The organism is Pantoea sp. F_5, from assembly GCF_008631595.1.
GTDB lineage: Bacteria > Pseudomonadota > Gammaproteobacteria > Enterobacterales > Enterobacteriaceae > Pantoea > Pantoea gossypiicola.
In genome coordinates, this window is sequence record NZ_VWUO01000013.1 from 1 (window position 1) to 56,719 (window position 56,719).

Below are 56,719 nucleotides of genomic sequence, written 5' to 3' on the forward strand. Positions count from 1 at the left end.
GACCGCATTCATCGCTGAATTATCAGACGCCGTCAGAGTTTGCAGCACGGTGGCGGAATGGAAAATGTGAGGGTAAACAAACCGACGTTACTAACTGAAGGTTGTATCTAATACTGGGGGCAGGTCAGTAAAGTCTGTCTAAAAGAGAGATATACCAAAGAATTCAATCAAGAATATGCCGGTATTAGCAATGCGATAAAAGAGATAGGGCAAATGTCTGCTCTTCGCTCATAGCTGACCTTACTATGCTGCCAGAAGCTGACGCAGCTTAACATCGTGCTATGGTGATTTATTTTGAGAAGTTCAGCGAAAGTAATTCTTTCAAGTAAAAGGAGTGTCAAATGAATTTAGAAACTGCGCGCTTAAGGCTTGAACCCTACCATGACTCACACTACGAAGGCTTAAGGGTAATGGAAAGCGATTCTGGCGTGATGCGGTATATCAGCAAAGGGGTTGTTAAAACACCAGAAGAGACTTGGGAAAGCATCAGGCGTGTTCAGGCCAGATGGCAGAAATATGGATTTTCGTGGTGGGTTCTCAAAGAGAAGGCTTCCGGGGTCGTTGTTGGAGCAGCATGCCTTCAATATCTGGCAAACGTTGAAGGTGCACCCTTAGAGATTGGCTGGCGGCTCGTCCCAGAACAGAATGGCAAAGGCTATGCAACAGAAGCGGTTAAAGCGATTATTGATTTCGCGGCAGAGCAGATAGGCGCAACGTATTTAGTGGCTGTTGCCGACCCTGAAAATTCGCCCTCTCAGCGAGTGATGCAGCGATTAGGCATGACTTACAAAGCAATAGAACAGCATTATGATGTGCCCTGCGTAGTTTATGAACTTAGCATTCAGCGTGCTCAATCGTAATGGGGATGTGAACACGATGTCCGCTTTTTGCCAGAAGCAGACACAACAAAATTTTTTGTACACGTACGACTTTCAGGCGCTCAGATTGCTAAAAGCAAGTTGCAGCACTTTCACCTGACGTCAGGGTTTCTGCCCGTTCTGGAGCTATCAGTAATCTTATACTACACATAAGCGCAGAATGCAGAATGTTCAACGGACCGGATTAAGCACGGTCCGTTGTCCACTTTTAGGCTGTTCAGGGCCTATCGATCCGGCTCACTTTCATAAACGTTTCATCCGCTTTACCGTAGACACGCCCACTGACGCGGACCTTTTCACTGGCCTGATACACCTGACCGCGAAAGGCGCTGCGGGGAGCCATGAACCTGACGGTGTCGCTTGAGTCGCGGAAGAGATAGTGCCCTGGCTTCTGCTCATGAATGATATAACCCTCAAGCGTTACGTACCCCCCCTGCCTGAAGTCCCTGATTACTTTTGCTTTAGTCGCAAGCGTATCTTCTGTACCCTTTTTCGCGGCGTCTTCTCTGTGTGGGGGGGCGCTTTTTCTCCTGCCCGGTATCCGCCTGAAGATGCTCCGGCATTTCCGCAAAGGGCAGCAAGCAAAACTGCAAAAAATAGCTTTTTCTTCATTGTCAGCTCCTCTTGAAGTTACCTGTCAGTTGGGGAAGGAAGTGACCGTCAGTCAGCCATTGTTGCGGAAGCCGGGATAAAGGCTCATTCCCCCGTCGATAAACAGCGTCGCACCGTGCACGTAATCTGACAGGTCGCTTGCCAGCCAGACCACGGCGTTTGCCACATCTTCCGGCACGCCGATCCGGCCATAGGGAACAAGCTCAAGCAGTTTTTCTTCTGCTCCGCCCTTAATTGAGTCAGCGTTGATGGCCGTTTTGATGGCGCCGGGAGCCACCGCATTCACGCGAATACGCTCTTCTCCTATCTCCTGGGCAATACTCCGCATCAGAAGATCCACGCCACCCTTTGATGCTGAATAGTTGACATGTCCTGCCCAGGGAATAACCTGATGCACCGAGCTCATGTGAACTATCTTGCCGGCGGCGCGGCTCAGCTCAGGTTTAAACTGCTGCTGCCTGAACTGACGCAGGGCGGCGCGGGCGCAGAGTAACTGTCCGGTCAGGTTAACACTGATAACGCTGTTCCAGTCGGCAAGCGTCATATCACCGAACGACGCGTCTTTCTGCAGGCCAGAGTTCGCCACAAGAATATCCAGCCGGCCAAAGGTGCTTACCGCGGCCGCAATCAGTTTATCGACATCCGCTTCGACAGACACATCGCCAGCCACAGCGATAGCCTGGCCTCCGTGCGCCCGAATCTTTTCTGCCAGCGATTCAGCAGGCTCGCGGTGGCTGTGATAATTGATGGTGACGGCTGCACCAGCAGCAGCCAGCGCCTCAGCGCAGGCGTAGCCCAGCCCTGAGCTGGCGCCGGTTACTAGGGCTACCTGTCCTTCAAGTGAAATTCGCATTAAAACTCTCCTGATTAAATTTGCCTGGGTCATCGCTAAGCAGGAAGCAGGCGTCCTAAACTAAAATCATTAAGCGCAAGACGGGTTGTCCGTTTGCCATTTATGCGCAGCGCGCAGGGCCTTCAGGCTGCGCGCTGCCGGTAATAATCGCAGTAGGCCGAAACTGGACATTCACTGCAGTGAGGCTTACGGGGCTTACAGATATTCATGCCCACGGCAATCAGCCACTCGTGCGCGTGTTTTTTGTATTCTTCCGGCGTAATGTCATTGAGCTGTTCGGCTGATTTTTCGTGCGTTGATGCCCTGACAATACCGAGACGATTTATCACCCTGTGAATATGTGTATCCACTGCGATAACGGGCTTTTCATATTTATAATTCAGCATCAGGTTCGCGCATTTTTGACCAATGCCGGGTAGCCTGAGAAGTTCTTCCTTTGTATCAGGGATACGGTTGTCATAATCGTCAACAATAATGTCGCACATCTTTTTTAAAGTGCGTGCCTTACGGTTATAATGAGCAACCGGCTTTATCAGCTCAATCAGCCTTTCATCAGAAAGCTTCCTGATGTCATCGAAATTTTTTACTTCGGCGTAGAGCGCATTGCAGGCCTTTACAGTACGTGCAGTGGTCGTGACCGTAGACAAAGCACACGAGACCAGATGCTTGAAAGGCGTACTCGACAGCCCGTTCCTCATCCAGTCATGCTCTGTTTCTTCATAGGTTGGCTGAGTATCTTTTAAAATCTCATAAATCTTTATGACTTTGTTCATGCTGTCTTACTGTAATTAATGAGGGAGACGGGGCTGCGGATCTCCTGCGGCGGCAGGAGACCCTCATCTTTATGGCGTGATCACAATATTCGTGAAGCCGCCGCTCCGGTCTTCGGTGCCGTCGACAGCATCGTTAATCCGCTCCAGGGGGTAAGCCTTATTTTCATAAAAGGACAAGTCAAGCGCTCCCGCGCCGACCAGATCTGCCATTTCCTGCCCCTGTTCAGTTGAAAACCAGCAGGAACCTATGTGACTGATGTTGTTAGACATCATCCAGAATACATCCAGCGGAACCTCTTCACTTACCATGCCTACGTTGACCAGACACCCTCCTCTGTTAAGGGTTTTTATGGCCTCTTTCATCGGCTCTGGCGGCGCTCCGGGATTGAGTGCATCAATAGCAATATCAACACCGCGCCCCTCAGTGACTCTCTGACTCCATTCATCAGCAGACTCCTCTCCGGATTTCAGAATCTCGATGCGTCCAGGCTCAGCCAGCTGCTTTACACGCTCAAAGAGTGATTCATTACGTGCAGTACCGAGTATCTGTCTGACTCCGAGCGCCAGCGCCAGCGCCACCGCACCAAGCCCCAGCGTGCCGGTAATACCGTTGATTAACACCGTTTTCCCCGGCCCGGCCTTGCCGCGCTTCAGTGCACGATATGCGGTGCCGAGATAGCCCAGGCGGGCTGCAGTGCTGAAGTCGAGGTTATCAGGCAGGCGCACAAGGCTGTCCTGCGGTGCAGGCATGTACTCAGCATATCCTCCATACCTGTAATCCTTAAAAAGTGCGGCGCTTTCAGGCTTAATCCCGAAATAGCCATTCAGGATCATCCTTTCGCAGTCGAGATGGTGACCATTTCGGCACGCACTGCACGACCCACAGGCGCGCAGTGGATTGACGTAGACCCTGTCGCCCGGCTGAAAGTCGGTTACGCGATCACCAGTGCTGACCACTTCACCTGACACGTCCAGTCCAAAGATAGCGGGCATTTCAGGCAACGGTAAGTCCGGTGCCAGCTCGTCCCATTTTTCCAGTACATTCTGGAGATTAGGTACCATGCCGCACGCCTTAACCCGAACCAGAACTTCAGTAGGGCGAACAGATGGCCGGTCAATTTCATCTATAACCAGAGGTTTTCCCTTTCCGTGCATTCTGGCTGCACGCATGATGTCTGAACTCATATACTTTCCTCTGCGTGAAAAAAAAAGAAAAAACTGAATAAGGGATCGTAGCCTAAAAATTAACTTAAAAAAAATTCCGCCTAATACTTGACGGAATAGGTGACACCTGCGCAAATTAAATAAATGATAATAAACATAAAGTTAAAATATCAGCTCATTTATTATGCGCGACTTATGAAATAATTTGTTTCACTTGAAAATAATTTTATCTATGACAGGATAAAATGATTATTGCGCACAGTAAGACCCGGGATTCAATTTATTTTTTTTAGATAGAACAAATGTAAGGGAAGCTATATTATGCGGCGGCACACACCTGGAGTTAATGATGAATAGCTTTACGCGTGACTTAGTCATCTGGATTGAAAACAACCTTGAAAGAAAAGTATTACTGGAGGATGTTTCCGTAAAGGCCGGATACAGCAAATGGTTTCTGCAGCGGTTGTTCAGGGCTGAAACCGGCCTTGCGCTGGCCTCATACATTCGCTACCGAAAACTTTCCCGGGCGGCAATTTTACTGAAAATGACCAGTCTGCCCGTGACGGAAATAACTTACAGGCTGGGATTCAGTACGCAACAGGCATTTACCCGTACTTTCAAACAACATTTCGGTCAGGCCCCTGGTCGTTACAGAGAAGCGGCTCTGTGGAGTTTTGAAGGGCTCCTGCCTGAATTAACCGGCGAAAAGCCTGATTTGCCGCACCCGCAGCTCGTCATGACCCGTCTGAAGTCATTGCAGGGGATCAATCTGGGTTATACCTGCACCGGCTCTGAGCTGGAGAACATAGACTTCCATACTGAACAGCGCCGAAATTTACTGCATAAAGCCAGAGAAAAAATGGAAGGACATTTTCCGGCTTATGTCGCTGAAACTTATGGACCCGCGCCTGGTAATTCAGAAAGGATTAAATTTAGCCTGACCTTTGATTCAGGTCTTCAACAGAGCGATCCCACTCAGGAAGGCTCTGCTGCATTTCTGCGTTTTCCGTTCCACGGCACGCCTGACCAACTGACAGCAATGAAGGTAAATATTTACAGGCACATTATGCCATTCAGGCGTGAATCTCGCAGAGCGGGGCATGATTTTTTCATACGCGAAAACAAGGCAGTACCAGCTGATTGTGCTCCTGTCCTGGAGGGCTTCTATTACATACCTGTATAAGTCATCTCCAACGACCAGATTCTTTAACATTCTATACTTTTCAACATTTTGTCCGCTTTTCGCTCATAGCGGACATTACGCTGGATAGCGTCCGCTTTTTGCCAGAAACAGAAGTTATGCTTGCCTGCTTAAAAAGGCGCAACTTGAGTTTCGTCCTGAGAACCGTAGTTTGTTAAGAAAAATGATTCTCATTAACATGTAACGTGATGTGATGTTTAATAGCGCTTTTCTTTTTCAAAGGATGTGAAATGAGTGTTCGATTTTCAACATTGCGGCGTATTCCCGGTGGAGTCTGGATTATTGGTTTTGTCAGTCTTTTGATGGATGTTTCATCTGAAATGATCCACAGCCTACTTCCGCTTTTCATGGCAACTGCTTTAGGCACTCCGGTAGTCATCATTGGCCTTATTGAAGGACTGGCTGAAGCAACAGCTTTGTGTGTCAAAGTTTTTTCGGGCGTTATCAGCGATTACATTGGCAAACTTAAAGGGTTGCAATTCTTGGATATGGTCTGGGTGCGCTCAGCAAGCCGCTGTTTGCACTGGCCTCCACATCTGGAATGATATTCAGTGCGCGCATGATTGATCGTGTAGGATAAAGAATAAGGGGTGCACCCCGGGACGCTCTTGTTGCCGACGTTACACCACCCGAAATCAGAGGGGCGGTTTATGGCCTGCGCCAGACGCTGGACACTATGGGAGGATTTCTCGGACCGCTGCTAGCAGTGGGGCTAATGCTATTATGGAGTAATGATTTTCGCGCTGTTTACTGGGTGGCGGTCGTGCCGGCAATTCTGGCCGTTGCCCTGTTATTCTTTGGATTACATGAACCTCGCACACATGTAGTAAAAGCAACAACAAACCCAGTAAAAAAAGAAAATCTGAAAAGGCTGGGCGTACATTGTTGGTGGGTAATAGGGCTGGGCGGGGTCTTTACCCTCGCCAGGTTTAGTGAGGCCTTCCTGGTTCTGAGAGCACAGGAGGTCAATATCCCTCTTGCTCTCATTCCTCTCGTAATGGTCGCCATGAATATTGTCTTTTCTTTTACAGCTTACCCGTTTGGACGCTTATCCGACAGGAGCAGTCACAGGCGATTGCTGCAAATGGGCCTCGTTGTGCTCATTATGGCAGATTTAGTGCTTGCTCTGAGTGATACCTGGGTAGGGATCATAATTGGCGTAGCATTATGGGGTGTACATATGGGAATGACTCAGGGCCTGCTTAACACCATGATCGCTCGTACTGCACCAGCAGACCTTCGCGGAACAGCGTTTGGATTTTTCAGTTTGTTAAGTGGCATGGGATTGCTTATAGCAAGTCTGGGGGCAGGACTTTTATGGGATATATGGGGTTCTGCCTCTACATTTTTTGCAGGCGCGGTGATCTGTGTCATTACGTTACTTCTGAATCAGTTTGTACCTGAAAAGCAGAGTAATTAATCTGTTTCTGCGACGTTCTGAACATACCGGTTAAACCTAATTACCCTGCTAAAAATGACTCTGTGTTACTGAAGAGGGTTTACTCTCTGTCCGTTTCTCGCTCTTTGCAGACACTATGTCCATCAGAAATTGCCTGTATCAGGAGTTAAGATACAGGCGCACTGTTATGATCATTAAAACATCCGCCATAATTATTCGAGGATAAGCAGAATGCTTCTGGAAAAGCTCAGATTGCTTGAGTGCAGCCTTCATAGTGACAGACGAAGCGATCGGGCGTGGCTTGAGTTGATTCTTCATCCTGAGTTCCGGGAAATCAGCCGGTCAGGAGTGACTGTCAGCCGATCAGAGACCATTACGGCGCTGCTAAGTGAGAAGGCCGCACCCTTTATTCTCAGCAGTGATTTCCGGCTCACGGAGATGGGCTGCGGTTGTGCCCTGCTTCACTATCGGACGTTTTACGCTGATGGCAGTCATGCTGCATTACGTTCCTCTTACTGGATTTGTTCAGATGAAGGCCAGTGGATGCTGTTTTTTCACCAGGGAACGCCAGCGGCAGGCACAAAGGTTCAGGGATGAGTTGTATACTCAGGGCTGAGGAGGTGTTTTGATGCGGACGGTTATAGTTGTGCCATACGATGATAAATGGCCTGAGATGTTTGAAACGGAAAGTTTACTGATAAAGTCACTGCTCGGTGGAGTGGCTAAAAATATCCATCACATTGGCAGCACATCCGTCCCTGGTCTCTCAGCAAAGCCCATTATCGACATCTTGCTGGAAGTCTCCGACATCAATGAACTGGATAGATACAATCGTGCAATGGCCCACGCCGGTTATGTTGCCCGCGGTGAGAACAGGATGTCAGGACGCAGATATTTCATCAAGGGTGGCGATCAGCGTAGTCATCAGGTGCATGCCTTTGCTAGTGGCGATATGCAGGTACTAAGACATCTTGTCTTCCGCGATTATTTACGAAAAAACACAACCATCGCAGGGTTATATGCTGAGCTGAAGCATTCAGCAGCACGACTCAGCAGGAACGATGCTCATCGCTACAGCGCGCTCAAAGCGAACTTTATAGCGCATCATTTACGTCTGGCCCATGCTGAGTCAGAACAATAAGGAATGAGTTCATTGCGGGATGTCCTGTCCTCTTTTAGCCTTCAGCAGACCTCGCCCAGCTAATATGTTCGCTTTACGCCAGAATCGCAGTACGCCAGCCGCGCAGTGAATTGAGATTTTTCGCCGGGAATGCTTGAATTCACAGTTGATTTAGTCACCGCTAAAATCGTGAAATTTTATCAATGGGGTGACTACTGTTCATCTGTGTCGTTATCTGCTTCAGGAGAATAACCCCGATAAACGCATGCCAGCTTATGTCCGTCAGGATCGCGCAGATAGGCAACATAAAAGTCGGGGCCATATGTGGTTCGTGTGCCTGGATCTCCTTCATTCTCTCCACCCGCAAGAAGGCCAGCTGCATGAAAGCGTCTGACAAGCTCGGCGTTATCTGCACTGAATGCGAACATCGTTCCGTTTCCAGCCGTCGCGGTATATCCGTCAAAGGGAGGGCAAATACAAAAGCTGAACCCCTCATCCGGATTATCATCATCTCCCCACATTGCCCAGCCCTCTGTCCAGGCTGGCTGTCGCGAATAGCCGAGGACGTTAAAAATAGCGTCATAAAAGTCCACGGATCGCTGAAGGTCATTTGTACCAGTCGTGATATACGTCAGCATTTGATTACAACCTCTCGCTGTTTGTCTCAACAGATATTATACCGTTCACAGCAGCAATAAATATTTACCTGATGCACCAGTTTCCGCTTCAAATCATCGCACCGGCTATCAAAAGCACCTTATTAAGGGCGGCAGCGGGCATGCCCTCCTTTAATCAATAAGTGACTTTGCTGACGGTAACGTCCTCTGCTGTAGAACCACAACTGATGTCCACTTCCTGATCAAATCAAACGTAACCGCTGGCATCATGCTCCAGGCAGAAAAGCCCGCGGTGTAAACACAGCTATTCAGCCACATTTTTCCCTTACTCAAACCTGGCAATATCCGCACTGTGGCGTCTTCTTAACATTCTGATACCTCTGTCCTATGGGAAAAATCACAGGAAATTTAAAAAACCGCCGGATTCTGCCGATAACCTCAGATATCGAAACTCTGTCCGCAGGAAACAATATTTATGTCACCATCCGACACTCATAGTAAGCAGCAGGAAATTGGCGAAATCACGGCGCGTGCTGGCTACATCCTGCGGCAGCTTCGCGACAGTCTGCAACAGCTTGGGCTTGATAAAACCATTGCCGATGTGGCGGGAAGTATCCCGAACGCCCGTGAAAGGCTGGGTTATGTGGTCACTATGACCCGTGAAGCCGCAGAGGGCGTCATCAATAGCGTGGAGATCACGCAGCCTCTGCAAACCGAACTGGGCGAAAAAGCGGAGAAGCTCACTCAACGCTGGGATGCCACTTCCGGGAATCCGTCGGACAAAGAACAGGATCAGGCATTAGCTGCTGATACTGTTGCTTTGCTTAATGAGGTGCCCCGTATCACAGGTCTGACACAACAGCAGTTGCACGCGATTATGATGTCACAGGGCTTCCAGGATCTCACCGGACAGATAGTCCAGGCGATGATGGCCGTGCTGAATCAGGCTGAGCAGCAACTGATACAGGTCATCCGTGATAACACCGGCTCACATGGCACGACCGAGCGCGCAGCGCCGTCTAAACCCGCTTCCTCATCAGAAACCCCTGCCAGTCAGGATGATGTAGACGACCTGCTGGCCAGTCTGGGAATGTAAGCAGATATAAAAAAGTAAGGCTGAGAATGGATGATTGAGAAGAGGAAGGTCGGCGGCAAGTCAATCTTACGGAAAGCCATAACCCTCTTCATACTCAACACCCGCTTTCTGTCATAAAACCGGCAACAGTTTACATCCGGAATGACATTATGCCTGAGCGGCTTTATAACGTTTTTCCAGCTTGTTCAGAAATTCAAAGAGTACCTGATTCATTTCGCTGTAATCATGCGCCCGAAGTTTTTCCGGCGTGTCAACGAAGCGGTATTCTGCAGCACGGCTCAGATCTTTGTCAGAATGCGCGATCAGCAGCTCAACAACATCCGGCGTCATTTCCATATGGCACTGGAACCCAAACACACGGTCTGAATATGAAACGATCTGGCGCGGACAGCCTTCGCTGAAAGCAATAATTTTTGCTTCCGGAGTAAGACCCGGCATGTCGTTATGCCAGTGGCCGACGTCGAGCGACTTCGCAAAGTGAGAGAACAACGCATCCCTTCTACCCTCTTCAGTCAGGGTAATCGGGAATTTGCCAATCTCTTTTTCCGGGCTATGGGCGAACGGCGCACCGAGCGCTTCACCGATCAACTGTGATCCCAGACAGATACCGATCACAGCCTTACCGGCTTTAACAGCGGAGGCAATCAGCGCCTGCTCACCTTTTGAATCGAAGTGCGGGCACGCTTCAGATGTTGTGGCTGGATCTTGTGGACCGCCCATAACGATTAGTAAATCGATGCCCTGGGCGTCGGCTGGCAACGCATCACCTGCGTATAAGTGTGAGTAAGTCACATCATGACCCCGTTTTCTCGCCCATGTTTCATATGCCCCTGGCGCTTCGAAACGTTCATGTACGATAAAGTGTACCCGCATTAAGATAGGCTCCTGTTATACCTGTGATAATCTGGCGATAAACATTCTCCATCCAGTGAGCTCGTACACCGGATGGTTCCGATTTACGTATCATAGTGGCAGGGTCTGAATCTGAAATGCCAGGTAGTATAGATAAAGCGCCAGGACATGAAGACGTTCCTGGCTGGTCTGGCACGGCTATAAGCTATCAACGTGGAGAAACCGATCCTCCCCATCATCATCTTGAGGTACAGTTGCTCTATGCCACCAGGGGAGTCATGCTGGTTGAAACGGAAAACAACCGATGGGTTATCCGCCCTCAGCGTGCATTGTGGCTGCCGCCTCTGCAGATCCATAGTTACAATTTGCTGTCTCATACCGATCTGCGGGCTGTCTATTTTAGTTGCAGCCTTATCGCAGAATGCACCAATTTTACGAAGAGTGACCAGGTACACGTCATTACGGCGACGCCACTGGTGAAAGAACTGATAGCAGGTTTGTTCAATGAGAACTACAACAGACCGAGTCAGCGCAAGATGGCCCTGTTGCTTCTGGATTACTCAGCGAAACTCAACCATTAACTACAGCACTTCCAATGCCAAATAATGAGCGCTTATTCTCTGCTGTAAGGGAACTAGTGGTTAACCAACGCTGGGAAGCATCGATGAGTGACCTCGCTTTTATAGCGGCGATGTCAGAACGTACCTTTTCGCGATTGTTTATTAAAGATACGGGCTTTAGTTTCAGAACCTGGAAGCAAAGAGCCAGGATTTATGCTTCGCTGGATCAACTCGCGAATGGTATTCCAGTCAAACAGGTCGCTTACGAGCCTGGCTTTTCATGTCCTGCGTCCTATACCGCTGCTTTCCGTTCAATTCTGAGTTCAACACCGCGCGATTTTTTGCCTTGACCGATGAATTTCCCGCAGAACGGTTCAATAAGTATGTTGCGTCTATCAGTTCAACTCACAGGCAAAAGCGGACGTTGACTTTTATCTCCTTGAATCTTATTTCAGCGCTTCCGCCAGCGTGATAATCCACAACTCACTGTCTGACTCCGGTTTCTTCAGCGGCCTCAGACCGATGGTCGTGGCAACCGGCTTGTCATCCACCGTAAGCGTCCCCTGCTCCGTCACCCGATAATCCTTACGCTTCTTACCTTCAACCGGATTCTGCATCACCGCTTTCACGCCAAAGTCATTATCATTGGTGACCGCCAGCGTTTTATCGTCGATCATCGCCAGCCCTTCGGCTTTCTCCTGCTGCCAGCCGAGCTGACGTAAATCAACCACCCGCTTTTTAGCGGCAAACTTAATGCCGCGCTTCACCAGCGCTTTCTCGTCATCGAACTCCGGATATTCACCGGGCTTATCAAATGCTGAAAGCTCGGTAGCGGAGCTGAGATCCACCTTATAGACAAGGTTGCGCATCGCATCGTTTTTGTCGCTGCCCTGTTCGATCAGCAGGATATGCTGATTGTCGATCGCCACGATATCGCCAATTTTTGCGTCACTGTTTTTACTGTAATCCGCGCTGTCGATCGGGTATCCATACATTGCAGTTTTCCCGGTCGCCGGATCGAAACTCACCAGGCGGGTAAAGCGCGCCTGCTTTTTGCTTTTCCCGTCGATATCCAATGTGCTCTGGACCGCGGCGAGGATACGCCCATCGGGCATGCGGGTGATCCCCTCAAAGCCACGGTTTGGCTGACGCCATTTGAGTATGTTCGGCAGACCGCCCGCGATGGATTTCTCCCCTTCGGCTGCCTGCGGCCCGTGAATCGCCAGGATTTTACCGCGCTCATCTACGTTAATCAGGAACGGACCATACTCATCGCAAAGCCAGTATCCGCCCTTGCCATCTGGCGTAATGCCTTCCGTATCCAGACCACGGTTGTCACCCTGCAGCGCTTTCAGCGTATCGCTTAGCGCGACTTCATTGGTTGAGCCGATGACGCCATCCTGCAACGGCAATCCGTTAACGTTGCCCTTATCGTCATGCAATGGTCGGGCATCTGTGGCCTCGGCTTTGCCGTTCTGTACCCGAATATTCATTAGTAGTGGCGCGAAGCCTGGCGTAACGAATATTTTTGATTCTTTCTTACCCACATCAGGCGAGTCGGCATTAGGACCGCGATCGGTGACGGTAACAAAGGTCAGCGCATCCCTCTGCTTACCGGTAAACAGCAAACCAGAGCCGATACCCACCGGCAGACCCTGAGGAAATGCGCTGGCGAATGCACCGTTGTAGCTCACACGCGTCCCCTCTGGGAAACTGACGATGTAGCGTTCGACCTTCGGCTGTGCCGCTAACGTTGATAAAGAGAGCGTGCAACCGATAATCAGAGAAATCGCTTTTACTTTCATATTTTTATATCCATTAAGGAAAGCCACGAGCCTAAAGAATAAAAATGACAGAAAAATGAAATCACCGGGAAACATTGCAAGTTAACAGGTTGATTATTCCAACTTTAACAAAGCGGGATTAAGCCGTTTCTGGACAACGGCCAGTTGCTTCCCATGTCCGCTGTGTCCCTGTGGTTGGTATATCGCTACACGCTGAGCGTGGGAATTACTGATTTTACAGGTGAACAGAACCTGCTGATGGCACGGGTGCTTATATAGCTACGCGAAACCTAGAAAGACGCGCGGCAGAATAGTTAGGCGCGTAAGAAATTATTTTCGTTTGATGTCAACATTCTGGCAAATGACCGCTGCGACATCAGCATGGACCTGAAGCTAAGCGAGCGCGTGACAGTGATGGTTGAGAACGTAAGAGCACATATTGAGGCGGAGCCGGAGGAGGAGTTTTGGATGGTGAGACGTGGCTGAACTGCATGAAGTGGATGCCTGGCTGACTGCGCTTTTCTCACAGCTGGAACCGGCGGTACGTAAGACATGGATGCAGGAGTAAGCACACCACTTGCGTCGCGTTCAGCAGGGAACATCATCGCACAACAGTCCCTTGACGACACCGCATAAGAACCCCGCTGAGTCAGCGCCCGCAACAAAATTGGTTGCGTCCGTCGCGGAATGTTTACGAAGCTGAAAACTAAAAATATCTTAAAGCGCAGGCAGGTGCAGACGCCGCTGAGGTTGCCTTTGTTCCGGTGGTGCAGTGGCTGGCCCGCGTCAATCACTACGGCCTGCGGGACCGGGTAAGCCGTCGAGTTCCGATGGTGAAATATGCTGAACGTCCGCTGCCAGGGGTTAGTCAGAGAGTTGAAAGAAAACATACTTTCCATTCTACTTAACTCTCTCTTATTCCAGAAAGTTACGTTAGGTACTCGAAACTTTTTTTTGCTTCAGTATGATTAAACTTCGTTATTCTATTTGTTATGTATATGTCAATAATCATCCCTGTCCCAAGCGATATGAAGTATAGGCAGGAAAAAATAATGATAGGTGACATTACCATTATGGATATGGATGTTTTACGCGTGCTTTTCGCTAAAGATTCTTTTTCTTCGCTCAAAAGCATATATCTACAAATAAAATCCTTAGTTTGCCCATGGATGCCAGCTAATACTTTGAGTTCAGAAGGTGACAGGCAGGTCTCTGGAGTGATTTTCCAGATTTCTTCATTCGAAGGATTTTTTGCTTCACCGGGCTTTATCCAGAATTTATCATGTGTTGCTGAGTAGGTATAATCTATCCATAGGACTGGCCCCTTTAAAAGTAATGCGCTGAATGAAAATAGAAAAGATGTGAAGACGATTATAAACACCAAACCGAAAGTGGATTGAATGTAATTTGCCTTTTTTGTCCTTGCTTTAGTGTTTTTTCGATATTTACAGTAACTCATCCTGATCAGCGGAGCAGATATGTTTAAATCATCGGTTAAAAACTTTTCTTCTGGATAAATTTTATTTAGCCATCCCCATAAGGTTTTAATTGCCCCAGCAAGCCATTTGAATATCAGACTGCCAATTGCTGTGGCCAGGAAGGCATTTATTTTATCGATGTCCATTAATTATCGCCCTTTAAAGACTATGACAGGTAATTTGTATCAGATATCACACAATGAATACTAATTTTATATAAATATTTTTTACGGCATCATGCTTTTATGAATATTCAACTTACTAAAATCATGCGCCTTATAACCAACCTGATATGCACCGGCACCAGGTTCAAAGTGGATCCGGTGAACTAGCTGTGCCGGGTGAAAACGGGCGACCTTGAAACCAACTGGATTAACTGGCTCACCCTGCGTGCTGGCAGCACCCGCACATGGTGACAGCCTACCGTCGATAAACAGGTTATGCTGCTGAGCCTGGGCGGCAATCTTGAAACTACATTTGCGCTGCCCACCATTTATTCGATGCCTTCCCGCAGCCTGACTACCCGGAAAACGGCACCACCGCCGTGTTTAAGGAAGGCGGCTGGTTTCAGTACGAGCCAGAAATTGGCGAAGCTCTCACGGACATCGAACGCACCCGACAGAGCATGCGCGACATCCTGATCACCCCCAAAGCAACCGCATCGCCCGGCGTGATTAAAGTTCGCTGCTCTCGGTGCTGATTGACCTGCATCAGAACGACGTGATTCGCCTGCAGGTTTTCCCGGCTGCATGCACCGCAGATTATTGAGGTGCCGGCCTTTGAAACGCAAAAGCCCGACTTACAGACGACCCGGTAATGGATTAACAACCTGTCACACAGATGGTAAAGTTAAAATACGTTAACCATTTGACGAAAGGGATTTGCAGGTATGGATACAACAGAGCAGCTGGGTGGTACGTATTATTTCAATGGCTTGCCGAATCTGACGCCGCAGGAATTGCTGTTCTGGGTGCTGGTAGATGAGACACAAAAACAGCTGGGCGTGCAGGATATTGTGGCCATTACGGGACTAATTTTAGGCAACAATAATATCGATGTACCCGGGAAACCCAACACGGCAACTCCCGGTACTTCCGTTGCGTCTATCTTTTTCCGCAAACACCTTTCTTACAAATTCCGGCGCCGCATTCTGCCAACGCTGACCGCCAAATCTTTCAGTTTGCGTGGGCTGAAGATTTTCTGGGTTAACAACCTGGGAGCATTCGTTGGCAGGGCCGTACCTGTTGTCGGATGGGTGATTCTGGCAAACGATGTTGCACAAATCAGTTTCCGCACCGTCCACCGCTACAACATGATTGTGCGGCCTGAAGATAAAATTTGGTGAATATTATGACAGTAACCCCTGATGCGGTGCGCGAATTCATTTTGCGTGAACTGCCGCTGGTGACGACGTTCCTTTTCAAGAAAATTGAAATCGGCGAGGATGACATTTTGCAGGAGCAGTATGAAGCGGATGATATCGCTGAAATGGCGGAGAAGTTTTTTAAAGATTTTAACGTGCAGCCAGCAGGCTTCGATCTCGCTGCTTATTTCCCCTGGAAAAACTCCTCACTGTTCTCACGTACCCCCGTAAAACATAATAAAGAGCCACTGACTATAAGAATGTTTATTGAGTCAGCCCGTGCGGGACGCTGGCTTTTCTGATTGCTCACAGCAGGTGATACAGTTGCTCGTACTCTCAGCAGCGCATCTTAAACCTTGAAGATCTGGCGAAACCAGCCGTCTTCACCGTTGCAGTCAGCGGCCAGTGACTGAACGGTTGCGTTTTTTTTCCTGGCATTTCAGCAATGCGGTATCTCAGATAGTAAGCAGTAAAGCCTGCCTGCAGGGTTAGAATTCGTCGGGGCGAATGTCATTTCCAGGCTACCAAAACAGGGCCGCGGTGCTCCTGATCATAACAATGCGACAGATCGCGCAGCGTTCACTCCCCGCCTTTGATTTACGCTGTTATATCCCGGAAAAGATGTTTACATTTGTTCAGCAAAGTTATCTGCCGCTCATCAAAGCGCCATAACAGGGAAGAACCGTGGTTAACATCATCATCAAAGTCACACCGCAAACAGAGGCAGGGAAAGTATGTGGGAGATTACGGCCGATAAGATAACCGGGATGCCATCACGAACGGCAGCATATCTTTGCCGTCAGATTGCTGGTCTCATCAAAGCAGGAAGCATGAGCCCGGAAACATGCCAGCGCATCTTTGCTTTCTGTGGTATCAGGCCGTCAGATGCGCAGTGGCGTCAGTTTCTTATCCCGGTGCTTGGCTGTCTGGGATTGCTGGCACTGGTTGCTGGATCGGTGTTTTTTATTGCCTGGAACTGGGCCTGGCTGCCGAAAATGGCGAAATTTGCCCTGGCCGAACTGCTGATCGTCGCGCTGGCGGTAGTAGTCTGGTGGCGCTGGTACAGCACGCTGGCACGCAGCGCATTGCTGGCAGCAGGATTAAGTTTCGGTGCTCTCTTTGCGCTTTACGGACAGATTTATCAGACGGGTGCAGATAGCTGGGAGCTATTTCGGGCCTGGTTATGCGTTCTTCTGCCGCTGGCGCTGATTGCCCGGCAAAACAGCCTGTGGTTTTGCAGTTGGCTGGTCGCTAACCTGGCATTCCAGCTCTACTACACCACCACGTTACCGACGTCACTGCTGGAACTCGCCGTGTCTGACAGCCTCTTCCGGCTCCCGACGACAGTGCTGCACGGCTATCTGGCGCTGCTGGCAGCCTGCCTGATTATCAGGGAAGTTCTGACCTGGCGGGCAATAACGCATCACCCTGAGAGCTGGCTGGCAAGCCGCTGGTTCTCACGCGTCATGGCGGGATTTTTACTACTGCTGCTGACCGCCATCGTGGCCGGGAATATTTCTGACTGGCACGGTGGTAACCACTTTACGTTATTGACGGGCGGCTGGATGGTTACCCTGCTGGCAGGCTATTACCTGTACCGTTATCGCCATGTTGATCTCTGTATGCTGACAATAGGCATCGCCAGTCTGACAGTTGTGGGCTGCGCACTGATCATGCAGTTATTCCTGGTGGCCTATGTTACGGGTGACCTTTATCTGACCGGCGTCATGATGATTTTCTGGGTAGCGGCAAATGGCTCGATCCTGCTGAAGTGGCAGCGCAAACTGGCTGAAAAGGGACCGTTCGATCAGGCTCCGCCCAGACTGACCTTACTGACAGATGCCCTGCGTCAGCAGGGCCTGCTGAGCGACGCACAGATCAGGGAGATTCAGCAACGCGGTCACGCATTCGATCTGCCCTGGTATCTGAGGCTGGCGCTGAGCATCGGAGGCTGGGTCGCCGCGATCATCACTCTGTTACTGATGGCGCTGGTGCTCTATAGCACTGACCTGCTCGACGACCCGAATGCTGTCACCCTTATCGTGCCTTCACTCGTGCTCGCCGTGATTGCCCGCGGCCTGTTACGCAGCGATCGTGACGGTAAGTATCACCTCGGGCTGGCATGGGCCATTGCGGCGACGTGCGGGCTGATTTTAGGCGTTGTGTTACAAATCCAGAGCGATGACGTCAGCTTTATGATGCTGAGTTCACTGAGCGCGTTACCGATTCTTGCGGCGATGGCGGTGGCGATGCCTGACCGCACTTACCGGTTTATGGCCATCACTGCCCTGACTTTTTTTCTGGTGCTGGCGGGCTATTTACTTTCCCTGCACTACCTGTCGCCAACGGCAGGTTGCGTTGCTGTTTCCCTGCTGGTGGCAGCGGTGATGTTTTTGTGGCTGTGGATTGTCAGTCATCAACTGAGATTACTGGCAGGGCGGTATGCTGACGCCGTACATCCCCTGCTGTATGGCATCCCGGCGGGTCTGATGCTGCTGAGTTTCCCTGGGATAAACGCGGCGGTTCTGATGGATTTCTTCTGGTCTCCTGGGCAGTTTTCTATGCTTCAGTCTGCGACAGGCACCGGTATTGCGGCAGGTTTAGTGCTGAGTGCGCTCAGTCAGAAAAGGATCGGTCAGCCGCTGTTTTCGATAATCACACTGCCCGCCGCCCTTATCTGCGGAGCTGCCGCCCTTTATGCGCCGGGTATCGGGCTGGGCTTGTGGCTGATTCTGATGGCGCGTTATCTGGGAAGTCCGGGATTGATGGTGGTCAGTGCCGGGTTCATGGTGCTGTATGTCATTGGCTGGTATTACTTCCTTGAGGTGACTCTGCTGCAGAAAACACTGTTACTGCTGGCTGGCGGTCTGGTTTTGCTGGGGCTGGCGTGGGTCGTCGCAAAAGTGTTACCCGCAAAAATCGGAGGTGCGAGTGAGAATGCGTAAAAAGAGCCGATGGCTGGCAGGCGCAGTGATAGCGCTGGCGCTGGTGGCCGTCAATGTCAGCATCTGGCAAAAAGAACAATTACTGAAACAGGGCGCGATCATGATTTTATCCCTGGCACCGGTTGACCCGCGCTCCCTGATGCAGGGTGATTACATGGCGCTGAATTATGCCCTCACCCGACCGCTGGAGCAGACGCTGTATCAACAGGCAGTGGCCTGCAGCGCGGCGCGGTCATCTCCATGCCTGCCCACCAGCGGGGCTCTGATTGTGGATCTCGATGCGCAGCGTCATGCGATTCAGGCCCGGTTTGATCAGGGTGAGCCGCTGCAGGCAAATCAGTTACGGGTGAAATATCATCAACATTCCGGCTCGCTGACCGTCGGCACCAACGCTTATTTCTTTCAGGAAGGTCATGGCGAGCGTTTCGCGCAGGCACGATACGGGGCATTCCGCGTGGGAGATGATGGCACAGCACTCCTGACAGACCTGCTTGATGAACAGGGGAAGGTCATTCAGCCTTAGTTATGCAAGACGCTCGCTGAACAGTACAAAACAGACTGGCAGTGGCCTTAATAGCTCTACTGAAAGGATTTCTGTAGCGGATCACCACAATGCCTTTGCAGGTCTGCGGCCATCAGATTAATCAGGTAGCCTGAAACGTCAGACAGAAATATCTTTAACGACAAGCTGATTTAAATGGCAAAAGGTCTGATATGAAATCGATGAATCTGCACAACATTTACCGTTCTGCAAATGAAAAAACCGTTGCGATGTGGAGGGAAAATGCAGGCATTGGCGATATCAGGCAAGGGAATTACTACGATTCAGTAAAACTCGCTCTCGCAACAGGCATACAGCCATCTGTATCCTCTGATGTCTCACGTCTGCTGCGTGAACTGCAACAGCTTACCAGAGATGATCCGCTGGCCGATGTTCTGCCAGCAGACGGTTTTCATTTTACCTTTTTACCTCTGACCCTGCCGCTCTATCACGAAAACGCGCCGTTGCCCGATAAAGTGGATCAGCTGACGGCTATCTGGACCGGATTTGAGGCGAAGAAAATCGTTATCAGGGATCTCCGGCTCGTTGCGTTGCCCGGTCAGTTGTTGCTCGCAGGGATCCCTGAAAATCCTGCTGTAACCATGCGCCAGTCATTCTGCGAAAAAGTGCTCGATTCTGACTGGAAAAATGAGCTGATGATGCGTCATTTGGGCAGCCCATTACCGGCCCCCTTCTGGCACAGCACCCTGCTGCGCTACAACGCGGCATTTTTACCCGTAACCTTACGTCGCTATTTTCTGGAACGTCAGACAGTTGATTTTGGGGATGTCGCCGGAGAACTGACGCTGGCAAAGGTCAACTACAACTGGACAAAATGTTACCCGTTACGGGTTAACTGAAGCTATGCGATTCCCTGTCAGAAACGATTTATGGCCTGCAATTACATGAGAGTCGCATGCGTTCAGGTCCGTTTTTCTCTCAAACCCTCCGTTTGCAGACTTAATCAGGATCTTTTTGTTTACCTGGCTGTTCCCGTAAACTAGAGGACGCAGGTTTTAATTCATGCACCAGAAAAGAGGGTGATTAAGCCTGCCATGCAGAGCCAGTTTTAGCGTATCCATCATTGTCTGTGAATACGCCTCAATTCTGTTCTCGCAAAGATGGCCGACGGCTTAAGAAAATATCCGCTTCTCACCCCAGGAAATAACATGCTTTTGGCAGATGTATCTTTTACTGAAATCCTGACTCAATCGTCACTCCTGACATGAGTCGTCAACTGTTTGTTTCTCTGGATGGCCCCAAGGGAGCCGGTAAAACCACGCTGCTGGAGGCCATCACGCACGTGCTGAGGGCAGACAACATAAAAGTGATCCGACTCAGCGAGAAAAAGAGCGATCCTTTCAGGGCGGAATCCATGGCGCTGGTTAACCGGCTTGCCAGAGATCCCTCGGCAGAGCTGGAATGGGACATCTGTCAGCGCTTTGCTGTCAGCCGCGCCTGGATTTCGCAGAACGTATTGACTAAACAGCCGCAGGACAGCGTTATTCTGATGGATCGCTGGTATCCATCGGATGCCGCGTTTCGCCGGATGGTTCCTTTTACAGAGATTCTGCAGCTAAACCGTGAGCACAAGGTCCGCGCGCCAGATCTGCATGTCGGGGTGGTCACTGCACCGGAAATTTCCTGGGAAAGAGCCGCAGCCCGGTCGCGTGGACTGGGAAGTACGGTAATTTACCGACTGGAAGAACATATCGCCTGCACCCGCGCGTTTGAACAGGAAATTGCCAGCAACGGCTGGCTTTTATGTCGCAATGAAGGGAGCATTGAAGAGGCAACGATGCAGGTGGTGGCTGAAATTTACAGCGTGCTTATCGGACCCGAATAGCAGAAACATAAAACTCTGTGGGCGCGTTATCCTCTCTTATCCGCACATCCGCGCACATCGGTTGTGCAGAAGAAAACCTTTATTTTACTTGTCTGAAATCAAGATTAGTCAGATTACCGCTGGCACAGACATCCCGCTTTCCCCTATAAAATTGCTTTATTTTTCATATAAGGCACAGGGAATTGCGCTACGCGTCTATACCATTCAATCATAATCAATCGGGCTGGCCTGCGGGTGAGCACAGTTTTTCGCCACAGCCAGCGTTGCAGGGCGATATCACTGCAGACTGGGTCATCGTCGGGGCAGGATTTGCAGGCGTCGCCTTTGCGCGCCGTCTGGCGGAAATCAATCCGAAGCTGAAAATTATTATCGTCGAGGCTCATAGCACACAGCAAAGCGCATCGGCACGTAATTCCGGGTTCGTTATCGGTCTGCCGCATAATATTGGCAGTTCAACGGCCGAATTAAAAAAGGCAAACGCATACCGGAATTTGCTTCAGGAAGGCATTCGTCAGCTGGAGCAGGTTATTTCGCAGCATCATCTTCAGTGCGACTGGGAACGGGTCGGCAAATATCACTGTCAGGCTGAACCTGGTAATGACGCTATTTTAAAAGAGTATGCCAGTCATCTCGATCTGATGAATGAGCCGTGGCAGATGTCAGACAGCGAGGAGCTGTACCAGAAACTCGGTACACGCTTTTACAGCAAAGGGATTTATACACCGGGCTGCGTGTTGGTTAATCCGGCGCAGCTGATTGCCGGCCTGAACGCGTGTTTACCTGAGAATGTTCAGCGCTTCGATAACACACCCGTGCTGGGGATCCGTTACGGCAGCATGGCTGAAGTGCTTACACCATTTGGGGTGATCAAAACGCCAAAAGTGATGCTGGCTACCAATGCACTATCGCCGGAGCTGCGTCCGGGGCTTTCGCGTCAGGCTGCTATGGCTACCTTCGCCAGCATCACCGATCCGCTGACGGACGAACAACTGGCTACCCTGCCCCCCATGCAGAGCTGGGGACTCACGCCGGTTAACGCGATTGCCGGAGCGACCTTCCGTTTTACCTCAGATCGCCGTTTCCTGATTCGCCAGCATGTCATACCCGCGCTCAGGGGCCAGGTAAATGCAGCCCGGACTTATGAGGCGACCCAATTGCATGAGCACTTATTTAAGAAAGTCTTTCCGACGCTGAGCAATGTGAAGATCACTCACACCTGGTCGGGCACCATCAGCGTCACGCGTAACGGCGCGCCAGAATGGGGTATGCTGAACAAATTTCTCTGCACGGCGGGCGGTTGTAATGGTGCTGGCATCTCAAAGCAGACCGTGGCAGGCACGCTGCTGGCGGATTTCATGATGAAACAGGATAATCCGCATATTGCAGATATGCTGTCGCTGGGCAAAGCGAATGTCATGCCCCCCTCGCCAGCGCTGGATATCGGCATTGCACTGTCGCTAATGAAAGAGCGATATCTGGGCCGTAAGGAAATTTAATTATCAGAAAAAGTGACCATAAAAGACGTGCCGGAATTTATTACTGAAGTGGTGATTTAAGACATGCACATTGGCGGGACTTTATTAATCGCTTTTTGCACAAGAAGCGTAACAATGAACGCATGGTCACTCTTACTGCTCACTCCGGTGCGTACTGGACGTTCATTCCCGCAAACGTAGTTTATAACCCTCTATGTTTACTGATTGCATCAGTGAGTATTGTAAGTCACAGTTCCAGTTAAGAATTATTTCAAGAACATTAATTTTCCGACAATTGCAGTGTGCCAGATTCGAAAACCGCATTCTCTTCAAACAGACCGGCGTGATCAGCATCAAAAATTAACGACATGAACCGCACAACGTGCAGCAAAAAGTTCATTTTTAATTAACATTAGCAGGATGGAAAAATGAGCCCTGCCTGGATCTATCAGATCACTAAAAATACTAAGCAAATGTTTTAAGGCAGTTATTACCATCATCACTGTCATCACCTTTCTTAACTCAAGATTGCTGGCATATAAATTTTATTAACGCTTACTGATTATTCCAGAAAGAACTTTATTGGTTTATTTCCGCAAGGTTATGGCATACCTTTATGCCACGATTTTATGTCAGTCAGCCCGTATTGCCCCGCTCAGCGTTCATACTGCTATTCTCACTTTATATCGCTGTTTTTCTCAATTTCGCTTTTTACAAACAGGCCTGGTCACTTATCGCGCCGGACGGGATGCGCAATATTCTTTTTTTCCTTTCCATGCCGATTGCCGCATTGTGTGTGATAAAAGTGTAGTAACGCTGGCCTCCTTTTCTGGCTGGACAGCATAACCCTTGCGCTGTTTATCATTGTCGCTGCCATAGCCGCAATAAGCCCGCAGGAAAGTAAACGTGATAAGGCCCCCGGTTGGGGCTTTTATCTGGCTGGAGGCTCTCTGCAAAACGGTGCATCGCGCAGGTAAAAATAAATTATCTGCTCCGGTTATGTGTGTCTGAAAATAATCCGAGTTGCTATTCACAGGTCACGTGTCAGCGCGTCGAGATTATCAGCGAGCATATCCAGCAGGGCTCTGACATAAAGATTATTGTTTCCCTGATGCCACATCGCACTGAGCGGCAGCCCCTCAATATCTATGGCAGGCGAGAGAGTCAGATACTTGACCCCGTCAGCATTCATATTTTTATAGGATGACGGTACCAGAGCAATGCCCAGACCGGCGGCAACAAAGCTCAGGATGGTCTGTTTCTCTTCAGCATACTGTGCAATGACAGGTGTGCAACCACCCGCTTTGAACACATTCATCGTGAGATCATGGCTGTGAGGCCGGGTACGCCTTTCTGGCATGATCACCGGCTCATGACAAAAATCACGGATAGTGACCTCGGAATAATTAACAAGCCGGTGATGGGCAGGAACAGCGAGCACGCAGGTTTCATTCGCGATGAAACGCGTCGTCAGCATGGCATCAACCTGTTCAGGAGGGCGTATCAGGACCACATCGAGCCACCCTGATAAAAGCCGCGGAATAAGAGTGTGAGATTTATCTTCCGTAATATGGATATCCGCTTCAGGAAACTGCCTGACAAAGAGATTAATTAATTTCGGCAATAATCCTCTGGCAGCGCTGTCTATAGCGCCAATTCGCAGCGTTCTTTTCTGCGTTAATCTGTTTTTGAGGAACCGCAACCGCAGTCCATCAAAATCCGCAAGAACGGTTTTGGCCTCATTGAGGAAAGCCGCCCCTTCAGGCGTCAGCGAAACATTTCGGGTTGAACGGTTCAGCAGCCTTATTCCCAAGTCATCTTCAAGCAATCTGATGAAGCGACTCAGTGACGCAGGCATCATTTCAAGCTTACGGGCAGCCCGTCCAAAGTGAAGCTCATCACCCAGCACAACAAAGCAACGTAACTGATTTATATCCATTTTTTTACCCGAACCTGATTATGCAAATTATTTGTATAAAGCAGTGCCGATGATAAAGCTGCTCAAAACTTCATACTGGGATTATTACAAAACAATAACAACCCTACATGACTGTGGAGCATCGCGAAATGAATAATGACCTCGAAAAAAAGGTTATGCGCAAGGTTACACTTCGCATCATTCCTTTTATCATGCTGCTGTATTTCATCGCATTTCTGGACCGGGTTAACATCGGTTTTGCGGCCCTGACCATGAATGAGGATCTGGGATTTTCACCCACCGTATTCGGGCTGGGCGCTGGCATTTTCTTTCTCGGTTATTTTCTGTTTGAGGTTCCGTCAAACTTAATTCTGCATAAAGTCGGTGCCCGCATCTGGATTGCCCGCGTGATGATCACCTGGGGCCTGGTTTCTGGCTGTATGGCCTTTGTGCAGGGCACAACCAGTTTTTATGTACTGCGTTTTCTGCTCGGTGTGGCAGAAGCCGGTTTTTTTCCTGGCATCATCCTCTATCTCAGCTACTGGTTCCCGGCAGCAAAACGCGCCCAAGTCACGGCGATTTTTATGGCTGCAGCGCCCCTTTCTACAGCACTCGGATCGCCCATCTCGGCGGCACTGCTGGAGATGCATGGCTTTCTGGGTTATGCCGGCTGGCAGTGGATGTTCGTCATTGAAGCGATACCGGCATTACTGCTCGGCGTAGTTGTCCTGTTCTTTCTTACCGACCGCCCGGCCAAAGCGAAATGGCTGACCGACGAAGAACGTACCTGGCTGGAAAACACCATGCGCGCCGAGGAGCAGACCCGGGCAGCTAAGCAGAGCCACACCAGCGCCTGGCAGGGACTGGCAGATAAACGCGTCCTGGCGCTGGCGCTGGTCTACTTCGGTACATCGGCCGGGTTGTACACGCTTGGGATCTGGTCACCGCAGATTATCCGCAGCTTCGGCGCAACCTCAATGGAGACAGGCTTCCTGAACGCCTTCCCGGCTGTGATCGGTGTTATCGCCATGATCCTCTGGGCGCGGCACTCTGACCGCACCCGGGAACGCAGCTGGCACGTAATTGGTGCGTGCCTGCTGGCTGCCGTCGGACTGATTTATGCCGGTAATGTCAGCACGATTTTCACCGTCATCATCGCCCTGACCCTTGTCACCGCAGGCATCAGTGCCTCTAAGCCCCCACTGTGGAGTATGCCAACGCTCTTCCTCAGCGGGCCGGCGGCGGCGGCGGGCATCGCCACCATCAACTCGATTGGCAACCTCGGCGGATTTGTTGGCCCGATGATGATTGGCGTAATCCGTCAGCAGACGGGTAGCTATACCTGGGGTCTCTACTTTGTCGCCGGATTGCTGGGGCTCTCTGCTCTGGTTGTTCTGATTCTCACTGCCAGAACCAACAAGCCGCAAACAGCCGAAATTCCTCATCCTCATACTCATTAACTGGAGAAGTCACTATGCGTAATTACAAAATTGCTGCCATCCCTGCCGACGGTATCGGTCCGGAAGTTATTTCAGCGGGAATTGAAGTTCTGCAGGCGCTGACACGCCACAATCCGCAGCTGAAGTTTGAGATCGAGACGTTTGACTGGGGCTCAGACTATTACAAGCAGCATGGCGTGATGATGCCGGAAACCGGGCTGAATACGCTGAAGTCATTCGATGCTATTTATTTTGGCGCGGTCGGCGCACCGGATGTGCCTGACCACATTACGCTGTGGGGTCTGCGTCTGCCCATCTGCCAGGGTTTCGATCAGTACGCCAATGTCAGACCAACCAAAATTCTGCCGGGCGTAACCTCTCCGCTGCGAAACCGCGGTCCGGGCGACCTGGACTGGGTCATTGTGCGTGAAAACTCCGAAGGTGAATATTCCGGGAATGGCGGCCGCGCACATCGTGGTTTACCGGAAGAAGTGGGCACCGAGGTGGCGATCTTTACCCGCGTTGGCGTGACGCGGATTATGCGTTATGCCTTCAGACTGGCGCAGTCCCGTCCGCGCAAACTACTGACAGTAGTGACCAAATCAAATGCCCAGCGCCACGGGATGGTGATGTGGGATGAAATTGCCGCCGAAGTGGCGCTGGAGTTCCCGGATGTACAGTGGGACAAAATGCTGGTCGATGCCATGACACACCGCATGACGCTGCATCCGCAGACGCTGGATACCATCGTTGCCACTAACCTGCACGCCGATATCCTTTCAGACCTTGCCGGTGCGCTGGCCGGTAGTCTGGGCGTTGCACCGACCGCCAATATTGATCCTGAACGCCGCTTCCCTTCCATGTTTGAACCGATCCATGGCTCTGCCTTCGATATTACAGGCAAAGGCATCGCAAACCCGATAGCCACGTTCTGGACCGCAGTACAGATGCTGGAGCATCTGGGCGAACGTGACGCCGCTGCGCTGATTATGGACAGCATCGAATATGTTTGCGAGAAAGGCATTCTGACGCCGGATGTGGGTGGCACTGCCACGACCGCTGACGTTACCCGCGCGGTCGTGCAGTTTATCGAAGCCAGCGCTGACGTTACCGAGACGGCATAACCATGAGAAATGAACAGGCCGCGACAATCCTTCGCGATATTTTTCAGCACGCTGTTGACAGCGCCCGGGCCGGACCGGTTATCCCGCCGAACCTGCCGGAAAAACCGCGTGGCCGCTGTGTGGTGATCGGTGCCGGTAAAGCCTCAGCAGCGATGGCGGCAGCGGTCGATGCGGCCTGGCCGGATGTGGATCTGTCAGGCGTCGTCGTGACGCGTTACGGGCACGCGGTGCCTGCCGGACGCATCCGTATTATCGAGGCGGCCCACCCGGTGTCAGATGCCATGAGCGAGACGGCGGCGATGCTGATTATGGAGACGTTGCGCGGGTTAACGCCGGATGATCTGGTGCTGGCGCTGATTTCAGGTGGAGGATCAGCGCTAATGGCGCTGCCTGCACCGGGACTGACGCTGGCAGATAAGCAGAAAATTACCCGCGCACTGCTGCACAGTGGTGCGAGCATCAGGGAGATGAATCTGGTTCGTCGCCGTCTTTCCGCAGTGAAAGGCGGCAAGCTGGCACGCCTGGCGCAGCCAGCGCGTATCGTGTCATTGATCATCAGCGATGTGCCGGGCGATGACCCGACGGACGTGGCGTCCGGCCCCACCGTTGCCGATCACAGTACGCCACCCGATGCGCTCAGGATGCTCGAACGTTACGGTATTGCGGTCCCTGAAGCGGTTCGCAAAGTGCTGAACCAGCCCGCCAGTCCGGTGGAAAACGTAGTGAACAGTGAAGTCAGGCTGATCGCGACACCTGCGCTGGCGTTACAGGCGGCGGCGCAGGCCGCACACAGACACGGGCTGACGCCGCTGATTCTGGGGGACGCAATTGAGGGTGAAAGCCGTGAAGTGGCGGTAGTGATGGCCGGTATCGCCAGGTCGGTGAAGCAGCATGGTCAGCCGGTTCGCGGCCCTGCGCTGCTGCTGTCGGGCGGTGAAACCACCGTGACTGTCAGGCAGGGGCAGGCTGGAAAAGGGGGGCGTAACACCGAGTTTCTGCTCAGCCTTGCCTGTGCATTGCAGGGTCAGGAGGGTATCTGGGCCGTCGCTGGTGACAGTGACGGTATTGATGGCACAGAAGATGCTGCAGGTGCGCTGGTCTTCCCGGATACACTCACACGCGGCAAACTGAACGGCCTTAATGCGCTTAATGCTCTCGATGGCCATGATAGTTACAGCTATTTTCACGCGCTTGATGATCTGCTGATCACCGGCCCTACGTTAACAAACGTCAACGATATCCGGGCAATCCTGATTGCGTGAGCGTGTCGCTCCTCCGCGTGCCGGGGGAGCGACATTTTATGGGTTAACGCAGATGACTGCCCTGGCCATTCAGAAACGGGTTGGCTGACGGGCCGACTCATTGCAGCTATAAATCATAAAAACAGACTGACCGTCCGATGGACGTTTTGATCGTTGCCTGTCTACCCCTCTTCAAGGCCAAAACGTGCAATAACCGCCAGGCGGCAGATAAATCCCTGCTGATGAAGGTTAAAGCAGCGTAACTTTGCCCTGGAAAATCACCGGCCCGGACGGCCCGCTGAGTTTAGACCCCCCCACCGGTTCCAGACTTACCGCCAGTATGGTCTTATTATCCAGCTCTCCGGAAGGCAACTTAAAGGCATTCCTGTCGCGGTGATCGATCAGTCCCAGTGATTGTGGCGGAGCACTGTCCTTTATGAGCCATAGCTGTAAGTTTTTATTTTCTGGCAGCGTGACGTTCAGTGCTGAGACCTGAATTAATGACGCGCTCTTGTCCAGACTCACGACAAACTGTGCATCGGGCTGCGCGCCGCTGAGAACCGCAATCGGCTGCAGATCGTGCGTCACATCAGGCTTCGTCACCCAGCTCAATATGAGGATGCCGGTCATTACCGCGGCCAGGCTCCAGCCGAGCCAGAATCCGGGATGCCACTGTTTGCGTTTTTTGCCGGGGGTGCCAGGTTTCCGGTCGAGATCCTGCGCAATCTGCGGCCAGAGTGCAGAAAGCGGTGTGATCTCCTGAGTCGTCAGATCAATGCCACTGAACGCGCTCTGCCAGCGCACCACCTCTGCGGCAAAGGCTGCATCGTCATTAAAGCGTTTATCAAGCCGTTGCCGGGTGTCAGCGTCCGTTAGCCCAAGCACATATTCCGCGGCAGTGAGATCATCATTTTCCTGACCAGTCATAAGCCTATGCACTCCCGAAGATGGGTTAACGCGCGACGGATCCAGCTTTTTACCGTGCCTTCGGGCTGACTCATGGAGAGTGCGATCTCACTCTGTGACAGGCCACGATAATAGGCAAGCGAAAGGCTTTGTCGCTGTTCTGACGGTAACTGCGCCATACAGTGCTGAAGGCGGCGCGCCTCTGCAGGACTGTCGTCAGAGGGACGTGAACGCTGAAAACCCGCTTCTGCTTCGCTGATTTCCTCCATCGAACAGCATCTGTTCTCGTGTCTACGCAGAAAATCGATCGCCTTGTTTCTTGCAATGTGACTGAGCCAGATGAGCGGTTCACTGCGCTTAGGGTCGTAGTAGTTTGCCGACTGCCAGATTTGAATAAAGGTGTCGTGGAGGATCTCTTCTGCCCAGTCGCGCCGTCTGACCATACGCAGAATAATGCCGTAAAGCCGGGGTGAGAGGACGTGATAGAGCTGCGCCAGCGCAGATTTATCGCCGCAGGCAATCTGGTTCATTACGTCAGCCTGAATATGAGGCACAGTTTTTGTCATCGGCTTCCCTGTTAAAGGTGTAGCCACAGTATCAGTGGCTACACACAGTATAGGTAACGTGTTATGGCATTAGCACGGTATCGATAACGTCGATGACGCCGTTACTCTGATTCACATCATAAGTGGTAATGTTAGCGACATTGCCCTGAGCATCTTTAAGCTGAATGTTGTGCGGGCCGTTTGCCATTACCCACAGGGATGCGCCATTTACCGTTTTCAGCGCCGCTTTGCCTCCACCCGCTTTGATTTTTTTCTCCAGCGCTTTCATGTCCAGTTTTCCTGCGACCACGTGATAGGTCAGAACGCTGGTGAGCTTCTGTTTGTTCTCTGGCTTAAGCAGAGAGTCGACGGTACCCTGCGGCAATTTTGCAAAGGCGGCATTGGTCGGCGCAAAAACGGTAAATGGCCCCTTCCCTTCGAGCGTCGGAACCAGACCGGCGGCCTTAACAGCCGCGACCAGCGTGGTGTGATCTTTCGAGTTAACAGCATTCTCAACAATATTTTTTGACGGGTACATGGCAGCGCCACCGACCATGACCGTATCGCTGTCCATGGATGCCGCATAGGTGGCACCGCTGAAAACGAATGCAGAAAAAAGCAGAGTTGGCAGGAATGGTTTCATTTTCACTTCCCTCATTGAGTTTGCAGACAGGGCCGATGTGCCCTTATCTGTTAATACGAATGAGCGAAGAAAACGGATGCAAAAAATTTTAATGATTTTCTTCCGGCATCCGTTTTTGGCATCACCAGATTATTTTTGTTGTGCCGGAATGCGGGCAATCACCTTGATTTCAAAATCAAATCCCGCCAGCCAGGTGACCCCTACCGCTGTCCAGTTAGGGTAAGGGGGCTGCTGAAAAATGGACTGCTTCACCAGCATGATGGTTTCAAACTGGTTCTCCGGATCGGTGTGGAACGTGGTGACATCGACCAGGTCGTCAAAAGTGCAGCCTGCCGCAGCGAGCGTTGCCGCCAGATTTTCAAACGCCCGTTCAACCTGAGCAGCAAAATCGGGTTCGGGCGTGCCGTCAGCACGACTGCCCACCTGACCGGAGACAAACAGCAGATCGCCTGATCGGATGGCAGCAGAATAACCATGCTGCTCGTAAAGGGCATGACGGTTAGCGGGGAAAACAGGTTCGCGCGTAATCATAATGGTTCCTTTCATAGCGTCAGTCGGGAAAGCAGGATGCGGCGTACACAGGATTGATTTAATATACGCGGCGTATGTCAAACAATATACGATCCGTATGTGAAAGGAGAGCTTATGGCCGCTAAACGTCGCGCGGAAACAATGGAAGAGAATCGTGCAAAGCTGATTGCAGCAGCGCGCAGCGCATTTGCTGAAAAAGGCTTTGCGGCGGCATCTATGGATGAACTGACGGCCAGCGTGGGCCTGACCCGTGGTGCGCTTTACCATAACTTCGGCGATAAAAAAGGGCTGCTGGCGGCGGTGGTTGCGCAGGTAGATAGTGAGATGGCGCAGCGGGCTAAAGCAGCTGCATCCGGTGTGGAAGATGAGTGGGAGAGGCTGGTGGCAGAAGGCATCGCCTATATTCGGTTAGCCATGGAGGCTGAAGTGCAGCGTATTGTGCTGCGCGATGGCCCGGCATTTCTGGGTGATCCCGCGCAGTGGCCCAGCCAGAACAGCTGTCTGGCTGCCACGCGCGAAACGATTGTGAAGCTGACCGAAAGCGGAACCATCAAGCCGGTAGACGCCGATGCCGCCGCGCATCTGCTGAACAGCGCAGCGCTGAATGCCGCACTCTGGGTCGGCTCCAGTAGTGACCCGGAAAAGGCACTGCCAAAGATGATCGAGGTGTTCACCCAGCTGGCGGGTGGCCTGCGCCAGATCGATTGATCCTGAACATGGCTTCAAACGATAGTCATCAGTGCTGAAGCCAGCTTGCATTATCCCGGTTACTTTAGCCTGCATTGCGCTCAAAGTGGCTGTTCACAAAGGCACGACAGCGTGGCGAGATCGGATCGAGGAACACCTGTTCCGGTGAACCCGACTCCTCAATCATACCCTGATGCAGAAACACCGCTTTGTTCGACACGTCACGCGCAAAGCCCATTTCATGGGTCACGATAATCATAGTGCGCCCTTCTTCTGCCAGACTGCGGATCACCCGCAGCACTTCACCCACCAGCTCCGGATCCAGCGCAGAGGTCGGTTCATCAAACAGGATCGCTTTCGGCTGCTGCGCCAGCGCCCGGGCAATCGCCACGCGCTGCTGCTGTCCGCCTGACAGCTGCGACGGCCAGGCGTCGCGTTTTGCGTAAAGTCCCACTTTATGCAGCAGCGCTTCGGCTTCTTCAATTGCCTCTTTATGGCTCCGCTTCTGTACATGAACCGGCGCTTCAATGATGTTCTGCATCACCGTTTTATGCGGCCACAGATTAAAGCTCTGAAACACAAAACCAAGCTGCATCCGCATCAGCTTGATACGGCGGCGCTGCTCGCGGCTCAGCTTTTCGTCGGCGTTATCCAGCGTGACGTTTACCTCGCCGACCGCAATTTCGCCCGCCTGCGGCACTTCAAGAAACGGAATACAGCGTAACAGCGTACTTTTTCCTGAGCCGCTGGCACCAATCAGCGAAATCACATCACCATCCTGCGCGGTCAGGCTGATGTCGTGCAGCACTTCGTGTCCCGCATAACTCTTTCTGAGATGGCTCAGCATGATAGTAGGTGCGGTCATGATCGTGCTCCGAAATAGTAAGGTGATAAACGCCGTTCCAGCATTGATACACCTTTGCTGACCAGCATGGTCAGTATCAGGTAAATCACCGCCGCGCTCAGAAATACCTCCAGCGCCCGGAACGTGGAGGAAACAATTGAGTCGGCAATGCCAGTCATCTCCATCAGGCTGATGGTGCTGACCAGCGACGTCGCTTTAATCATTGAGATGATTTCATTGCTGTAGGCCGGCAGCGCCTGACGAATCGCAATCGGTAAAGTGATGCGGGTAAAGATCTTGTACGACGACATGCCCGAGACTTTAGCGGCCTCCAGCGACTGCTGACTGACGGCGCGCAGCCCGCCGCGCAGGATTTCTGAGGTGTAAGCCGCATCGTTGAGGATCAACGCCAGTAAGCCGCACCAGTAAGGATCGCGCAGCAGCGGCCAGAAAAGGCTGTCGCGCACTGCCGGTAAACTGCCGAGGCCGTAATAGACCATAAAAATCTGGATCAGCAATGGCGTACCGCGAAACAGCCAGACGTAGAAACGGCAGAACAGGCTGCCGACGCGCGACATACGCAGCAGATTAAGCAGCAACGCCAACACGCCGCCCCCCAGCAGCGAGAGCAGCGCCAGATTGATCGTCAGCGGCAATCCTTTCAGCAGCGCCAGCAGCGTCTGCTGTAAAAACATCATATCCACGTGGACTCCTTAGCCTTTTACGCGCTGTTGACCGCGCATCGCAAACTTTTCCACGTAGCGGAAAACCATATCGGAACAGGTGGTGATAATCAGGTAGATCACCGCACCCACGCTGTAGAAGAAAAAGGACATCTGAGTGGAGTTGGCTGCGGTCGAGACCTGATTCATGGTTTCTACCAGCCCGGTGACCGAGACCAGCGCCGACTCTTTGATCACCGATTGCCACTGGTTGCCCATACCCGGCAGCGCGGTGCGTAACGCCTGTGGCACGATAATGCGGCGAAACATCATCAGCCGTCCCATGCCGGTGACAGTCGCCGCTTCCAGCGTACCGCCCGGAATAGCGTAGAACGCACCGCGAAATACGCCGCTCTGATAGGCACCGGAGATCAGGCCAATGGCGATCGCGCCCGCCACAAAACCGTTCACATCGAACGGCCCCTGGAAGCCCAGCGCGGTGCCCACCGTTGAGACCACCTGACGTCCACCGAAGTAGAAGAGGTAGATCACCAGCAGCTCCGGCACGCCGCGAAACAGCGTGATGTAACCTGCCGCCAGCCGCTGCTGCCAGCGCGAACCGGCAATCTGCATCCAGCAGAGCACGCTGCCCAACAGGGCACCCAGCAGCCAGGCGCAGAGCGACACGCTGACCGTGACGGCGGCGGCATTAAGCAGCACGCCTCCCCAGCCCTCATCCCCAAAGCCCAGTATCTGCCAGTCAATATTCATCAGCATCAGCAGTTACGCTTTTGGCGCGACATCTTCGCCAAACCATTTCATCGACAGTTTGCTCAGCGTGCCGTCTTTGATCATCGACTCCAGCGCCTGATTCAGCACCTGCTGCAGCTCGCTGTTGCCTTTACGCAGACCAATCGCCGAGCCAGCACCCAACACGCCACCCGAGAAGCCATAACCGCTGCTGCTAATCGCATCGCTGTGTTTTTTCACAAAGGCGTTGAGGTTGGTACGTGAAGCCATGACGGCATCCACGCGGCCATTCATCAGGTCAGCGAAGGTTTCAGGACCCGCCTGATAGGTGCGGATAGTGGCAACATCGCCCAGGTATTTCTGCAGGAAGTCCGCCTGAATAGTGGCGACCTGCACCGCAATAGTTTTGCCTTTGAACGTGGTTTTCAGGTCGTCGATTGCTTTTTTCATGCCGGCGTCGTCATCCGCCGTCACCACCGTGCCGCTGCCTGGCAGCGTAGCCAGCGGGCTTTTTTTCGCGGTCACAAAGCTGGAGACGCTGACAGTGTACTGATGAGTAAAATCGATTGCTTCAGCGCGCTTTGGCGTCACCGTCACCGCGTCTATCACCGCATCATATTTACCGTCGATCAGGCCCGGGATCATGCCTGACCATTTCTGGGCGATGATTTCATATTTAAAACCTGCACGCTTCGCCAGCTCCGCCACCATATCCGGCTCGTAGCCGACGATTTTTCCGCTCGGGGTCGTCTGGTTAAACGGAGGATAAGCCGCTTCGGTAGCAAACTTCAGGGTGCCGAAATCTTTCGCCTGACTGAAGGCGGAAGTGGCAAGCAGCACCACGGTCAGAGACGCCTTCAGGAGACGGTTACGCATCATCATAGAAACCTCATGTCTTTATTATTAAGAGAGTAAATCAATCGCAAGACGGGTCAGCGCCTGCGTCCCGGCGGCAATGCTGCGTTCGTCCGGCTGATAGTCGGAGTTATGCAGATGATCGTCACGGCCCGGCGTAGCGGATCCAATATGAATCTGACAACCCGGTACCCGTTCCGTAAACAGTGAAAAATCTTCGGCACCAAAGCTGGCGCTGGGCTGCGCGATGATGGCCTTCTCAAACTGATGCGAAAGAATCTGCTCCAGTGAATCGATGAGGCGATCGTCGTTCATTAAGGGTGGAACGCCACGCTGGAAGTTAACTTCTATGCGGACGTTCTGCGCCAGCGCCACCCCTTCGCACATCCGTTTAAATGACGCTTCCATCGCAGCCCGCACCTCCGGCGATTTAGTGCGGATGGTGCCCTGAAACAGACAGCAGTCAGGAATGATGTTGTGGGTGGTGCCGCCCTGAATGTGCCCGATGGTTAACACGGCGGAGTGAGCAGGATCGCGTTCACGCGAGATGATGGTCTGGAGCTGGCTGATGAGATGCACGGTGGCGATAATCGGATCGGTGCCCATATGCGGACGGGCCGCGTGGGTCGATATGCCGTGCACCGTCACGTCGAATTCGTCGCTGGAGGCGGTACTGGCTCCACGCGTCAGGGCAACGTCACCCGCAGCCAGTTCAGGTTTGTTATGCAGGGTTACTGCCCAGTCAATGCCGTCGGCCACCCCGTCTGCGATCATCGCCTCAGCACCGCTTTCTGGCGTCTCTTCCGCAGGCTGGAAGATCAGCCGGACGCGGCCTTTTAGCTGCTGACGATAGTGCGGCAGGATTGTGGCCACACCCAGCATCGTCGCCGTGTGAATGTCGTGACCACAGGCGTGCATTTTGCCGGGATAGCGGCTGGCAAAGGGTAAACCCGTCTGTTCATGTATGGGCAGCGCGTCCATATCAGCACGCAATAGCAATGTCTTACCCGGCTCCGCGCCGTCGATATCCACCACGACACCGCTGCGACCAACGCCGGTCCGGGGATGCAATCCCAGCGCCTGCAGATACTCTGTGACCAGGCTGGCGGTACGCAATGTATCAAAGCCTAATTCCGGATGCGCATGGATATCACGCCGAATCGCCACCAATTGCGTTTCAATCTCTTTAACTCTGGCTTTTATTTCCCCGGCCAGTCGTGCTTTTTCCTGATTCATCGCAGCCCCGGCAATATGAGGACGGCAGTCTGGTGCCGGCCCTCTTTTAAATCTCATCCTGACGTTGGATGATGTTGACCGTTTATTTATTCACAGCACGTGACAGAAAGCAACGCGTTATAACATACGAGGAACTATGAAAAATCAGTAGCTTATGTTTATTTATTGGAAAGCCGTATGAGATAGCAGCGGATCAGCAATAATATTAATAATCCGCCGCGCGACATTACTTTCCCTACTTTCAGGCGGTGTTATTCAGCGTATATCCGGAGGTTAAATAAAGAAGTCTGCCAGTATTTCCGCTAATTTCTCTGGTTGTTCATCAGGAATAAAATGACCGCAGTTGAGAATAGTTTCACTGTTTACCTGCTGCGCCACAGCGCGTAACGGCGTAGCCATATCGGGTATCGATCCCTGGTCAGCACTCACCGCCAGCAGCGGCATTGCCAGCTTACCGCTTAACGCACGCTGACGGTTCTGCTCTGCCGACTGCGAGAAGGCGCGGTAAAAAGCCAGTCCCGCGCGTAAAGCGCCGGGCTGCTGAAAAATGCGCAGATATTCACGACGGGCTATCGCATCAATACGATGAGGATTCGCTGCTTTGCGGTTAAAAAACCAGTCAAGGTAGATCGCCTCCCTGCCGGTAATGAGTGCTTCCGGCAGATCATCCACACAGTGAAAACCGAAATGCCAGGTTTTCCAGGCGCTATCACCGACCATCGGCAGCAGGTCAGGCAGGGTCACACCGGGAATGCCGCCATCCAGCAGCGCGAGACGGCTGACCTTATCGGGATGGGCTGCTGCCAGTGACCAGGCGATCCATGCTCCGATATCATGTCCGGCCAGATTAAAGCGTTCGATTCCCAGCTGATTTAGCAGCGTCACAATGCATGTCGCTACACTGTCGGTGTCATAGCCACTGGCTGGGAAATCTGAATCACCCTGCCCTGGCAGGTCAGGTGCAATGACTTGAAAACGACTGGCCAGCCGGGGAATCACCTCCCGCCAGGCGTAACTGCTCTGCGGAAAACCAGCGAGCAACACCACCGTTTCTGCGTGTTCGCTGCCATCGCTAAGGTAGTGCAGGCGCTGTGTGCCAACGTTGATAAAATGATGCTGATAAGCGGGTTGAGAATTCATAAAGCCTCCGGATAATAAGGAAACGATCACTTCCTTAATGGATAAAAAAATTCAGTCGAGTAACTTCAGTGCCAGAGGGATGATGCTGCTATCGGGCCGGGTAGCCGCAACTTTACCGGCGACGCGCATCCCCAGCACGATACAGAGCATCAGCGAAGCGGTGGCTTCACAGTCCAGTGCAGGATTAACCGAACCATCCTGCTGACCCAGCCTGATAATCTGCTGTAAGTTCTGCTGATTGCGCATCAGCGCCGCGCTGACCGCGCTGGCCAGCTCCTCATCCAGTGTCTGCAACTCCACGGCGCTTACCGCGACCAGACAACCGCGCTCGCCTTCCACATCGCGCACTGAATCCACGTAAAAATGCAGCAGCGCCGCCAGTTGATCATGCCCATTTTCACATTGCGCCAGCCGCGCAGCTAAGCTGCCGTTACGCTGTGAGAGATAGCGGGCAAAGACCGTAGCAAACAGCGTTTGTTTGTCGGTGAAGGCTTTATAAATGCTGCCGGTGGTCAGCTGCATAGCCTGGCCCAAATCGCCGATTGAGGTGGCGTGATAGCCTTTTTGCCGGAAAACCAGCATTGCGCTGTCGAGTGCCGCATCGGTGTCAAACGCCCGTGGTCGTCCCCGATCTTTATTAGAGTTATCATGCATCGATAGCACCATTAGGAAATGATTGTTCCCTTTAAGATAGACTGATTTGACTGCTATAAAAAGCATTTCTATGCTGACGTAAAAACAGCAGTGCCAATCCTTCATCTTTCCGCCCCTTACCCACACCCTCTGACCTGACGCAAGGCACTGACAGGTAAGCCTCATCTATACTGCAGCGTATCTTTGCTGAAGGAGCCCGAACATGGGACTGAGCTGGTTTACTCTCTGGCAACCGCTGGCACGCGTGCTGTTTATTCTTGCCTCTCTGACGATTATTCTCACCGGCCTTTATCTGGCGGCACCGCTAATCAATCAGGTCCTGCTGGCGGCGTTACTGGCCATCATGCTTGACCCACTGATTACCCGGCTGGATAAAAAGCGAATCCCACGCATTATCTCATCCCTGCTGGTGATTACGCTGATGCTGATGATCATGGTGGTCACCACGCTCAAGCTAACGGCACTGACGCCTGATTTAATGCAGCTCAGCCGCCAGGCCCCCATGCTGCTGGCGGCACGGCTGGAACAGCTGACGCTGGCCTTTGCCCGGCTTGATATCGGTATGACGCCTGACCAGATGCTCACTTTTGTCGATGCGGGCGCGATAGTGCGCATCGTTACCGCATTTCTGACGCAAATTCCCGGCGTCATCTCCTGGTGGATCATGGTGTTCCTGATGCTGCTGTTCATGCTCTATGAGATGCCGCTGCTGAAAAGGGCGCTTCAGCAGCGGGTCAGCGGAAAAAATCACGCCTTTTATCTGGCGCTGCAGGAGGGAATTGAGAGCGTGATTGTTTATGCCAGGGTGAAAACACTGACCAGTATTCTTGGCGGGATCATCGTGGGTTTAGGTGCACACCTGATCGGACTGAAGTTTGCCTTTTTCTGGGGCGTGCTGATGTTCATCTTTAATTACGTACCGGTGCTGGGCTCTTTCCTGGCCGCGATTCCGCCGGTGATCCAGAGCTACATCATGTTTGATTTACAGGTTGCGCTGGCAGTCTCAGGCTTCTTTATGGTGCTGAACCTCTGCCTGAGTTCGGTGATTGAACCGCTGCTGATTGGAAAACGACTCAATCTTGCACTCACCACACAGCTGCTGGCGTTTCTCTTCTGGCAGGCGTTACTGGGGATTACGGGCGGGATACTGGCCATTCCTCTGACCTATCTGATTAAGAAGGTCCTGCTGGCGAGTTATACGCAGCAGGACCCGGAGTCAAAGTTAACTCAGTGACGGCGTCTTCACCCGCCATGTGCGGGTGAGACGTTTCTCAATCTCTACCACGATGAAGATTGCGATACTGACTAACAGCGAAATCAGCCAGTAGTTAATCGGCAGCGGGCGGGTTCCGAACAGCGTGTTCATCAACGGCACGTAGATAATGATGGCCTGAAGCACAATCAGTACCAGCGTCACCAGCCAGATACCGCGGTTTTTCAGCAGGCCACGGTCTAAGGAGAAACCATCCGTATTGCGGCAGTTAAGCATGTAGACCCACTGCGCCGTAACCAGCATCTGCAGGAGCACGGTGCGGATAAATTCAGGACTGTAGCCACGCGGTTGCAGCCAGGCTTCCAGCACAAAGGCACTGATTGAAATCAGCAGGCTGACAAACACCACACGCCAGATGGCGTAAGCGTCCATGACGTGTGCTTTGACATTACGGGGCGGCCGGCGCATCGCATTGGGTTCTGCTGGCTCAAATGCCAGACCAAACGACAGCGTGGCGGAGGTCGCCATGTTCATCCACAGGATCTGCACCGGGGTTAACGGCAGCAGATTACCCATCAGAATCGCGATAATAATCAGCAGCCCCTGCGCCATACAGGTTGGCATGACGAACAGAATGGTTTTTTTCAGGTTGTCATAAACCCGACGGCCTTCCTTGATTGCGGCCGCGATGGTAGCAAAGTTGTCGTCGGCCAGAATCATATCGGCCGCCTCTTTAGTTACCTCTGTACCTTTAATCCCCATTGCGATGCCGACGTTCGCCTGCTTCAGCGCGGGTGCGTCGTTGACGCCGTCGCCGGTCATACCCACAATTTCTCCGCTCGCTTCCAGTGCTTTCACCAGGCGCAGTTTATGTTCCGGGCTGGTACGGGCAAAAATATCATAGGTTTTAGCCGCCTCTGCGAGTTCAGCATCACTCATGTGTTCAAGCTGGTAACCCGTGATGGCCGTCTGGCTGTTGCCGATTCCCAGCATCTGACCAATTGCCATTGCCGTTTCCTGATGGTCGCCGGTGATCATTTTGACGCGAATACCCGCTTTCTGGCATTCATCAATGGCAGTAATGGCTTCAGGACGTGGCGGATCCATCATGCAGGCCAGCCCCAGCAGCACCATGTCACTTTTCAGATCGGCATGATCCAGCGAAGTAATGGGTGCAGAGGTTTTTTTCCATGCCGCAGCAACGGTGCGTAATCCTTCACTGGCATAGGTGGTGATGGCCGCATCCCAGTAAGCACGGTCAATCGGCTCTGCGCCGTCCGGCGTTTGTTGCTGCTGACATAGGGTAAGCAACACATCCGGTGCGCCGGTCAGCAGAACATAAGATTCACCGTTGGCCACACAGCTGACCGACATATATTTATAGAGGGAGTCGAACGGCAGCTTGCTCACCACCTCAACCGGCTGAGGCGTCGCCAGACCTTTGGCTGCCAGCACTTTCAGTGCACCTTCGGTCGGGCCGCCAACAATCGTCCAGAGCCCCTGGCTTTCCTGACGCAGCTGACTTTCATTACAGGTGTCTACCGCATGCAGGAACTGCTGGAACAACGGATCCTGTGCCGCCGAAGCATCCGCGTTGCCGCCCTGTTCAGAGACAATATCCCCTTTGGGTTCGTAACTGTTTCCGCTGACGCGCCAGCGGCTTTTTGCCAGTACCACCGCTTTCACCGTCATCTCATTCATAGTGAGCGTGCCGGTTTTATCAGAACAGATCACGGACATTGCACCCAGGGTTTCAACCGTAGGCAGTTTGCGGATAATCGCATTAGTGCGCGCCATCGACTGCACACCCAGCGACAGAATAATGGAGATAATGGCGGGCAGACCTTCCGGCACGGTGGCGACGGCCAGACTGATGACGGACAGCAGCAGTTCGCCCAGCGGAATGTCACGCAGCATGAAACCGAAGATAAACAACACGACCATCATCACCAGGATGATAAGAAAAATGGCTTTACCCAGTTTGTCGATCTGCACCAGCAGCGGGGTTTTAGCCTCTTTTATGCCGCTGATCATTTCGTTGATATAGCCCAGTTCCGTATCACCCCCGCTGGCGATGACCACACCTGAGGCGGTGCCGGAGCTGACGGTGGTGCCGGAAAACGCCAGATTCAGACGGTCCCCCAGCGACTTTTCACCGCTCAGCGTGTCGATGTTCTTAGAGACCACCGTCGATTCGCCGGTAAGAATCGCCTCTTCAACCCGCAGGTTATTGACTTCAAACAGTCTCAGGTCAGCCGGGATTTTGTCGCCGGGTCGTAACATCACTACGTCGCCGACCACAATATCGCGTGTTGCGACGGTGACCTGTTTGCCGTCCCGCACCAGCATCGCTTCACTGGCGAGCATGTTCTGAATGCTTTTCAGCGACTTCTCGGCATTACTCTCCTGAATAAAACCGATCAGGGCATTGATAACGGCTACACCGATAATGACAAAGGTATCAACCCAGTGGCCCATGAGCGCGGTGATGACCGCTGCGGCCAGCAGAATATAAATCAGCACATCTTTAAAATGGGCGATAAATTTGAGCAGCGCTGATTTATCTGCTTTTTGCGGCAGCGCGTTTGGCCCCTGTTTCTGCAGACGTTCCTGTGCGTCAGCAGTCGATAATCCTGCCGGGGAGCTTTGCAGGTCAGAAAATATCTCGGCTACACTACGCTGATACCAGGGGCGCTCAGATAAAGCTAACGCTTTATCCTGCTTATCATTATTTAGCATATATAAACCTCGTGCCATTTAGCGATGAATTAAAGGCGCAATTAAAGACATGAATTTTGCAGGAAGCCGCTCCCGCCGGTAATGACCGATATCATATTTAGGTAAGAAACGTCTGATGAATAACATAAAATGGCTAAATTAAATCTAACCTATATTATGAGAATAACAACGTTGTTTTTGTTTAACTAAGGTTTAAGTATGCTGATGCAGTGTGCTTTGGCTTGTACTCTGGCTCGCAAAAGGAAACTCTGATGAAAAAACAGAGCATTATCATGCTTTGCGGTTTCGTTATTCTCGCGGTTGCCGCAACCACACTGGTGGGATTACTCACCTGGCTTGTCGTCTCGCAGATGGCAGCATAACCCGATTCAGACGAGGCGGCGTTGCCGTCTCGCTAAACTATTATTACGAACATTCAAAATAATTTTATCCCGGTCGCGATAAGCATCAGGGCTAATGACGCCTTAACGCTTATTAAACTGCTGTGAAATAGCTGATGTTAAGGCGAATAAAATGATTAAACGCAAGGTTATCCCCGTTTTTCTCTGTTGCTTATTTATGACAGCGTGCGATCAGAAAAAAGAACCAGAGGCTCCGCCACCGCGCGTAATAAAAGTTTTCACCCTTGAACCGGACATTGCGCACAATATCAGGGTATTTCCTGCCCGTATTCAGGCCGGTGACAATACCGACCTGGCTTTCAAAAGGGCGGGCCAGCTGGTACAGCTGGATATACGTGACGGAACGCCCGTGAAAGCGGGGCAAATTCTTGCCACCCTGAACGACACAGATGCGAAACTGCGGGTACGCGATCGTCAGACAGCATTGCAGCTGGCGGAACGGCAATTTCAGCGCTTTAACACACTGGCCCAGCGCAGCGCCGTTTCAAAATCGGAAATGGATGTGCAGCGCGCTAACCGCGATGCCGCCGCCACCGCCCTGAAAATCGCGCAGGAAGAGTTGCAGTTTCTGACCCTACGCGCGCCGTTTGATGGCGTGATTGCCAGAGTGCAGGCGCGTAATCATCAGGTCGTGGCCGCCGGACAGCCGATTGCGCTGCTGACCCGGGCCGATTTGCTTGATGTTGTCTTCACCCTGCCGGAAACCCTCTTCACCAGCCTGGACATCCAGAATATTCACTATCAGCCGGAGGTGCAGTTTAACGCTCTGCCCGGCCGCTTTTTTACCGCGCAATACAAAGAGCACACAAGCCAGACCGACGCTGCCACACTGACGTACCAGGTGGTGCTGACCATGCCGCGTCCCGCTGATCTGCCAGGCGTTGCCGGTCTCAGCGGTGCCGTGCGCGTTAAGCTGCATAACCTGCCGAATGCCCCAGCGCAGCCGCGGCTGGTGGTACCGGCGACTGCGGTGTTCAATCCCGATCGCAGCCCCACTAATCAGCCGCACGTCTGGCTGGTTGAGCAGGATGGCGATGCCCTGCGTGTTAAAGATCAACCGGTCAATGTAGGTCGTCTTACCGCGCAGGGCATTGAAATTATCAGCGGGCTGCAGCCGGGCGATCGCATTGTTGCTGCCGGTGTGGGTGAGCTGCGTGACGGTGAAGCGGTACGCATCTGGCAGCGTGAGCGGGGGTTATAATGCGTATTCAGGAGCACTTTCTTGATAAACCCATTCGCATCTGGATGGTTATTCTGCTGCTGGGCGTGGGCGGCATCTATGCCCTGCTGAACATTGGCCGCCTTGAGGATCCGCTGTTTACCATTAAGTCGGCAGTGATTGTCACTCACTATCCTGGCGCGTCAGCCCAGCAGGTCGAAGAAGAGGTGACCCTGCCGCTGGAGAATGCGTTGCAGCGCCTGCCGTCACTGGACAATGTCACGTCTATTTCAGGCAATGGCCTGTCGCAGATTACCGTCAATATCCACACCCGCTATCTGGCCGATCAGCTGCCGCAAATCTGGGATGAGCTACGCCGTCGCGTCGGCGATGCGGCCCGGCAGTTTCCGCCGGGCGTACAGGCTCCGCTGGTTAACGACGACTTTGGCGATGTTTATGGCTACTTTTTCGTCATTCACGGCAAAGACTTTACGAACAGCGAACTGCGTAACTATGCCGATCAGCTGCGGCGCGATCTGGTGCTGGTGCCCGGCGTGGCGAAAGTTGCGGTAGCGGGCGTTGAGCAGGAGGAGATCCGCATTGCTCTTTCGGCCAGCAAAATGACCGCCTATGGCATGACGCCGCAGCGCATCGCCGATCTGCTGAACCGGCATAACAGCGTTGCCAGTGCCGGCACGCTGCGGGTCGACAGCGAATCAATTCGTTTTCACCCTACCGGTGAGCTAAAGACACTCGACGACCTGGCGAATCTGCCCATTCTGCCTGCGGGCAGCCCGCAGAACGTGCATCTGCGCGATATCGCCACCCTGACGCGTGGCGTGACCGATAGTCCGGCCAATATCTACTTTGCCGATGGTGAAGCGGCACTGGCAATCGGCATTTCGTTTGCGCCTGGCGTCAACGTGATTGATGTCGGCGACGCGCTCTCCGCGCGGATAGCGCACTATCAGCAGGATACCCCCGCCGGGATCAGCCTGAAGGTGTTCTACAATCAGGCGCATGAGGTGAAACAGTCTGTTGATGGCTTTATCCTCAACTTCCTGATGGCGCTGGCGATTGTGGTGGGAACGCTGCTGCTGTTTATGGGCCTGCGCAGCGGCATGGTGATTGCCGCATCACTGGCACTAAACGTGCTCGGCACGCTACTGATCATGTACCTGTTTAAACTGGAACTGCAGCGGGTGTCGCTGGGCGCGCTGATTATTTCGCTCAGCATGCTGGTGGATAATGCCATCGTCGTTGTCGAAGGGGTAAAGATCGACCATCAGCGCGGGCATCCTTTACAGCAGGCGATTTCCCGCATGGTGCGCCGCACTGCCCTGCCCCTGCTGGGTGCCACGATTATCGCGATACTTGCCTTTGCACCGATTGGCCTGTCGCAGGACTCAACCGGCGAATATTGTAAATCGCTGTTCCAGGTGCTGCTGATTTCGCTGATGCTGAGCTGGGTAACCGCGCTGACGCTGACCCCGGTATTTATTAACTGGAGCGAGAAACGTCGTGGCGCAGCGAAGCCCGCAAAAACTGACATCTCCGATCCTTATCAGGGCATCGTTTTCCGGCTCTATCGTCAGGCGCTGGGCGGCCTTTTGCGTTTTCGCTTGATCACGCTGACGGCGATGGTCGCGCTGCTGGCACTGTCGCTGTATGGCTTCACTCTGGTGAAGCAGAACTTTTTCCCCTCATCCAGTACGCCAGTCTTTTTTACCGATCTCTGGCTACCCTATGGCACCGATATCCACTACACCGCGGATACCGCAGCGGAAATAGCCCGGTTTATTAATCAGGATCCGGCTGTTGCGGCAACGGTGACGACAGTAGGTCAGGGTGCACTGCGTTTTACCCTGACCTATGACGCGGCGCGCCAGTACAGCAACTTCGCCCAGATTATGGTGCGGGTTAAGGATGGCCGACAGCTGGATACGCTGGCGCTGAAGACCGAGAATTATATTCAGCAGAACTTCCCGCAGGTGAATCAGCGCATCAAACGTATTCAGTTTGGCAGCGCCAGTGACAGCGCGATTGCCCTGCGGGTATCCGGCCCGGATCCGGAGGTGCTGCGTCACATCGGCAGCCAGCTGGATGCGATTTTTCTGGCGGATGGCTCGACGTTCCCGATACGTAACGACTGGCAGGAGCGCAGCAAAGTGATCCGCCCGGTCTATTCCGCTCTGCGTGGTCAGGAGCTGGGCATTGATAAGCGCGATATCGATCAGGCGCTGAGAATGAACTTCAGCGGCGATGCCGTGGGCATATTCCGGGACGGATCACGGCTGATGCCGGTGATGCTCTACCCGGCTGATGAAGAGCGACAGAGTGTTGATCACATCGAAAACATTCAGCTCTGGAGCGCTGCCCTGCAGCACTTTGTGCCGCTCAGCAATGTGATTTCTGACTTCCGGCTGGAGTGGGAGAATCCGCTGATTATGCGTCGTGACCGTACGCGCGTGCTGACGGTGCAGACGGATCCCGATCCCGCCTCCGGATTAACGTCCGCGCAGGTAGTGGCACGGGTTCAGCCGCAGATCGATCAGCTTAAACTTCCGGCGGGCTACAGGCTGGAGTGGGGTGGCGAACTTGAGAGCTCACGTGAAGCACAAAGCGGTCTGCTGAGTTCGCTGCCGGCAGGCTTCCTGGCCATGTTCATCATTACCGTGCTGATGTTCAACTCGCTGCGGGACGCCGTCGCAATCTGGATCACCGTGCCGCTGGCGATGATTGGTGTTACCTGTGGCTTTTTGATCACCGCTATTCCGTTCGGCTTTATGGCGCTGATTGGGCTGCTCAGCCTGTCAGGGATGTTGCTTCGCAACGGGATTGTGCTGATTGAGGAGATCCGACTGTTCCGGCAGGAGAAGCCGCTGCAGCAGGCGATTATTGATGCGGCGACGTCGCGTCTCCGCCCTATCCTGCTCACGGCCTTTACGACCGTACTGGGCCTGCTGCCGCTGCTGCGCGACGTCTTTTTCCAGAGCATGGCGGTGGTGATTATTTTTGGTCTGGGATTCGCGACGGTGCTGACCCTGCTGGTGCTGCCGGTGATCTATCGCTGCTTCCACGGACGGGAGGCGCACGGTGAATAAGACCGGGCTGGCAATGCTGAAGACGCTGGCCTGCATCACCGCCGTGTCGTTTTTCACGCTGTATCAGAGTTACGACAGCTACCATTACGACGTTGATCTGACGCTGAATGTACTGAGTTTTATCTCGACCATTGCTACGCCGCTCTATTTTCTGCTGAGCGGCTATCTTGACGCGAGTGAGCCGCATACGCCCGCGTGGCAGCTCGGCAAAATTCGCCGCATTCTGCTGATTTTTATCTTCTGGTTCAGCTTTTTCTGGTTTGCCGGGATGCACCACAAAGGTTACCTGATTCAGCCGTGGTTTGTGATTGCGCTGATTGTCATTTACGTCTCGCATCCACTCATCGACTGGCTGATTCAGCGGCCTGGCGTAATGGCAGCAGGGATTTTGCTGTTGCTGTTGCTGGCCTTTGCTTATGACCTGCTCGCCAGCCTCTATCCGGGCCAGCGGGCCTTTTCGCTGCTGCCACAGTACCGAATATGGACCTGGGTGCTTTATTACCTCACGGGCCGGCTGATGGCTGCGCCACGTGTGATGCAGTTGCTGACATCACCCAGAGTGATAAAGGTAAGTCTGCTGCTGCTGCCCGCGGTTTATCTTTTTACCTGGCTGTATGAGCGCTATTACTTTATCGCGCGCTTTCTGGCGACCCACAATGATGTGGTGCTGACCGGCTCACAGGTTTATCTGCTGGTGGTGCTGATCGTGATCAGCATTAACGCTGTCCGGCTGCCGGATAAAGCCCAATGGCTGACCTCATTTCTGACAACCCTCGGCAAGACCATGACCGGCGTTTATATCCTGCATTACCTGATTTTTGGTGTGCTGGCGGCCGCTATCCACATTCAGACTCTGGGCGATAAACTGCTGGTCATCGCCCTGACGCTGTTCATCTCAATGGCGCTTTCACTGCTGCTGTTGCGTATACCCGGCGTGAGTAAGCTGATCAGTCTGTAATCGCCGCGCGGCGCGCTCAGTTGCTGCACGGCGCGTAGCGATGAACTCAGCCATTTTCGCCCGTGCCTGCGCCACCTCCTCTGGCAGCGCGGTTTGCGGCGAGCCGCAGGAAAACGGCGGTTCGGGGTCATATTCCATCTGCAGCTGAATGGCTCTGGCGGCGGCGTCTCCGGCGATTTCCGCCACCAGCGTCAGGGCGAAATCAATGCCGGAAGTGACCCCCGCACCGCTGATACGATTGCGGTCACGCACTACCCGCTGATTCACCGGCTCCGCACCCAGCAAAGCCAGTTGATCGATGGAACTCCAGTGTGAGGTCGCACGGTATCCTTTTAGCAGTCCGGCAGCGCCCAGCACCAGCGAACCGGTACAGACCGAAGCAACCCACTGCGCCTGGTCAGCCTGCCGTCGCAGAAAATTCAGCGTTTCCTCATCCGCCATCAGGGCAATCTGCCCTGGCCCGCCCGGCACACAGATCACATCCAGCAACGGGCAATCGTCAAAGGTGGTAGTCGGTAATATAGACAGGCCGCGATCGGAGCGTACCGGCTGACGATCTTTCCAGATCAGATGACACGCCACGCCGGGTGTGCGTGCAAATACCTCCCACGGGCCGGTTAAATCGAGCTGGGTAACATCAGGGAAAAGTAACAGACCAATCTGAAGCGGACGATTCATGCATAAACTCCGGCGGGTGATGAGTGACCATCATGCCGTGATGTCCGGTCAGATAGCAATTCTGGGTGCTGGAACGCTTTACAGCATGTCCGGGGGAGTCGTGTAAAGAAGCATCAGGCCACGCCGAGAAAACGCAGCAGCGCTGTCATCGCTGCCGCGCCCAGAATAATGACAATCAGTGGTGCCCGACGCCACGCCAGCAACAGGGCAAAACCTACGCCCGCCACCCGTGCCACACCGGCAAAATGCTGTCCTTCAAACAGCGTAGTGGTCGCCGCGACGGCCAGCAGTAACACCGTGGCAGCATCGGAGAGCATCTGCTGGGTGCGCTCGCTGATTGGCAGACGGTTTCCCAACCTGACACCGGCAAAGCGCATCAGATAGGTTCCTGCGGCCAGCATAGCGATGCCGGCGATGATCATTCCCTGATGCGTCATTTGCGCGATCTCCATGTCAGCAGGCCCAGCAGCGAGAAGAGCACCGGCATGCCCGCCGGAACCAGCGGCGTCGCCAGTAAGGAGAGCAGCGCACCGACGGTGGCGGGGATCCGGGTCCGCCGCTGGCGCAACGCCGGGAAGATCAGAGCAATCAGGATCGCCGGAAACACCGCATCCAGCCCAATCATCGATACGTCGGGAATAAACTGACCCACCGCCGCCCCAGCCATAACGCTCACTGGCCAGATTAAGCCGATACCGATGCCGCACAGCCAGTATGCACTGCGACGCTGGGCCAGCTGGGGTTGTGAGATACCAAACACCACGCTTTCATCATTCATAATGTGGCAGCCAAACCAGCCCAAGGGACCCTTTCCCACCAGATCTTTAACCGCAATGCCGAAAGGCAGATGACGCGCATTCACCAGCAGACCCGCAGCGGCGGCTGTTAATGGACTGCCGCCGCCAGCCACGATGCCGATAAACAGAAACTCCGATGCGCCTGCCAGCACCAGCGTTGACAGCGCCAGCGGCACCCAGAGCGGAAACCCGTCGGCGGAGGCCAGCGAACCATAGGATAAACCGACAATCCCATCAGCCAGACAGACCAGGAAAATCGCTTTGATCACCCCTTTGTCCAGCAACTGCATTTGCGGAAAAAGCATCACTCTGTCTCATAATGAACGTATAATCCGATATAATGAACACCGCGGCACTGTTTTACAAGCCGAACAATTCGTTCGTTATAAAAAACTTTTTGTTTATCAGGAGTGCGTTTGAATACCCCTATCAGCATCATTGCCAATGCCTTAGTGCGTGAACGTCAGCGAGCCGGCCTGTCACTGGCTGAAGTCGCGCGCCGCGCCGGTATCGCCAAATCAACGCTGTCACAGCTGGAGGCGGGTAATGGCAATCCGGGCATTGAGACGCTGTGGTCACTGTGCGTGACGCTGAATATTCCGTTTTCACGCCTGCTGGAGCCGGATGCGCGTCGTCTGCAGGTGATTCGCCGTGGAGAAGGTCTGACGGTTACCGCCGATCTGGCAGACTATCAGGCCGTTCTGCTGGCATCCTGCCCGCCTGGCGTCCGGCGTGATATCTATCTGCTGGAGGTTCAGCCTGGCAGTGAGCGCATTTCACAGCCTCATATTCCCAATACTATTGAGCATATTATTATTGCTAAAGGTCGGGCGCTGGTGGGTCCGGTGGACAGCGCGGTAGAGCTGGATGTGGGTGATTACATTACCTATCCAGGCGACGAGCTGCATATCTTTCGGGCGCTGGAAGCCGATACGCTGGCGCTGCTGGTGATAGAGCACAGCTAGTTACCGCCCGGCAAGCTTCTGCCGGGTTTCTGCGGGAGTGAGGTGCGTGATCAGCTGCACCTCACTGCTCAATCTGATCGCCGGATAGTGCTCGCGCATCCCCTCCAGCAGCACCGTATCCGGCCATTCGTTCTCTTTCCCCAGCTTCGCAACGACCTCGTTTAAGCGCAGTGTGTCGATCCGTGTCACCCAGACGATCACCGTGTCGGCTTCATCCGTGTATCTAACATTATGTGGTGATTAGCTAACACCACTGAAGCAGAGCGGGCCCGTCCTCGACCTTAAGGTCATTGCCACACTGAATCTTGTTTAGCAGCATCAGATCCTCCGCTTCACCTTTCACGCCAGCCCATCAGGTTGAACGGTTACCTGGAGCATGACTCCATATATAAAAGGCGAACAGGCGTGACGGTTTATGTGAGAGGTGCCAGGCCAGGTTTTCAGCGGTATAGACGTAAGCAAGAGTACGCTTGATCTGTGCATACTTTATGACGGTATTAAAGGTCGCGTTAAAACGCGTAATATCCGGAACGATCGGAGCGCATTTGAAAACATAATTCGCTGGCTAAGGCTCCAGCACTGCGGTCCGCAGGACGTTTACCTGGTTATAGAAGCAACCGGTGTTTATCATGAGCGGCTGGCCAATGATTTACATGATGCGGGTTTTTATGTGTCTGGCCACCCCTCACCACAGCTGAGATTTTGACCGAGGCATGGGATTTATAACGAAAACGGACAAAGTCAATGCATACATGAGGGCCTGTTACGCACTCCTGAAACAGTTTTTCTCAGTGAATTTGACCGGAAAATAATTTCTGCTACTGGCACCTCCCTTTTAGCTGGTAAATTATCAGCGGTTGAAATAGTTGAATTTAATTCAACTCATCATGCACGAGTTTTCAATGAAAAACCTTTTTTTATTGCCATGCTTAACGTCGCATTCCATCATTAAAAGGTAAAAAAAGATGTCTGATAAGAGAAAACGCGTAGCGATCACCGGGGCTTTTGGAAAAATTGGTCAGGTTACTGTTAAACATCTGCGGGAGGCTGGTTATGATATTTTCCTCATCGATCGCGTAAAAAATGAAGCATTCAGCGAGCCTACCATGATCGCGGATCTACAAGATTTTGGAGCCACGCTTGATGCTCTTTCATCTGCTGGTGAAGATGTCTATTCACGCGCTGAGCCGCAAGCCTTTGACGCTGTTGTTCATCTTGCAAGCATTCCCCATCCACGTATGATCCCGGACTCGGCGGAGTTTCAGAATAATATGGTGGCGACGTTCAACGTGTTTGAAGCCTCGCGCCGCCTGGGGATCAAAAATATTGTTTGGACGGCCAGTGAGGTAGCTACCGGCGTGCCTTATGATCAGTGGCAGGCTCCTTATGTTCCGGTTGATGAATCCTACCCACATCGTGGCCTCAGCATCTATGCGCTGACCAAGGTTCTTGGGGAGGAGATGGCACGTCAGTTCTGTCTCAACGATCCCAGCATGCGGATTACCTGCCTGCGTTTATCAAACGTCATGAACCCCGAAGAATATGCAAAATTTGAGGAATGGCAGGACGACCCGACCCAGCGACTGTGGAATATGTGGACCTACGTGGACGTGCGTGACGTTGCCCAGTCCGTAGAACTCGCCATTGAATATGATGTGCGGGGTAAGGATGATTTTTTCATTACCAGCGACATAACCTGCATGCGTACACCTACGCAGGAACTGCTGAAGAAGTATTATCCTGATACTGAACGCCGCAAGCACTTTGAAGGAAATGAGTCGGTGCTTTCCAGCGAAAAAGCGATGCGTGTGCTGGGCTATAAGCCCAGGCATCGCTGGACCGATAAGGCATAATGACCTCTGGAGGACGTTCTTCAGGCAGATAATAAGCCTGTAAGCGGTACCTTCAACTTCAACCGGTTGCAGAAAGGTTTTCTGCAACCGCTACTGCTCTGTGTTACCAGCCTGCAATCAGGCCGGAACGTCCTGTTCGTGCAAAAACGCAATTATCTGTTCAGTCAGAAAACAACATCAATCCTGCATTGTTGATAACATGCTCAATGCGTCCATATTTCTTTTCGATGCCAGTAATCATCTTAAGGACATCATTTGCGTCCATTACGTCAGTAACTCTAAAAGCCGCTCGTCCGCCTTTTTAGTTAATCTAATCAGCTTGTCTTCATTATGACGCCAGAATAATCCGGGAGCCTGACAGTGCAAGCCTGAAAGCCGTTGCTGCGCCAATGCCCGAAGATGCTCCGGTAATGACGGTGACGGTATCCTTATGTAAGAGCATATATAAATTCTCCTGTAAGTAGTTAAAGATCACCAAATAAAAAACTCAGGATTTCGGCCACTGAGCAGAAATAACCGCTTAATTCTGGCAGGAATTACAGCCAAACCATTTTATCTGGTTCAACGTCGCATTGAATTTCTCTCAATGTGAATATCTTATTGATTTTAAAGTTATTTTTATGACTGCATTTGCAGAATTATTATTTTGGCGACTTTCTGGCTTCACATGCTGATTTTCCCTGCCAGGCTTAAAGTGAAATTTATAAAATAAGGGAAAAGTAATGAGTAAAAAAATGGCTTTGATTACTGGGGCGTCCAATGGGATAGGATTCGAGCTGGCGAAGGTTTTCGCCAGAAATAATTACGATATTATTGCTGTAGCAAGAAATGAAGAAAAGCTAAACGCCGCATGTGATGAGCTCCGTCAGTCCGGCGGCGCTGTGCATGCTTTTTCTGCCGATCTCAGCAGTTATGAAGAGATAGAGTCTCTCAAGAAAAAGGTTAATGAAGGAGAGTATCGCATTGATGCCCTGGTGATTAACGCAGGTCAAGGGCTGGGTGGACGTTTTATTGGTGGTACAGACCTTCAAAAAGAGCTGCAGCTTATTCGGCTAAACGTCGATTCGTACGTGCATATGTCCAAAATTTTTCTGCCAGATATGATTAAGCAAGGCGGTGGACACGTGCTGATGACCTCTTCAGTTTCCGGTACGGCACCCATTCCATTCGAGGCCATTTATGGTGCCTCTAAAGCTTTTGTGAACTCTTTTTTCTGGGCGATCCGTAATGAGCTGAAAGGCTACGGGCTGAATATGACATTGCTGATGCCCGGTGCCACGGAAACTAATTTCTTCAAAAATGCCGGTCAGTCCGATACCACCGTCGGCGCTTCTCAGATAACCAAGCCTGACGAAGTTGCTGAGCGCGCCTGGTACGCACTGATGAGCGGCCACGAATATGTGTATGGTAATGATGAAGCCGAGCATGAAGGCGACGTGCTTAATCGCCTGCAGAGCGAGTCCCAGAAAGCGCAACGGCACCGCATTATTTCTGAACCGGGTTCAGCCAGTAAAAAATAAGGTATTTTGCGGGTAAGTGAAGTTTCCGCCAGCCGGTCTGCGGATCGGCTGACACTCAGGTTACGATAAGAGCCATTAAAGAAAAACTGCATTATGGAAGAGCGATTGCAGGTTACAGAATGCCATTTCATAGCTGAACTGCGCAATCTGATCCAGAGAAACAAAGGGGTCTCTCGCCCCGTTAAGAACCAGGATCTCTCCTTTGATACCCGCCTCTGAAAGCTGGCTTTAGTGTTCTAAGCGTTCCATGGATACAGACAGTAGCGCGCAACGGCGCTCCACTGCGGGCAAGCTCCAGCACACAGTGACCACCGTAACAAAAACCTATAGCTCCGAGCCTGAGCGCATCTGTAAGGGGATTTGCAGCCATAGCCTGAAGTGCAGATTTTATTCCGTTTCGTTCTTCAGCCGTATCTTTGATCGCATTCATCTCAGCTGAAGCTTTTCAGCGGTGGCCGGCAGAAAGCCATATAAATCGGTAACCAGGGCAATATAACCTTCCCGTGCCACCCTTACCGCATGATCTATATTAGACTCAGTAATACCCATCATGTTTGGCGCAAGCACGATTCCCGGGCGAGATTGCGGGCTGTCGGCGTCATAGACGAGAAGGCCACTGAGCCGTGTTTCGCCACAATAATAAAAAGTCTCTTTTTATATGATATACATTTGCTCTTACTTTTTGCCCTCGGATAAGCGCGATCGCCGAACCGGACCAGCGTCCGGCATTACGGTATCCAGAGATTATTTATTCATCCACTGGCTGAATGCGTCTTTCCATTGTGGGTGCCAGCGGGACAACGCAGGCCGGTTTTCAAGTATGTCCTGAAAAGCCCACGCAATACGCTTTTTATCCATTTCCGGGCTGACAGTGTTATCCGGACAGATAATATAAAAATCGCCCTGCTCATAACGCTCCAGAAAGTGTTCGATTACCTGATCCGGCGTCCATGCTTCATCTGGCTTACTGTCTTTATCCGGCTGCATACCCGGAAAGTTCATATCAGTCCAGGTAAAGCCTGGTACCAGCAGGTGCGCGGTTATCCTCTCTCCGGCAATGTTTCTCAGCTCATGCGCCAGCTGTTCAGTCAGCACCTTGAGACCAGCCTTCGCTACGCTGTAAGCCGCGTTTCCGGGTGGGGTAGTGATACCTTCTTTTGAACCCAGATTCACGATAGCCCCCTTTTTGTTCATGCCCAACATGGCGGGTACAAAAAGGTGCTGCACTGTAACCATGGCGAGCAGGTTCGACTCTATCTGAATGCGCCAGTCCGCAGGCGCATCCCACGGACCGCCGCCCTGCTTAATGCCGGCATTATTCATCAGCAGCGCCACTTCGCCGAACTCATTAAAAGTGATGTCCCGCAAGCGCATCAGATCCTGTTCGTTCGTGACGTCCCCTGTGACCAGACGATATTCAGTGTTCAGTGTTTTTGCCCGAGCCGCCAGCGCAGCGCCATCACGGTCAAACAGAATCAGGCGCATACCTTCCTGAGCAAAGCGTCGTGCGGCTGCGGCTCCTATCCCTTTTGCCGCACCGGTAATGACCGCAACGCGGCCTGCCTTAATTACTGATTCGGCCATGAATGACTCCTTCTGGTCATGTGAACTGAGAGAAACATCAGGACAAGGGCAAGGACGCCAAAAGCTGCACCAACCCAGCCCGTTGAAATCCAGGATCCGCCGGACGCGATGGCCAGCCCGCCAAATGCCGCACCCAGCGCATTGGAAATATTAAACGCACTGTGCGTTAGCGATGAGGCAAGTGTCTGTGCGTCACCAGCAATATTCATCATGTGTGACTGGAGTGCAGGTACCAGCGAGAATCCGTTACCCAGTAGAAAAAGCGTAATGAGCGCCGTTACTTTCCAGGGAGACAGCAGCGCGAACAGGGTAAGCATCACCAGATTCCAGAAGAGCATGCCATAAATAGCAGGGATGAGAGCCCTGTCAGCCAGTCTGCCACCAATAATATTTCCCATTACCATGCCGGCACCCCACAACACCAGAATCCATGGAACTGACGACAGTTCAAAGCCACTGATCTCCGTTAGCGCCGGCGTAATAAAACTGTATACAGCAAACATGCCGGCAAAACTGACTGACGCTACGGCAAACGTCATCAGTACCTGTGGGCTGCGCAGGGCGCTCAGCTCTTTCAGGGGGGAGGCTTTGCGATCGGCTGGCACCGCTGGAATAAAAAGCGATACCATAATGCCGGTCAGCACCAGACCGGCAGTGACTACCGAAAATGACATCCGCCATCCCAGCAACTGTCCTGTCCAGGTGACCAACGGTACACCAGCAACATTGGCAACGGCCAGGCCGAGCATGACATAACCGATATAACGCGCTTTTTGTTCTGCCGGCACCATTGAAGCCGCAACAATGGCGGCAACGCCATACCAGGCACCGTGGGGTAGCCCGGCAATGAAGCGCGCTGAGAGCATAGACGGATAGCTCCAGGCTGCAGCGCTGAGGCTGTAGCCGATAAGCGCAATAACCAGCAGCACCAGCAGCAGCGCTTTTCGTGGCAAGCGAGCAGTCATTAAAGCGATAGCCGGTGCGCCAATGACCACACCTGCAGCATAGGCACTTATATAGGCTCCGGCAGCAGGAACTGACACACCGGTTCCTTTAGCAAGGTCAGGAAGCTGACTCATCGGGGCAAATTCACCGGTTCCAATACACAGTCCACCGGCACCAAGGGCAAGCATGGCAGGGAGCAGGCCAGAAGGGGCTTTAACCTGATTCTGCCTGCCGCTGTAAGTATGTTCGGTCATAACCTGAGCGTCTCCAGAATCTGAAAGATTGTCACTGCAGGTAGTCAGGAATCCTGAAAGGGAACCGCCGCTCTCTGAAGAGCAGCGATCCTCAGCCAAAAGGGCTGATGTTATCTCTGTTAGCGGTTAAGCTCAGAAAATGCAGTGATATAGTTGAAACAAAATAAACTATAACTCAGCATCAGGCTGTGATTGTTGAAAGAGATACCGTGAGATATTGAATTAATCTCAACGATAATAACCCTGTTACTGTGCGCGTAAAGTGATGAAAGTAATTTCAGAAGGCTTTCCCAGTCGCAGCGGGAATCCGTTCCATAGTCCGGCACCATTGCTGACGTAAAGTGCCATATCCCCGACCTGATAGAGGCCTGACACAAAGCCGTTATTCGCTGATGCTGCTACTGCATCAAGTCCGCTAATCATGCCGCCGTGAGTATGGCCTGAAAGCTGAAGGCTTACGCCGGTAATCGCGCTGTTTGCAGCAGAACCTGGCCGATGATCCAGCAGGATTACCATTCCCTTTACAGACCCTCCGTTCAATGCTTTCATCAGGTCAGGTCCCTCACCGCCATATTCAGGCGCTACTTCATCAGTTACTCCAGCCAGAACAATTGAGGCACCATCTTTAGACAGACGGACATTTGTGTTATTCAGGAAATGCAGCCCAAGCCGTGTGTATTCTTCAGTCCAGGCAGCAGCATTGAAGTAATATTCATGATTACCGGTAATGGCATATACCCCATAAGGCGCCTTCAAAGAGGACAGTGAGGATACATCAGCCCGGCGGTCCCTGACCGTTCCGTCCGCTATATCACCC

The 56,719-nt window shown here is 52.4% G+C and carries 54 protein-coding genes and 7 pseudogenes (1 of these 61 cut by a window edge); 29 read left to right on the plus strand and 32 right to left on the minus strand.

Annotation, left to right across the window (positions count from 1 at the left end):
* Nucleotides 1–341 precede the first annotated feature (341 nt).
* Complete coding sequence (locus tag F3I44_RS16790) at nt 342–860, plus strand: GNAT family N-acetyltransferase (protein ID WP_150019492.1); 519 nt, start codon at nt 342–344, stop codon at nt 858–860.
* A gap of 235 nt (nt 861–1,095) precedes the next feature.
* On the opposite strand, the gene F3I44_RS16795 is transcribed toward F3I44_RS16790, so the two are convergent.
* The 5 genes from F3I44_RS16795 to F3I44_RS16810 form a co-directional block, all read right to left on the minus strand.
* On the minus strand, nt 1,096–1,329 hold the full coding sequence (locus F3I44_RS16795) for a NirD/YgiW/YdeI family stress tolerance protein (RefSeq protein WP_368668631.1): 234 nt from the start codon (nt 1,327–1,329) through the stop codon (nt 1,096–1,098).
* Nucleotides 1,329–1,490 carry a hypothetical protein gene (locus F3I44_RS24300; RefSeq protein WP_368668632.1) on the minus strand — a complete coding sequence of 54 codons (162 nt, stop codon included), beginning with the start codon at nt 1,488–1,490 and terminating at the stop codon, nt 1,329–1,331. Before F3I44_RS24300 ends, F3I44_RS16795 begins: the two co-directional genes overlap by 1 nt.
* A 52-nt stretch (nt 1,491–1,542) precedes the next feature.
* Entirely contained in the window at nt 1,543–2,343 is an 801-nt protein-coding gene (locus F3I44_RS16800) for a glucose 1-dehydrogenase (RefSeq protein ID WP_150014242.1), read from the minus strand.
* Nucleotides 2,344–2,465: 122 nt separating this feature from the next.
* A complete protein-coding gene (nth, locus tag F3I44_RS16805) occupies nt 2,466–3,116 on the minus strand; it encodes an endonuclease III (protein ID WP_046102933.1) in 651 nt (216 codons plus the stop codon).
* A 69-nt stretch (nt 3,117–3,185) separates the two neighbouring features.
* Entirely contained in the window at nt 3,186–4,301 is a 1,116-nt protein-coding gene (locus F3I44_RS16810) for an alcohol dehydrogenase catalytic domain-containing protein (protein ID WP_150014244.1), read from the minus strand.
* A 325-nt stretch (nt 4,302–4,626) separates the two neighbouring features.
* Here F3I44_RS16810 and F3I44_RS16815 point away from each other — a divergent pair, with 325 nt between their 5' ends.
* From F3I44_RS16815 to F3I44_RS16830, 4 genes and pseudogenes are all read left to right on the plus strand, one after another.
* The gene (locus F3I44_RS16815) at nt 4,627–5,463 is read left to right on the plus strand and encodes a helix-turn-helix domain-containing protein (RefSeq protein ID WP_150014246.1); all 837 of its coding nucleotides are present in this window, start codon (nt 4,627–4,629) and stop codon (nt 5,461–5,463) included.
* 248 nt (nt 5,464–5,711) lie between these two features.
* Nucleotides 5,712–6,901, plus strand: a pseudogene (locus tag F3I44_RS16820) (MFS transporter).
* 210 nt (nt 6,902–7,111) lie between these two features.
* Nucleotides 7,112–7,477 (plus strand): DUF4440 domain-containing protein, encoded by a 366-nt coding sequence (locus F3I44_RS23955; RefSeq protein WP_150014248.1) that lies wholly within the window; start codon nt 7,112–7,114, stop codon nt 7,475–7,477.
* A gap of 31 nt (nt 7,478–7,508) precedes the next feature.
* Nucleotides 7,509–8,021 (plus strand): GrpB family protein, encoded by a 513-nt coding sequence (locus F3I44_RS16830; RefSeq protein ID WP_150014250.1) that lies wholly within the window; start codon nt 7,509–7,511, stop codon nt 8,019–8,021.
* A 191-nt stretch (nt 8,022–8,212) separates the two neighbouring features.
* On the opposite strand, the gene F3I44_RS16835 is transcribed toward F3I44_RS16830, so the two are convergent.
* The gene (locus F3I44_RS16835) at nt 8,213–8,638 is read right to left on the minus strand and encodes a VOC family protein (protein ID WP_150014252.1); all 426 of its coding nucleotides are present in this window, start codon (nt 8,636–8,638) and stop codon (nt 8,213–8,215) included.
* Between the two features lie 454 nt (nt 8,639–9,092).
* On the opposite strand from F3I44_RS16835, the gene F3I44_RS16840 reads away from it, so the two are divergent.
* Nucleotides 9,093–9,713: a protein phosphatase CheZ gene (locus F3I44_RS16840; protein WP_150014254.1), complete on the plus strand. Its 621-nt coding sequence runs from the start codon at nt 9,093–9,095 to the stop codon at nt 9,711–9,713.
* A 147-nt stretch (nt 9,714–9,860) separates the two neighbouring features.
* Here F3I44_RS16840 and F3I44_RS16845 read toward each other — a convergent pair whose 3' ends face one another.
* Nucleotides 9,861–10,586 (minus strand): type 1 glutamine amidotransferase, encoded by a 726-nt coding sequence (locus F3I44_RS16845; protein ID WP_150014256.1) that lies wholly within the window; start codon nt 10,584–10,586, stop codon nt 9,861–9,863.
* 116 nt (nt 10,587–10,702) lie between these two features.
* On the opposite strand from F3I44_RS16845, the pseudogene F3I44_RS24305 reads away from it, so the two are divergent.
* Nucleotides 10,703–11,475, plus strand: a pseudogene (locus F3I44_RS24305) (helix-turn-helix transcriptional regulator).
* Nucleotides 11,476–11,571: 96 nt separating this feature from the next.
* On the opposite strand, the gene F3I44_RS16860 reads toward F3I44_RS24305, so the two are convergent.
* Nucleotides 11,572–12,930: an esterase-like activity of phytase family protein gene (locus F3I44_RS16860; RefSeq protein ID WP_150014262.1), complete on the minus strand. Its 1,359-nt coding sequence runs from the start codon at nt 12,928–12,930 to the stop codon at nt 11,572–11,574.
* A gap of 129 nt (nt 12,931–13,059) precedes the next feature.
* Between F3I44_RS16860 and F3I44_RS16865 the strand changes: the two are divergent.
* Both F3I44_RS16865 and F3I44_RS24310 read left to right on the plus strand, forming a co-directional pair.
* Nucleotides 13,060–13,395: pseudogene (locus tag F3I44_RS16865) on the plus strand (phage tail protein).
* Nucleotides 13,388–13,817: pseudogene (locus tag F3I44_RS24310) on the plus strand (phage virion morphogenesis protein). Before F3I44_RS16865 ends, F3I44_RS24310 begins: the two co-directional pseudogenes overlap by 8 nt.
* Before the next feature lie 20 nt (nt 13,818–13,837).
* Here the strand turns inward: F3I44_RS24310 and F3I44_RS16875 are convergent.
* Nucleotides 13,838–14,533, minus strand: coding sequence for a hypothetical protein (locus tag F3I44_RS16875; RefSeq protein ID WP_150014264.1), 696 nt, complete (start codon nt 14,531–14,533; stop codon nt 13,838–13,840).
* 99 nt (nt 14,534–14,632) lie between these two features.
* Between F3I44_RS16875 and F3I44_RS23960 the strand changes: the two are divergent.
* The 8 genes and pseudogenes from F3I44_RS23960 to F3I44_RS16915 all read left to right on the plus strand — a co-directional run.
* Nucleotides 14,633–14,976, plus strand: a pseudogene (locus tag F3I44_RS23960) (phage baseplate assembly protein V); the annotation flags it as partial.
* Between the two features lie 300 nt (nt 14,977–15,276).
* Nucleotides 15,277–15,732, plus strand: a complete 456-nt coding sequence (locus F3I44_RS16885; protein WP_150014266.1) for an STM2901 family protein — start codon at nt 15,277–15,279, stop codon at nt 15,730–15,732.
* The gene (locus F3I44_RS16890; RefSeq protein WP_150014268.1) at nt 15,729–16,052 is read left to right on the plus strand and encodes a DUF1493 family protein; all 324 of its coding nucleotides are present in this window, start codon (nt 15,729–15,731) and stop codon (nt 16,050–16,052) included. Before F3I44_RS16885 ends, F3I44_RS16890 begins: the two co-directional genes overlap by 4 nt.
* 432 nt (nt 16,053–16,484) lie before the next feature.
* A complete protein-coding gene (locus F3I44_RS16895; RefSeq protein ID WP_150014270.1) occupies nt 16,485–18,695 on the plus strand; it encodes a DUF4401 domain-containing protein in 2,211 nt (736 codons plus the stop codon).
* Nucleotides 18,688–19,218, plus strand: a complete 531-nt coding sequence (locus F3I44_RS16900; protein ID WP_150014272.1) for a GDYXXLXY domain-containing protein — start codon at nt 18,688–18,690, stop codon at nt 19,216–19,218. Before F3I44_RS16895 ends, F3I44_RS16900 begins: the two co-directional genes overlap by 8 nt.
* Nucleotides 19,219–19,409: 191 nt before the next feature.
* Complete coding sequence (locus tag F3I44_RS16905; protein WP_150014274.1) at nt 19,410–20,096, plus strand: hypothetical protein; 687 nt, start codon at nt 19,410–19,412, stop codon at nt 20,094–20,096.
* Nucleotides 20,097–20,461: 365 nt separating this feature from the next.
* Complete coding sequence (locus F3I44_RS16910) at nt 20,462–21,082, plus strand: dTMP kinase (protein ID WP_150014276.1); 621 nt, start codon at nt 20,462–20,464, stop codon at nt 21,080–21,082.
* 182 nt (nt 21,083–21,264) lie between these two features.
* Complete coding sequence (locus F3I44_RS16915; protein ID WP_150014278.1) at nt 21,265–22,578, plus strand: FAD-binding oxidoreductase; 1,314 nt, start codon at nt 21,265–21,267, stop codon at nt 22,576–22,578.
* Nucleotides 22,579–23,587: 1,009 nt separating this feature from the next.
* Here the strand turns inward: F3I44_RS16915 and F3I44_RS16920 are convergent.
* Nucleotides 23,588–24,496 (minus strand): LysR family transcriptional regulator, encoded by a 909-nt coding sequence (locus F3I44_RS16920; RefSeq protein ID WP_150014280.1) that lies wholly within the window; start codon nt 24,494–24,496, stop codon nt 23,588–23,590.
* A 128-nt stretch (nt 24,497–24,624) separates the two neighbouring features.
* Between F3I44_RS16920 and F3I44_RS16925 the strand changes: the two genes are divergently transcribed.
* Genes F3I44_RS16925 through F3I44_RS16935 form a run of 3 tightly spaced genes read left to right on the plus strand, consistent with a single transcriptional unit; the run spans nt 24,625 to nt 28,300 of the window.
* Nucleotides 24,625–25,935 carry an MFS transporter gene (locus tag F3I44_RS16925; protein WP_150014283.1) on the plus strand — a complete coding sequence of 437 codons (1,311 nt, stop codon included), beginning with the start codon at nt 24,625–24,627 and terminating at the stop codon, nt 25,933–25,935.
* Nucleotides 25,936–25,949: 14 nt separating this feature from the next.
* The gene (locus F3I44_RS16930) at nt 25,950–27,038 is read left to right on the plus strand and encodes a tartrate dehydrogenase (RefSeq protein WP_150014285.1); all 1,089 of its coding nucleotides are present in this window, start codon (nt 25,950–25,952) and stop codon (nt 27,036–27,038) included.
* A gap of 2 nt (nt 27,039–27,040) precedes the next feature.
* Nucleotides 27,041–28,300 carry a glycerate kinase gene (locus F3I44_RS16935; protein ID WP_150014287.1) on the plus strand — a complete coding sequence of 420 codons (1,260 nt, stop codon included), beginning with the start codon at nt 27,041–27,043 and terminating at the stop codon, nt 28,298–28,300.
* A 228-nt stretch (nt 28,301–28,528) separates the two neighbouring features.
* On the opposite strand, the gene F3I44_RS16940 is transcribed toward F3I44_RS16935, so the two are convergent.
* The 4 genes from F3I44_RS16940 to F3I44_RS16955 form a co-directional block, all read right to left on the minus strand.
* Nucleotides 28,529–29,206: an anti-sigma factor domain-containing protein gene (locus F3I44_RS16940; protein ID WP_150019493.1), complete on the minus strand. Its 678-nt coding sequence runs from the start codon at nt 29,204–29,206 to the stop codon at nt 28,529–28,531.
* Nucleotides 29,203–29,751 (minus strand): sigma-70 family RNA polymerase sigma factor, encoded by a 549-nt coding sequence (locus F3I44_RS16945; protein WP_150014291.1) that lies wholly within the window; start codon nt 29,749–29,751, stop codon nt 29,203–29,205. The genes F3I44_RS16940 and F3I44_RS16945 overlap by 4 nt, the downstream gene beginning before the upstream one ends.
* Before the next feature lie 61 nt (nt 29,752–29,812).
* Nucleotides 29,813–30,373: a fasciclin domain-containing protein gene (locus F3I44_RS16950; RefSeq protein ID WP_150014293.1), complete on the minus strand. Its 561-nt coding sequence runs from the start codon at nt 30,371–30,373 to the stop codon at nt 29,813–29,815.
* A gap of 129 nt (nt 30,374–30,502) precedes the next feature.
* Nucleotides 30,503–30,904, minus strand: coding sequence for a RidA family protein (locus F3I44_RS16955; protein ID WP_150014295.1), 402 nt, complete (start codon nt 30,902–30,904; stop codon nt 30,503–30,505).
* Between the two features lie 114 nt (nt 30,905–31,018).
* Between F3I44_RS16955 and F3I44_RS16960 the strand changes: the two genes are divergently transcribed.
* Entirely contained in the window at nt 31,019–31,612 is a 594-nt protein-coding gene (locus F3I44_RS16960) for a TetR/AcrR family transcriptional regulator (RefSeq protein WP_150014297.1), read from the plus strand.
* A 64-nt stretch (nt 31,613–31,676) separates the two neighbouring features.
* On the opposite strand, the gene F3I44_RS16965 is transcribed toward F3I44_RS16960, so the two are convergent.
* From F3I44_RS16965 to F3I44_RS16995, 7 genes are all read right to left on the minus strand, one after another.
* Nucleotides 31,677–32,456 (minus strand): ABC transporter ATP-binding protein, encoded by a 780-nt coding sequence (locus tag F3I44_RS16965; RefSeq protein WP_010246775.1) that lies wholly within the window; start codon nt 32,454–32,456, stop codon nt 31,677–31,679.
* Nucleotides 32,453–33,139: an ABC transporter permease gene (locus tag F3I44_RS16970; RefSeq protein WP_150014299.1), complete on the minus strand. Its 687-nt coding sequence runs from the start codon at nt 33,137–33,139 to the stop codon at nt 32,453–32,455. The genes F3I44_RS16965 and F3I44_RS16970 overlap by 4 nt, the downstream gene beginning before the upstream one ends.
* A 9-nt stretch (nt 33,140–33,148) precedes the next feature.
* Nucleotides 33,149–33,874: an ABC transporter permease gene (locus tag F3I44_RS16975; protein WP_010246779.1), complete on the minus strand. Its 726-nt coding sequence runs from the start codon at nt 33,872–33,874 to the stop codon at nt 33,149–33,151.
* Nucleotides 33,875–33,880: 6 nt separating this feature from the next.
* Nucleotides 33,881–34,729 carry a transporter substrate-binding domain-containing protein gene (locus F3I44_RS16980; protein WP_190285970.1) on the minus strand — a complete coding sequence of 283 codons (849 nt, stop codon included), beginning with the start codon at nt 34,727–34,729 and terminating at the stop codon, nt 33,881–33,883.
* Between the two features lie 21 nt (nt 34,730–34,750).
* Nucleotides 34,751–35,938: a M20 family metallopeptidase gene (locus tag F3I44_RS16985; RefSeq protein WP_150014301.1), complete on the minus strand. Its 1,188-nt coding sequence runs from the start codon at nt 35,936–35,938 to the stop codon at nt 34,751–34,753.
* Between the two features lie 273 nt (nt 35,939–36,211).
* The gene (locus F3I44_RS16990) at nt 36,212–37,078 is read right to left on the minus strand and encodes an alpha/beta fold hydrolase (protein ID WP_150014303.1); all 867 of its coding nucleotides are present in this window, start codon (nt 37,076–37,078) and stop codon (nt 36,212–36,214) included.
* 51 nt (nt 37,079–37,129) lie between these two features.
* Nucleotides 37,130–37,744, minus strand: a complete 615-nt coding sequence (locus F3I44_RS16995; RefSeq protein WP_150014305.1) for a TetR/AcrR family transcriptional regulator — start codon at nt 37,742–37,744, stop codon at nt 37,130–37,132.
* Between the two features lie 190 nt (nt 37,745–37,934).
* Between F3I44_RS16995 and F3I44_RS17000 the strand changes: the two genes are divergently transcribed.
* Nucleotides 37,935–38,966, plus strand: coding sequence for an AI-2E family transporter (locus tag F3I44_RS17000; RefSeq protein WP_150014307.1), 1,032 nt, complete (start codon nt 37,935–37,937; stop codon nt 38,964–38,966).
* Here F3I44_RS17000 and F3I44_RS17005 read toward each other — a convergent pair.
* Nucleotides 38,955–41,684, minus strand: a complete 2,730-nt coding sequence (locus F3I44_RS17005; RefSeq protein ID WP_150014309.1) for a cation-transporting P-type ATPase — start codon at nt 41,682–41,684, stop codon at nt 38,955–38,957. The two genes, F3I44_RS17000 and F3I44_RS17005, sit on opposite strands and share 12 nt — an antisense overlap.
* A gap of 513 nt (nt 41,685–42,197) precedes the next feature.
* Here F3I44_RS17005 and F3I44_RS17010 point away from each other — a divergent pair.
* The 3 genes from F3I44_RS17010 to F3I44_RS17020 are packed head-to-tail and all read left to right on the plus strand — an operon-like array spanning nt 42,198 to nt 47,306.
* A complete protein-coding gene (locus tag F3I44_RS17010) occupies nt 42,198–43,286 on the plus strand; it encodes an efflux RND transporter periplasmic adaptor subunit (RefSeq protein ID WP_150014311.1) in 1,089 nt (362 codons plus the stop codon).
* Nucleotides 43,286–46,348 carry an efflux RND transporter permease subunit gene (locus tag F3I44_RS17015; RefSeq protein WP_150014313.1) on the plus strand — a complete coding sequence of 1,021 codons (3,063 nt, stop codon included), beginning with the start codon at nt 43,286–43,288 and terminating at the stop codon, nt 46,346–46,348. The genes F3I44_RS17010 and F3I44_RS17015 overlap by 1 nt, the downstream gene beginning before the upstream one ends.
* Nucleotides 46,341–47,306, plus strand: a complete 966-nt coding sequence (locus F3I44_RS17020) for an acyltransferase family protein (RefSeq protein WP_150014315.1) — start codon at nt 46,341–46,343, stop codon at nt 47,304–47,306. Before F3I44_RS17015 ends, F3I44_RS17020 begins: the two co-directional genes overlap by 8 nt.
* Here the strand turns inward: F3I44_RS17020 and F3I44_RS17025 are convergent.
* From F3I44_RS17025 to F3I44_RS17035, 3 genes are all read right to left on the minus strand, one after another.
* Nucleotides 47,256–47,984 carry a DJ-1/PfpI family protein gene (locus F3I44_RS17025; protein ID WP_150014317.1) on the minus strand — a complete coding sequence of 243 codons (729 nt, stop codon included), beginning with the start codon at nt 47,982–47,984 and terminating at the stop codon, nt 47,256–47,258. The two genes, F3I44_RS17020 and F3I44_RS17025, sit on opposite strands and share 51 nt — an antisense overlap.
* Before the next feature lie 113 nt (nt 47,985–48,097).
* The gene (locus F3I44_RS17030) at nt 48,098–48,421 is read right to left on the minus strand and encodes an AzlD domain-containing protein (RefSeq protein WP_033784885.1); all 324 of its coding nucleotides are present in this window, start codon (nt 48,419–48,421) and stop codon (nt 48,098–48,100) included.
* On the minus strand, nt 48,418–49,086 hold the full coding sequence (locus F3I44_RS17035) for an AzlC family ABC transporter permease (protein ID WP_190285969.1): 669 nt from the start codon (nt 49,084–49,086) through the stop codon (nt 48,418–48,420). Before F3I44_RS17035 ends, F3I44_RS17030 begins: the two co-directional genes overlap by 4 nt.
* 111 nt (nt 49,087–49,197) lie before the next feature.
* Between F3I44_RS17035 and F3I44_RS17040 the strand changes: the two genes are divergently transcribed.
* Nucleotides 49,198–49,746 carry a helix-turn-helix domain-containing protein gene (locus F3I44_RS17040; RefSeq protein ID WP_135910995.1) on the plus strand — a complete coding sequence of 183 codons (549 nt, stop codon included), beginning with the start codon at nt 49,198–49,200 and terminating at the stop codon, nt 49,744–49,746.
* Here F3I44_RS17040 and F3I44_RS17045 read toward each other — a convergent pair whose 3' ends face one another.
* The gene (locus tag F3I44_RS17045; RefSeq protein WP_223811690.1) at nt 49,747–49,947 is read right to left on the minus strand and encodes a hypothetical protein; all 201 of its coding nucleotides are present in this window, start codon (nt 49,945–49,947) and stop codon (nt 49,747–49,749) included.
* A 223-nt stretch (nt 49,948–50,170) separates the two neighbouring features.
* Here F3I44_RS17045 and F3I44_RS17050 point away from each other — a divergent pair, with 223 nt between their 5' ends.
* Both F3I44_RS17050 and F3I44_RS17055 read left to right on the plus strand, forming a co-directional pair.
* Entirely contained in the window at nt 50,171–50,452 is a 282-nt protein-coding gene (locus tag F3I44_RS17050; protein WP_223811691.1) for a transposase, read from the plus strand.
* 259 nt (nt 50,453–50,711) lie between these two features.
* Nucleotides 50,712–51,599, plus strand: coding sequence for an NAD(P)-dependent oxidoreductase (locus F3I44_RS17055; RefSeq protein ID WP_150014319.1), 888 nt, complete (start codon nt 50,712–50,714; stop codon nt 51,597–51,599).
* A 160-nt stretch (nt 51,600–51,759) separates the two neighbouring features.
* On the opposite strand, the pseudogene F3I44_RS24315 reads toward F3I44_RS17055, so the two are convergent.
* Nucleotides 51,760–51,885 (minus strand): annotated as a pseudogene (locus tag F3I44_RS24315) (hypothetical protein); the annotation flags it as partial.
* Nucleotides 51,886–52,321: 436 nt separating this feature from the next.
* Between F3I44_RS24315 and F3I44_RS17060 the strand changes: the two are divergent.
* Nucleotides 52,322–53,119, plus strand: a complete 798-nt coding sequence (locus F3I44_RS17060; protein WP_197042349.1) for an SDR family oxidoreductase — start codon at nt 52,322–52,324, stop codon at nt 53,117–53,119.
* 181 nt (nt 53,120–53,300) lie between these two features.
* Here F3I44_RS17060 and F3I44_RS24320 read toward each other — a convergent pair whose 3' ends face one another.
* The 5 genes and pseudogenes from F3I44_RS24320 to F3I44_RS17085 all read right to left on the minus strand — a co-directional run.
* Nucleotides 53,301–53,549, minus strand: a complete 249-nt coding sequence (locus F3I44_RS24320; RefSeq protein WP_150014321.1) for a dienelactone hydrolase family protein — start codon at nt 53,547–53,549, stop codon at nt 53,301–53,303.
* A pseudogene (locus tag F3I44_RS24325) lies at nt 53,546–53,701 on the minus strand (dienelactone hydrolase family protein); the annotation flags it as partial. The pseudogene F3I44_RS24325 and the gene F3I44_RS24320, both read right to left, overlap by 4 nt.
* A 162-nt stretch (nt 53,702–53,863) precedes the next feature.
* A complete protein-coding gene (locus tag F3I44_RS17075; RefSeq protein WP_150014325.1) occupies nt 53,864–54,703 on the minus strand; it encodes an SDR family oxidoreductase in 840 nt (279 codons plus the stop codon).
* The gene (locus F3I44_RS17080) at nt 54,688–55,902 is read right to left on the minus strand and encodes an MFS transporter (protein ID WP_150014330.1); all 1,215 of its coding nucleotides are present in this window, start codon (nt 55,900–55,902) and stop codon (nt 54,688–54,690) included. Before F3I44_RS17080 ends, F3I44_RS17075 begins: the two co-directional genes overlap by 16 nt.
* Before the next feature lie 246 nt (nt 55,903–56,148).
* Nucleotides 56,149–56,719, minus strand: the 3' portion of a protein-coding gene (locus F3I44_RS17085) for a metallophosphoesterase (RefSeq protein WP_150014332.1). It continues 545 nt past the right edge of the window; 571 of the gene's 1,116 nt are visible here — the last part of the coding sequence; its start codon lies beyond the right edge, outside the window; it ends in the stop codon at nt 56,149–56,151.

Excerpts from the sequence above, each read along its gene's own strand:
- F3I44_RS16790 (WP_150019492.1), top strand. The coding sequence starts at position 342 with ATGAATTTAGAAACTGCGCGCTTAAGGCTTGAACCCTACCATGACTCA.
- F3I44_RS24300 (WP_368668632.1), bottom strand. The coding sequence starts at position 1,490 with ATGAAGAAAAAGCTATTTTTTGCAGTTTTGCTTGCTGCCCTTTGCGGA.
- F3I44_RS16800 (WP_150014242.1), bottom strand. The coding sequence starts at position 2,343 with ATGCGAATTTCACTTGAAGGACAGGTAGCCCTAGTAACCGGCGCCAGC.
- nth (WP_046102933.1), bottom strand. The coding sequence starts at position 3,116 with ATGAACAAAGTCATAAAGATTTATGAGATTTTAAAAGATACTCAGCCA.
- F3I44_RS16810 (WP_150014244.1), bottom strand. The coding sequence starts at position 4,301 with ATGAGTTCAGACATCATGCGTGCAGCCAGAATGCACGGAAAGGGAAAA.
- F3I44_RS16815 (WP_150014246.1), top strand. The coding sequence starts at position 4,627 with ATGATGAATAGCTTTACGCGTGACTTAGTCATCTGGATTGAAAACAAC.
- F3I44_RS23955 (WP_150014248.1), top strand. The coding sequence starts at position 7,112 with ATGCTTCTGGAAAAGCTCAGATTGCTTGAGTGCAGCCTTCATAGTGAC.
- F3I44_RS16830 (WP_150014250.1), top strand. The coding sequence starts at position 7,509 with ATGCGGACGGTTATAGTTGTGCCATACGATGATAAATGGCCTGAGATG.
- F3I44_RS16835 (WP_150014252.1), bottom strand. The coding sequence starts at position 8,638 with ATGCTGACGTATATCACGACTGGTACAAATGACCTTCAGCGATCCGTG.
- F3I44_RS16840 (WP_150014254.1), top strand. The coding sequence starts at position 9,093 with ATGTCACCATCCGACACTCATAGTAAGCAGCAGGAAATTGGCGAAATC.
- F3I44_RS16845 (WP_150014256.1), bottom strand. The coding sequence starts at position 10,586 with ATGCGGGTACACTTTATCGTACATGAACGTTTCGAAGCGCCAGGGGCA.
- F3I44_RS16860 (WP_150014262.1), bottom strand. The coding sequence starts at position 12,930 with ATGAAAGTAAAAGCGATTTCTCTGATTATCGGTTGCACGCTCTCTTTA.
- F3I44_RS16875 (WP_150014264.1), bottom strand. The coding sequence starts at position 14,533 with ATGGACATCGATAAAATAAATGCCTTCCTGGCCACAGCAATTGGCAGT.
- F3I44_RS16885 (WP_150014266.1), top strand. The coding sequence starts at position 15,277 with ATGGATACAACAGAGCAGCTGGGTGGTACGTATTATTTCAATGGCTTG.
- F3I44_RS16895 (WP_150014270.1), top strand. The coding sequence starts at position 16,485 with ATGTGGGAGATTACGGCCGATAAGATAACCGGGATGCCATCACGAACG.
- F3I44_RS16900 (WP_150014272.1), top strand. The coding sequence starts at position 18,688 with ATGCGTAAAAAGAGCCGATGGCTGGCAGGCGCAGTGATAGCGCTGGCG.
- F3I44_RS16905 (WP_150014274.1), top strand. The coding sequence starts at position 19,410 with ATGAAATCGATGAATCTGCACAACATTTACCGTTCTGCAAATGAAAAA.
- F3I44_RS16910 (WP_150014276.1), top strand. The coding sequence starts at position 20,462 with ATGAGTCGTCAACTGTTTGTTTCTCTGGATGGCCCCAAGGGAGCCGGT.
- F3I44_RS16920 (WP_150014280.1), bottom strand. The coding sequence starts at position 24,496 with ATGGATATAAATCAGTTACGTTGCTTTGTTGTGCTGGGTGATGAGCTT.
- F3I44_RS16925 (WP_150014283.1), top strand. The coding sequence starts at position 24,625 with ATGAATAATGACCTCGAAAAAAAGGTTATGCGCAAGGTTACACTTCGC.
- F3I44_RS16930 (WP_150014285.1), top strand. The coding sequence starts at position 25,950 with ATGCGTAATTACAAAATTGCTGCCATCCCTGCCGACGGTATCGGTCCG.
- F3I44_RS16935 (WP_150014287.1), top strand. The coding sequence starts at position 27,041 with ATGAGAAATGAACAGGCCGCGACAATCCTTCGCGATATTTTTCAGCAC.
- F3I44_RS16940 (WP_150019493.1), bottom strand. The coding sequence starts at position 29,206 with ATGACTGGTCAGGAAAATGATGATCTCACTGCCGCGGAATATGTGCTT.
- F3I44_RS16945 (WP_150014291.1), bottom strand. The coding sequence starts at position 29,751 with ATGACAAAAACTGTGCCTCATATTCAGGCTGACGTAATGAACCAGATT.
- F3I44_RS16950 (WP_150014293.1), bottom strand. The coding sequence starts at position 30,373 with ATGAAACCATTCCTGCCAACTCTGCTTTTTTCTGCATTCGTTTTCAGC.
- F3I44_RS16955 (WP_150014295.1), bottom strand. The coding sequence starts at position 30,904 with ATGATTACGCGCGAACCTGTTTTCCCCGCTAACCGTCATGCCCTTTAC.
- F3I44_RS16960 (WP_150014297.1), top strand. The coding sequence starts at position 31,019 with ATGGCCGCTAAACGTCGCGCGGAAACAATGGAAGAGAATCGTGCAAAG.
- F3I44_RS16965 (WP_010246775.1), bottom strand. The coding sequence starts at position 32,456 with ATGACCGCACCTACTATCATGCTGAGCCATCTCAGAAAGAGTTATGCG.
- F3I44_RS16975 (WP_010246779.1), bottom strand. The coding sequence starts at position 33,874 with ATGCTGATGAATATTGACTGGCAGATACTGGGCTTTGGGGATGAGGGC.
- F3I44_RS16980 (WP_190285970.1), bottom strand. The coding sequence starts at position 34,729 with ATGATGATGCGTAACCGTCTCCTGAAGGCGTCTCTGACCGTGGTGCTG.
- F3I44_RS16985 (WP_150014301.1), bottom strand. The coding sequence starts at position 35,938 with ATGAATCAGGAAAAAGCACGACTGGCCGGGGAAATAAAAGCCAGAGTT.
- F3I44_RS16990 (WP_150014303.1), bottom strand. The coding sequence starts at position 37,078 with ATGAATTCTCAACCCGCTTATCAGCATCATTTTATCAACGTTGGCACA.
- F3I44_RS16995 (WP_150014305.1), bottom strand. The coding sequence starts at position 37,744 with ATGGTGCTATCGATGCATGATAACTCTAATAAAGATCGGGGACGACCA.
- F3I44_RS17000 (WP_150014307.1), top strand. The coding sequence starts at position 37,935 with ATGGGACTGAGCTGGTTTACTCTCTGGCAACCGCTGGCACGCGTGCTG.
- F3I44_RS17005 (WP_150014309.1), bottom strand. The coding sequence starts at position 41,684 with ATGCTAAATAATGATAAGCAGGATAAAGCGTTAGCTTTATCTGAGCGC.
- F3I44_RS17010 (WP_150014311.1), top strand. The coding sequence starts at position 42,198 with ATGATTAAACGCAAGGTTATCCCCGTTTTTCTCTGTTGCTTATTTATG.
- F3I44_RS17015 (WP_150014313.1), top strand. The coding sequence starts at position 43,286 with ATGCGTATTCAGGAGCACTTTCTTGATAAACCCATTCGCATCTGGATG.
- F3I44_RS17025 (WP_150014317.1), bottom strand. The coding sequence starts at position 47,984 with ATGAATCGTCCGCTTCAGATTGGTCTGTTACTTTTCCCTGATGTTACC.
- F3I44_RS17030 (WP_033784885.1), bottom strand. The coding sequence starts at position 48,421 with ATGACGCATCAGGGAATGATCATCGCCGGCATCGCTATGCTGGCCGCA.
- F3I44_RS17035 (WP_190285969.1), bottom strand. The coding sequence starts at position 49,086 with ATGCTTTTTCCGCAAATGCAGTTGCTGGACAAAGGGGTGATCAAAGCG.
- F3I44_RS17055 (WP_150014319.1), top strand. The coding sequence starts at position 50,712 with ATGTCTGATAAGAGAAAACGCGTAGCGATCACCGGGGCTTTTGGAAAA.
- F3I44_RS17060 (WP_197042349.1), top strand. The coding sequence starts at position 52,322 with ATGAGTAAAAAAATGGCTTTGATTACTGGGGCGTCCAATGGGATAGGA.
- F3I44_RS24320 (WP_150014321.1), bottom strand. The coding sequence starts at position 53,549 with ATGAATGCGATCAAAGATACGGCTGAAGAACGAAACGGAATAAAATCT.
- F3I44_RS17075 (WP_150014325.1), bottom strand. The coding sequence starts at position 54,703 with ATGGCCGAATCAGTAATTAAGGCAGGCCGCGTTGCGGTCATTACCGGT.
- F3I44_RS17080 (WP_150014330.1), bottom strand. The coding sequence starts at position 55,902 with ATGACCGAACATACTTACAGCGGCAGGCAGAATCAGGTTAAAGCCCCT.